This window comes from Halalkalirubrum salinum (assembly GCF_005543295.1).
GTDB classification, from domain to species: domain Archaea; phylum Halobacteriota; class Halobacteria; order Halobacteriales; family Haloferacaceae; genus Halalkalirubrum; species Halalkalirubrum salinum.
Genome location: NZ_SRSG01000020.1, coordinates 1 through 54,100, shown reverse-complemented (window position 1 = coordinate 54,100; position 54,100 = coordinate 1). Strand labels below are relative to the sequence as shown.

Here is a 54,100-nt window from a genome sequence, read left to right as displayed (position 1 = left end):
ACGTCTGCCACCGACATCTCGACCTCGCGACTGATACTCATGTACTGCTACGTCCGCATACACCGGTAATAAATCCCACGAGAACAGCTACTCTTCTGCACGAACGAAATCATCGGCTGAGACGTCGCTCCGACAGGCCACACAGCCGGTTTCACGAAGTGTGGCGGCCATCCCCTCGGTGACCACAAACGCCTGTCCACAGGACGGACAAACGAACTGTTTCTCACAGGTAGCCATATGGAAGTACACAGTAGCAATTGTCAAGAAGTGCTGGCCGCGTTCTCACCCCCCGAGAACGTGTCTTGAGTACCGACGAAACCCATCACTCGACTACTGAGCCGAGAAGTTTGCGCTGTGCGGCCGCGAGATGTTCGGCAAACGTCGATCGGTCGATTCCGAGTTCGTCCGCAATCTCGCTCGCGTTTGCCCCCTTCGGATGTGAAAAATACCCACGATCGTACGCGGTCTGCAGTACCTCACGCTGGCGCTTGGTCAGTTCGCTGCGATCGATGTAGATCACATCGGTCTCCTGTGGCTGTCCAGAGGACTGCAAAAGGCGGATGACCTGCATATCTGGATACTGGTCGCGGATATCCTCGAGGATCGATCGCAGCGTCGGGAGGTCCACCGCGTGAAAGGTGAGGTACAGTGAACCCTCTCGAGCTTGGGTTTCGATAACTGGCGAATCGTGGCGTTCGACAATCGCGTGGGGACTCGATTTGAGGTCCGACTCACGAATCCGTAGCGCCGTTTTCTCCCCGTATTCGAACACCCGCTGGAGGCGATCGCTCGAGGAATTGACCGCATTGGTGTCGAATAAAAACTCAAAAACTGCCTCCTCAGCGTCCGAAGATGGAACACACCGTGTCACCGATCGAATCGGTGGCCCGTCGACGGTCAACGACGCCAACGGATGATCCGGAACGGTGGGCAGACACACCTCCGCCCGAATCCCATCGCTCATTACCTACAATCGGGAGCAGCGGTCGCAAATAAGTGTCGCCATCCAATCGGTATCGCCGGCGAAACGGTTAATATACATCAATTCAATATCATGTGTGGGAGCAAGACACGATCTGCGTTCGCGTCTTGAAATATCAACATAGATAATTGGGGCATGTTACACGCAGTCTATCGGTGGTTGTTCGGGGTAGAAAACCGTTCCCTCGAGGAGGTAAGAGAGATCGAAACGATCGCCGACGTGGTCGATCTTGGATGGTATTCGATGCGACTACCAGGCGATTGGGATGTGAGAGTGGACATCGTCCAGTACGGTCAGGAGGCGCTCACGCAGGTGTTGATCTGTACACATCCCACAGTGCCGATCGAGTTCGTGCTCGTGCCGGCGCAAAACGCCGAACCTACCGCTGACATCGCGGTATACCGCAGAGACCGTACCCGAGGAACACGGACACAACTCGAGCGCTCAGTAGTGAATCTTGAGACCGCGATCGACACGATTGCACCGCGGCTCCGACGGATCGAGCGCCGGCAAGCGCCGTTCGTAGAGCAACAAAGAGAGCCGATCGTCATTTCTCCGTAGCCGAAACGCGATCGAACAGGTCGATCAGACAAATCGACAAGGTGAGTCCACATCCTCAAGTTAGCGCCGCTCCAACGCGTTAGTATGCCAACGACAACAGGATCTCTCGATCACACCCATCCGTACGTCCAGTTCGGAACCGGCGATCGGCCACTCGTCGTGATACCGGGTCTCGCCGACAGTCTTGTCGGCCCCATCGACGGAATTCGTACGTGGCTCCTCCGGTGGTCACTACGGCGGTATACCCCCGATCGACGGGTGTACCTCGTCCGACGGCCAACAGGGCTCGCTGCGGACGCGTCGATCGCATCAATGGCAGACAGCTACGCGGCGGCACTTTCATCGCGCTTCGACGGTCCTGTCGACGTGTTAGGTATCTCGATGGGGAGTTGCATCGCCCAAGAGCTGGCGAGTGCTCACCCAGACGTAGTTCGGCGGCTGGTCGTCGGGACCGCCGCATGCCGGCTCAGCGAGGAGGGAAAAGCGATCGCGGCACGCTGGCGAGACTTCGCATCGGACCACGACTGGGAGGCGCTCTACAGTGAAGCCGCCGATCTGACCTTCTCTGACTGGCGTGGCTCGCTCTACGGTAGGCTTCAGTGGCTCCCAACGGATCGCGTCTTCGGCGACCCGCCAGTTTCTGCAGACGTGTCGATCTCGCTGGACGCGCTTTCGACGTTTGACGCCTGCGATCGAGTTGGCGATATCGAGGCGCCGACGCTGCTCATCGGCGGCGATGAGGACCCATTCTTCGATGAGCAAACCATGATCGAAACTGCCGAAACGATTCCCGACGCGCAACTGTTTTTATTCCGCCGCAGCGGCCACGGCGCATTCGCCGAGCACCGCCGCGCGTTCGACCGGGCGGCGATCGACTTCTTCGACGATCGGCGCTAGCGTGTATTTTTTCTGACTGCACTCACCTCACAGTTCAATCAGACAATCTGCCCAGAGGCAAGAAGCCCTGCGTCGATCAACAAACCGAGGGCGACGATCCCTGCCACAAGGAAGATCGGTCGCCCAGCTGCGGCCGCATCCTGCCCGTTTGAGTCGGCGCTTTCGATCCGACTGCCGCCAATCTCTACCAAGGCAGTCAACACGAACCACAAAACGAGCATTGTGAGCACGAGGTGCCCCCGACCCGTCCCCAGAAGAGAGTCAAATGTATATCGTGTGCCGGCCATGTGCCCGCCGGTCGCCACGAACACCACCACTCCCGCTCGCGTTAGCCATCGAAGTTTCGTCGCAATCGCCGAAAGTGTCGGCCCGTCGATCGAGCCACGCGATGCCGCGGGAAGCACCGCAGCAAAAAAGAACAACACGCTCCCAGTCCATGCACCTGCGAACGCGGTGTGCAGTGACCACATCACGACATCAACAGCGGACATGACCATTGTCTCACTTGAGCCGTTCCTGCAGGAACGATGGATGCGCCGCCGTAACGCCATCAATGGTCATGATATCCTCGGCAATGATCTCGCCAAGTTCGTCGCCGTCGGCCGCACGCACCTCTGCCATTAGCATGTGATCGCCAGAAGAGGTATACAGCGATTCGATCGCCGGCAACGCCTTTAGCTTGCGAGTGACCTCGACGTATCGGCCGCTGTCGACGTCCATGCCAACGAACGCGATCGACTGTGAGGAGAGCTTTTTTGGATCGACGTCAGCCGAGTATCCCACGATCACCCCAGACTCTTCGAGTTCTTTGATGTACTTTCGAACGGTTGGCTTCGAGACGCCTGCACGTTCGGCAATTTCACCGTACGATGCCTTCGCGTCGTCCTCGAGGACAGAAAGGATTCGATTCGCCGTCGACGTCGTGCTCATACACTATATTTCCGTCGGAACAAAAAATATCTTGCGAACCGATAACCGATTTTAGGCCCACAGAAACCCGCAGCGATGCGGAGGATTACTTGTGCTTGTCGAGGAACGTATCAGCCGATCGCTCCCACTCGTAGGAGTCGTCGAAGTACCGCTCGGCGAGCGGTTGTTCAGGCAGTTCGCCGATCGCCTGTTTCTCCTCTTGGTAGGATGGGCGATCCTCGTCGACGTAGAAGCGACCGGTAAGGACGGTTCCTTCGTGGAGGACGTCCTCGGTTTCGGCCATCATGTCCATCGCCTCGCGACGATCGGTTATGTCGAAGTCGTAGTCATCGGACTCCTGAACATCCACGTACGGGACGTACTGTCTGGCGTCTTTGTTCCACGTTGGACACTGCGTGAGGAAGTCGACGTGGGCGAATCCATCGTGCTCCATCGCTTCGACGATGATCTCTTGGGCCTGATTTGGATTGACCGCTGCCGTCCGGGCAATGTAGGAGGCGCCAGACGTCAGCGCCAGTGACAGTGGACGGATCGGATCCTTCGCGCTGCCAGACGGTTGGGTCTTGGATTTGTGACCCTTCGGGCTCGTCGGGGAGGTCTGTCCCTTCGTAAGCCCGAAGATCTCGTTGTTGAACACGATGTACGTCATATCGTGGTTCTCGCGGGCGGTGTGCATGAAGTGGTTCCCGCCGATACCGTAGCCGTCACCGTCGCCGCCTGCGGCGACGACCTCGAGGCCAGGGTTCGCGAGTTTCGCCGCGCGGGCGATCGGGAGCGATCGGCCGTGGATCGTGTGGAAGCCGTAGCTCTCAAAGTAGCTGTTGAGCTTCCCCGAACAGCCAATCCCCGTGGTGAGCAGGATCTCGTCAGGCGATTTGCCCAACTCCGCGGATGCACCTTTCAGCGCTTTGAGCACGCTGAAGTCACCGCACCCAGGACACCACGTCGGCTGGGGCTCGATGCCGGGTGTGTAGTCGTTTCTGTCAACCTCACGTCCGCCGTCAATTGCGTTGAATGCACTCATGATCAGTCACCTGCCGCAGGCACGAACGTCGTTTCCTGACCGGAGAGTTCGTCGCCTTCGATAATTGTCGTTTTGAATCCCTCCACGATGTCTGCCGGTTCGAACGGGTTCCCGTTGTACTTCAGCAGGCTCGAGAGCTTCTCGCCGTACTGTCCGAGTTCCTTTTGCGTGAGCCCGCGGAACTGCGCGGAAGCGTTCATTTCGACGATGAGCGCCTCGTCGACGCTGTCGAGGAACGCCGAGACTTCCTCAGCAGGATACGGCATGAGGTCGCTCACACCGAGAGATTTGACCGAGTATCCCTGGTCGGCGAGGACGTCGACAGCTTCCTCGACGGTTCCTTGCTGGCTACCGAAGGTGATGAGTCCGTACTCGGCTTCGTCATCGCCGTGATACGTCTGGTGGGTCTCCTCGCGGCTGTCGAGGTCTGCGCGGATCGCTTCGGCTTTTTGCAGCCGACGGTTCATCTGCGCAACCCGGTTCTCGGGTGTCTCTGCGATGTGCCCCTCTGGCGTGTGTTCGTTCCCCGTCGCGAGGAAGCGACCGTTCTCCTGGCCGGGGATCGATCGCGGACTCACACCGTCTTCGACGTCGTGTTGGAAGCGCTGGTACTTGCCCGTCTCCGCGTGCGGCGCGGTTTCGAGCTCTGCTTCGGTTAGCACGCTACCGAGGTCCGGGTTCGGCTCGCGATCGAAGTGGCTCGCCGGGACGTTGATCAACTCGCCGCCGAGTTTCTGATCGTAGAGGATGATCGACGGAACCTGGTACTCGTAGGCGATCCGGAACGCCTGTCGAGTCTGGTCGTACGCTTCGCTCACGGTCCCGGGTGCGAAGACGACCCGATGGGAGTCGCCCTGTGAGGTGTACAGGACGTGTTCGAGATCGCCCTGTTCGGTCTTGGTCGGCATACCGGTCGACGGCCCAGCGCGCATGGCCTCGATGAGGACGACCGGCGTCTCGGTCATCTCTGCGAGTCCAAGCGGTTCGCTCATGAGCGCAAAGCCGCCACCGGATGAGCCGGACATCGCCTTGACACCGGCGTGGCTCGCGCCGATCGCGAGTGCAGCCGCAGCAATCTCGTCTTCGACCTGCTCGGAGACGCCCCCGATCTTCGGGAAGTTCTGTGAGAGGATCGTAAAGACCTCTGTCCACGGCGTCATGGGGTAGCCGGCAATGAACCGGCAGCCCTCGTCGATCGCGCCGTAGGCGATCGCGTCCGACCCAGACAACAAGACTTGCTCCTCGTCGTGTTCGCCTGTCGGAGCGGTCACGTCGTGGGCGTCCGCGTCGTACTCTTCGAGGACGTGGTTGTACGCGCGCTCGAGGATCTCGAGGTTTGGTTCGAGGATTTTCTCGGGCATCGCGTCGGTCATCAGATCCTCGACATATTGGGTATCAATACCCGCAAGCGCACACGTAACGCCAACACCGGCGGTGTTACGCATGACTTCTCGACCAACGTCTCGCGCCATCGATCGGAGATCGATGTCGTAGACGTGCCAGTTGTTCGCTTCGACACGCTCGTCGAAGTCCTCGATCTCGGAGGCGTCGAGCAGTCCGGAGTCGTAGACGATCACGCCACCCTCGCGGAGTTCGTCGAGGTTCTCCGAAAGCGGTTTGATCTCCTCGTTCTTGTAGTACGCACCTTCCTGTGGGTTCCGTGCGAACGAGTCACCGAGCGCGAGCAGGAAGTTGTACCCGTTTCCACGGGACGTGACTGGCTCGCTCGACGCGCGAATCTCGGTGTACGTGTGGCCGCCACGGATGCGTGACGGGTAGTGTCGATGTGTAAATACGTCCAGCCCTGAACGCATCAGTGCTTTTGCGAAGTTCTGGCTCGTCGAGGCGATCCCGTCGCCAGAACCGCCTGCAATTCGCCAGATAAGTTCGTCGTCAGTCATAATTACGGTCACGGCCTCTGTGGGCCACTAGTGTTCTTACGTTACGATGACGTGGTAAAAGACTTTGCTATGCATTCGCAAGGAACAATCATTAAGAAAGGAGTTCGATAGACAATTGTCCATTATTTGTCGTGGAGATGTATTTGTTCAGCAGTACATCCCTCATAATACACGAACGTTTCATAGGTAATGGAATATAAGGACATTCGAATGATACCGATGATCAAAAAAACAGCGATAAACAAGATCTTACGCAGCGTAAGAGGATCTGATTTCGAGTTCACTTCTCGGTTTTCCCGGAGAGCAAGCGCTCGTGCGTTTCTTATTCGTTAACTGGACTAGTCGGATGATACTCGGTGTCATACTGTCCAGGATTGTCGTCGAGTCGATCGGGGTTGATCCGTCCGCTGAGCAGCATGAAGTCGAGGATCGTGAGGTTCAACATCGCCTCAACGACAGGAACGCCTCGCGGTGGGAGTACTGGATCGTGGCGGCCGACTACCTGGATCTCTTTGGTCTCGCCGGTCTCCCAGTCGACAGTCTCCTGTTTTTTCGGGATGGAAGTCGGCGCATGCCACGTCGCCTCTCCCCAAATTGGTTGGCCAGTCGTGATTCCACCTTGTAACCCGCCGTGTTTGTTGCCTTTCGGGACCGGATCGCCCGCTTCGTTGAACTCCCAGTCCTCGTTTCTGTCCTTGCCACTCCACGTCCGGGCTTCCTTGCCGAGCCCGAACTCGACGTGAGTGGTCGCTGGAATAGAAAACATCGCCTGACCCAACCGTGCGGGAAAGGAATCGAACCGCGGCGCGCCGAGTCCACGCGGGACACCACGAGCCTCAAAGTAGATCGACCCGCCGATCGAATCGCCCTCCTTTTGATACTGGTCGGCGACCTCTCGCATCCGTTCGGCTGCATCCGGATCTGCACATCGGACCTCGTTGTCCTCAGTGTGTTCGAGCATATCCTCCCACATCACGTCTTCGGCCCGAACATCGCCGATCTGGTTCACGTGGGCCTTGACGGTGATACCGTGTTTCTCGTTGATCTGTTTCGCGATCGCCCCCGCAGCGACCCAGTTGACCGTCTCCCGAGCCGAGGATCGGCCGCCGCCGCCCCAGTTTCGTGTTCCGAACTTCGCCGAATACGTGAAATCGCCGTGGCTCGGTCGTGGCGCAGTGACGTAGGGCTCGTACTTGCCAGAGCGGGCGTCTTTGTTCTCGATGACCATTCCGATCGGCGTGCCTGTCGTGTAGCCGTCCTGAACGCCGGAGTTGATCGTCACCGCGTCGGGCTCACCCCGGCTTGTCGTGATCATCGACTGGCCAGGTTTTCTGCGATCGAGTTCGTACTGAATGTCGTCCTCGTCGAGTTCGAGGCCCGCTGGACAGCCGCTGACTGTCACACCCATCGCCTTCCCGTGGCTCTCCCCGTAGGTCGTCACCTGAAACAGACGCCCAAACCGATTGCCGTTCATATACGTATCGTACGGGCGGGGGCATTTGAACCTTGCAATCGGTGCAACTGGCCGCAGTAACTGGCGCAGTTGGACACCGTTGGCAGTCTCGTCGCAGACTGCAATCGGCCACACCGATCGTTTTTGTTCACCCGCTGCCAACCGATCGCATGGAGCCGACCAGACGCGGGGTTCTTTCGATCGCCGCGAGTGCGATTTTCGCGGGGTGTGCCGCGCCGATCACGACACGCGAATCTGCAGATACGACGCAGTCGACGAGCAGTTCACCAACCGTTGCTGTCGAAAACGCCTCTATCGGTATCGATTCAGGCGGATACGCAGACCTCTACGAGGCGACAGTTCCTGCCGTCGCACAGATCGAAACTACCGACCGTACGGGGCGAGGACAGGGATCGGGATTCCTCATCGATCCAGCCGACGTCGACGGTGCGGACGATCGACTGCTCGTCACGAACGACCACGTCATCCCCGAGGACGCGGACATCAACGTAACATTTCACGAGGGCGCGTGGTACGAGGGCACGCTCGTCGGCAGAGACCCGTACAGCGATCTCGCTGTCGTTAGGATCGACAGCGTGCCCGACGACGCAGTCTCGTTGTCGCTCGTCGATCGCGTTCCGCCAATTGGCGCGGCAGTGATCGCGATCGGCGCACCGCTCGACCTCCCGGAGACAATCACCCAGGGCGTAATAAGCGGTCGAAACCGATCGCTTCCGGGTCCGCTCGGTTACTCGATCGCCGACACCGTGCAGACGGACGCGGCGCTGAATCCAGGCAACAGCGGCGGGCCGCTTCTCACGACCGACGGACGGGTCGCTGGAGTTGTCTCGGCGACGAGTGGCGAGAACATCGGCTTCGCCATCTCGGCGGCGTTGGCCCGACGCGTCCTCCCTGCACTGGCAACTGACGGCGATTATGACCACTCGCAGCTTGGGATCAGGTCAGTCCCGGTCGATCCGCCGGTCGCAGAGTTGAACGAGCTGCCAGATACCCGCGGGGTGATGGTCGTCGAGGTTCCCGACGACGGTCCCTCCGCCGGGATATTACAGGGGGCCCCCGAGTCAGATACGATCGACGGGACAGAGTATCCGATTGGTGGCGACGTAATCCGCCAGCTGGACGATGTGCCGATCGTTGATCAGTCGTCATTGTCGCGGTATCTCGCACTCGAAACGTCGCCGGGCGATCGGGTCGACGTGGCGGTCCGCCGTGACGGCGAGGAAGTGGTGGAGACCGTCACGCTCGGCCGACGGCCCGATCCCTGATTGGCCGTAGTCGTGGTCTTGGTCGTGGTCGTCTGGCTCAATCAGACGCCGTCGATCGTACGAACCAAGACCACGTTGGTGCGTCGGTGGGTTTGTTACTGTCCCCGACGAACTGACGAGTAATGGTTGAACTGATGGATACCTTCATCGAGGATCGAAACCGCGTGCAGCCACACCACGCCAACAACTACGGGACAACCCACGGCGGCCGGGTGCTCCACTGGATGGACGAAGTGGCCGCGATGAGTGCAATGCGGTTTGCGGGCCAACCGTGCGTGACCGCCCATATCAATTCAGTTGACTTCACCCAACCGCTCCAGATCGGTGATATCGCGTTTTTAGAGGCGTATGTCTACCAGGCCGGCCGCACGAGTATCCGAGTTCGCGTGCGGGCTTACGGTGAAGACCCAACCAATGGTGAGCGTGAGCAGACGACCGAGTCGTACTTTGTCTTTGTCGCTATCGACGAAGACAATACGCCTGTTGCAGTTCCGGAGTTGACTGTCGGCACTGATGAGGGCGAAACACTCGTGGCCGAAGCGCAAGCTAAAGAACAGGGCTGATTCAGGGGGCGTCGGCCGATCGGCGATAGCACGCCCTCCACGTCAGAAATGAGACCAGTGCCGAAGAGAGCCAGCGGTGCGTCTCAGTGGCCGTCTGGTTCGTGTTCGGGATCTTCGCGGGTGTCAAGCGCGTGTTCGTGGCTTGCATCGTCGGTGGGCGAGATGTCGATCGTCGACGGCGGGCGGCCTGCGGCATCCAACACAGCTTCTGAGATCACGATCGGACAGTCGATCCGAACAGCAATGGCGAGCGCGTCGCTCGGGCGCGCGTCAAATGTAAAGGGTTCGGGTTCGCCGTCTTCGTACCGTTCGGCCGTTACCTTTGCGAAGAACGTTCCATCTGCGAGGTCGTCGATCCGGACGCTATCGATCGCACCGCCGAATTCCGTGACCATCTCGACCAGCAAGTCGTGGGTGAGTGGCCGTTCGAAGGACTGTCGCTCGAGTGCGAGCTGGATCGACTGTGCCTGATCGTCAGTAATGAAAATCGGGACGTACTCGTTTTCGGCTTCGAGGATCACTGCAGGGACGCTCGCGCCGTCTGGACCGACGCCCATACCGATTCCCTCGATGCGGGCCGTATGTTCCATGTTCACACATATACGTTGGGGGTATGAATAGCTGTTCCTCTCGACGCATCGAGGGGGAAATCTCGTGAGGCTCACATACTTCCAGCGCGGTACCACACGGCGAACCCGACGAGCAGCACACAGAGGCCACCCAGAAAGAATGCCGCTCCGGGTTCGAGGGTGACGATCGCGTCGATCACGTCTGTGAGTGCGCTGGCAAGGAAATCGACGATCTGCTCGATCACACCTGGTTCGTCAGCAGCCGTCGCATCCGCGTCCATCGCGGCGTCGTCAGCGGCCTCGGGCTGGTCACTTTCTTCGTTGGTCATTGCTCCGACGTCACCATCGCTGGTTTGTGCAGCCTGTTCGGTCCCAGCCCATCGTTGAATCAATAGGCTCACCACGCCGAGCAGTCCGATCGCCCCGAGTAGTCCCATGAGCGTCTCTTTGATTCCGCTTCGATCGGACTCTGCGGCAGCGAACAACACGAGTGGTTCGTCAGCGGGAGCGTAGACCTTCATTTCACGACCCTTCTCGGAGTACACCGTATCGACAACCTCAACCAGCTCTGCATCTTCGAGTTTTCCGATGTGGTACTGGACGTTTTGGAGCGTAGTGTCGACACGATCGGCGAGTTCGGCCGGAGTGTCCGGGCGATCGTGGAGTGCATGAAGGACGGTTCGAGCGGTTTCTGATGAGAGGGCGTTGATGACCGAGTCCGCATCCTCGCTGTCGAGACCGACAACGCGAGGCTCCTCGTTCGTCGCCGGCGGCACGTCGGAGAGGGAGGGCAGGAGCTTCGCCATATCGCCATAGAGTGGCCCGCAGACGTACAAATCTTCTGTTTTCTCGTCTGTGTAGCATCCAAAGACGGGGACTGCGATGAGTATAGTAGCGTTTGCAATTATCTTCCCACTTCAATTCAGAATCTGTTGGAACAGCCTCTCTCGAATCAGATATGCTGATGGCTGCTGAAAAGAGTTGCAAACGCTACTATAGCTGCGACCGTAGTTCGACACAAGTAAACGGCGAGACTGTGTAGCTGGCCCAATGAGTACGCCCGCGGACACGACAACCGCCAAGCCGGACGGAGCCGGCAGCGTTACTGTCGTCGGCACCGCACACGTCTCCCAACAGAGCGTCGATGAGGTGAAATCGGCGATCGGCGAGGAGTCACCCGACATCGTCGCCGTCGAGCTTGATGAGGGTCGGTATCGACAGATGCAGGGCGAGGATCCAGAGGATCTAGACGCAAGCGATCTGCTCAGCGGTAATACGGTGTTTCAGTTCCTCGCCTACTGGATGCTCTCGTACGTCCAGACCCGCCTCGGCGAACGCTTCGACGTCCAACCCGGCGCGGACATGCTCGCGGCAATCGAAACCGCTGAAGCGCACGGAATCGACGTCGCACTTGTCGATCGTGACATCCAAGAGACAATCCAACGCTTCTGGGCGCGGATGACCGTCCTCGAGAAGCTTCGAATGATCGGCGGCTTAGCGTTCGGGATTACCGATCGGCGGGTCGTCGGTATCATGGTCGGATTGATCCTTGGATTGCTCGCCGGACCGGGAATCGCGATCTTCGGCGGGACACTCGGGATCTCGAGTGCCTTGCTGACGAGTGTGACTGGCGGCCTCCTGTTGGGTGGCGTCGTTGCGATCGCCGTCGACACCCTCGGCGGCGCGTTTCTCTCCGGGGAGGATCGCCTCTACGCGGCGATCGCGAGCGGAGTTGGCGTTGGCATTGTTGGTGGCGTCGGGTTCGGGCTCGCCGATGGGATCGTAACTCGATTTCTCGGCGACTTTGTGATCACCGTGCTCGGCAGCCTCACGCTGGGTATCGCTGCTGGCGTCGCAGTCGGCGTGCTCGCAGCCGGCCTGATCGGGCTCCGTGGCCCGACCGAAGCCGAACACGGCGGAATCGACGAGTTGGACATCGACGAGCTCACCGACGCCGACGTGGTGACGATGATGATGGAGGAGTTCCGCCAGTTCAGCCCGGGCGGAGCCGAAGCGCTCATTGACGAGCGCGACGCCTACATCGCCCACCAGCTCGTCGGATTGCGCAAAGCAGGGTATAATGTCCTGGCGGTTGTCGGCGCAGGCCACCGCGAGGGGATCGAAGGGTATCTCGCCGAACCGACATCCCTACCACCGATGGAATCGATCACGGGGACTGAGCGAGGACGCGGGATTCCGTGGGGCAAACTCGTCGCATACGGTATCTCGATCGCGCTCATTTCGTTTTTCATCCTGTTGGCGATGGCCGGCGTCAGGAACGGCTTCCTCTTGCGATTGTTCGGCGCGTGGTTCCTCATCAACGCAGTGTTCGCTGCTGGGCTGGCGAAGCTCGCAGGCGCACGCTGGAGTTCGGCGGGCGTCGGCGGTGCGGTCGCGTGGATGACCTCGATCAACCCGCTTTTGGCACCGGGGTGGTTCACCGGCTACCTCGAGCTTCGACATCTCTCTGTCAATATCGGCGACATCTCAACGCTCAACGAGCTGTTGTCCGACGAGACCCGTCCGGTCGGTGATATTCTCTCGGACATGTTCGACGTCCCGCTGTTCAAGCTCATCATGATCGTTGCGCTTACCAACGTCGGCAGCATCATCGCGAGTGTCTTGTTCGTAACGTATGTGTTGCCGCTGTTTGCGGCTGATCTCGGCGGCATCGAGGGCGTCTCGCAGTTGATGATTGACGGGGCAAGAAATAGTGCCGAACTTATCTGGGGGCTGGTGCGATGAGCGGTGGACACACCATCGCTGGCTACCAGTTCAGCAATTCGGAACTCAAAGATCTCGCGATCGCGTGGGTGGCGCTCGGCCTCGCGTTCGCGCTGTTTTTCGGCGGCGGCGCAGGCGCGATCGGGGCGATCATCGCGGGACCGCTGTTGTTTGTGAGCCTGCTCACCGCGGGTGTCGCATTCCTCTTACACGAGGTGGCGCACAAAGTCGTCGCAGTTCGATTCGGCCAGACTGCGGCGTTCCGGGCCGATTACAGCATGCTGTTCCTCGCAATTATGAGTGCGATGTTGGGGTTCATTTTCGCCGCTCCTGGCGCGGTTCACCACCGTGGGTACATCACCCAGCGCGAGAACGGCATCATCGCGATCGCTGGCCCGGTGACGAACCTCGTGCTCGCGGTCGTCTTCGTCCCAGTGTTCCTCATTGGCTCTTCGATCGGTGGCATCATCGGGCAGATCGGTGCCTACGGGCTCGTCATCAACCTCTTTTTAGCGGCGTTCAACATGATCCCGTACGGCCCACTGGACGGCAAGACGGTGCTCACGTGGAGCAAACTCATCTGGGCCGCGGTGTTTGTTCCGAGCGTGATCGCGACGCTGCTCGCGCTTTCGACGATCGGCCTCTAGATTTCTGGAGCGGCAAATACACGATTGTGAGATTTAATTCGACTGTGAGGTAACAAATACCCACATTGATGGATATATCCGCTGCGACAATCAGTAGGGTTTTGTCCGATCGCGAACCCAACTGAGCCATGAGCGAGACGCCGGATAACGCAAACGGCGCTGGAGAGCGCGACACAGCCGACGAGGAGTTAACGTACGCCGACGCAGGCGTGGATATCGACGCCAGCGAGGCGGCGACTGCGGCGCTTGTCGGTGCAGCCGGCGAGGGGACGGGCGATTACGCCGGGCTGTTCGACATCGGCGATCGCTATCTCGCGCTCGCGACCGACGGCGTCGGCACGAAGCTGCTCGTCGCCGAGGCACTCGAGGACTACTCGACGGTCGGCATCGATTGTATCGCGATGAACGTCAACGATCTCGTCGCGGCGGGCGTCCGGCCGGTTGCGTTCGTCGACTATCTGGCGATCGACACACCCGACGAACGATTTGCCGAACAGATCGGCGAAGGCCTCGCCGCTGGCGCAGCGGCCGCGAGTATCGAACTCGTTGGGGGCGAGACCGCAGTAATGCCGGAGGTCGTCCGAGGCCTCGATCTCGCTGGGGCCTGCGCCGGATTGGCCAGGAAGGACGCGCTGTTCGACGGCGAGGCCAAGCCGGGCGACACGCTCGTCGGGTGGCCGTCTTCAGGGATTCACTCGAACGGTCTCACGCTCGCACGCAAAGCGGCGACAATGGATGACGGCTCCTACACGGATCCGTGTCTCTTCGAAGGCTACGAAACGATCGGCGAGGCGCTGTTGGAGCCGACACGGATCTACACCGACCTGCTCGATCCAATGCGCGAGGCTGGCGTCCGAGGGGCCGCTCACATTACCGGTGGTGGGTGGACGAACCTCGAACGGCTTGGCGAGCACCACTATGCGATCGACGATCCATTCGACGCCCAACCCGTGTTCGAGTTCATCCAGGAGCGCGGCAACGTCTCCGACGAGGAGATGCACCGAACGTTCAACATGGGAACGGGTTTTGTCGCCGCGATCGCCGATGCGGACGCTGCTGAATCGCTCGCTGCACAGACCGACGGTCGGACGATCGGCCGGGTCGAAACTGGGGCAGGCGTGTCAATCCGCGGATTGTCGCTTTGAACGGGTGAGGCCGGCTTCGCTGGACACCGAAGAGAAACCACAGAACGAATCGTTTTAGTGCTCGACAAGGGTACCTGACGGTATGGCAATCAAGCCGAAATACATCAAACAGCTCGCGTTGGCGCTCCTCGAGCGCTATCCGCAGGCGTTCAATACCGATTTCGAAACGAACAAACAGAACGTCGGCCAGCTCACGACGATCGAGTCGAAAGGCGTCCGAAACCGCGTCGCCGGGTACATTACCCGAAAGAAAGCAGCGACTGTCTAGTTCCTGGCGTAGCTTCGCCTGTCACCCCTCGTCGTCGAGCTGATGCGCTGTCGATCGCCAGCAGCGCAAAACCAGAAGTGATTAGTTGGATATATTAGTTACTAATATCATGCGAGTACTCATAACCGGTGCGAGCAGCGGGATCGGCCGGGCAACGGCGAGACAGTTGGCTGGAAACCATGACATTGCGGTGGGATACAACGAATCCGCTGCAGCCGCGGAGGAGGTCGTTAGGAAGGCTCAGCGCGCGGGTTCGAACGCGGTGGCCGTCCAGGGAGATCTCACCGATTCTGCCGCAGCGGACGCCATGGTCGAAACGACTGTCGAGGCGATTGGCGGCCTCGATGCGGTCGTGAACAACGCCGGCATCGTCGATCCCGCACGGACAAGCGAGACGACCGACGAGCAGTGGCACCGCGTGATCGAGACGAACCTCACCGGTGCGTTCTACGTCACCCGCGCGGCGATCGACCACCTCCTTCCGGGCGGGAACGTGGTGTTCGTCTCCTCGATCGGCGGCACTGCTGGGACCGTCGACGCGAGTTACGCCGCGAGCAAAGCCGGCCTTCACGGCCTGACTCGGGCGCTTGCCCGCGAGTACGGCGAGGAGGGCCTGCAGGTCAACGCGGTTGCGCCCGGTCCTGTCGAGACAGCCATGAATGACGAGATTCTCGAATATCTGGAGGCAGTTGAGTTCAGAGGACACGAGAACATCGATACACACCTTCCAGCGTACGCTTGCCAGCCAGAGACGGTCGCGGAGACAATCGAGTATCTCCTCGAAACCGAGTATATACAGGGAGAAATTGTCAATCTCAACGGCGGGATGCAGTTCCGCTGAGTGTTGTGGTTCGATCGTCGGTTCGGAGGTTCAGTAGACGTATTCGTCTTCGGTAAGCTGGGTGTAGCCCTTCTTGCGGAACGATCGCTTCTGTTTTTTGTACCGATAGAGGATCTTCATCCCACCGACGCTCGCGGTGAACTTCTTGTTGAACGATCGAAGCCCCCCATCGCCGAGCATATCTGCCGTCGTTTTGAACGTCCGGTCCCAGTCGGCCGGCCCGTAGCCACGAGCGAGTTCGGCAAAGGTGACGTTCCGCAGAATTTCGTCGCCGATCGCGTCCTTCCAGGCATCGTTGTATCCCGAAAGATCGCCCTTCGCTGTGAGTTCGCCGGCAATCGCGCCGGTCCGGATGGCCACGTGATCGCCACCTTCGTGGAACGCCGACGTCGTTCCCATCGCACCGCCGGCGACGGCGATCCCAGCGTCGACCGGTGAGTCGATCGGCTTGGTCGAGGAGATCGGATACGTCTCGGTGCCGTTTCGCTTGCCGCGGGTCTCGACGATCGGAAAGTCCGACTCGATGTCGTACTCGTCGCCGTACTCCCATTCGAGCAGACGGTGAATGTACTCACTGCCTTTGGGGATTCGGTCGTCATCGGGGCGCAACAGTTCGTAGTCATCCCGATTTTCGATATCGTCGATGTCGAGGCCGATCGGCATCGTCAACCCAACACGACAGATCGGCTCGTCGTTCGGGAAGACCCACGGATACGCGGTGTGGCCGGGCATGACGCCCCACCAGAACTTGATCGCGTGTTGGACTTCTTTGAAGACCTCCTCGGGAAACTCGCGGTACTCCTGATACGCGATGTGGTTCACGGTACGTGAGGCGAGTCGCTCGGAGGCCTTCGAGCCGTCCGGGAGGTATCGATCGAGCACGCGGTTTGTCACGGTCCGCTGTGGGCCGTCTGCGAGGATCAGGTAGTCCGCGCCGATGTGATCGCCGTTTGCGACCTCCACCAGGTGTCGCGGGTCCGCACCCGTGGCGTCAAGATCGGTCTCGACGTCTCTGACTGACGCCTTGACCCGGTACTCCGCGCCCGCGTCCTCGGCTCTGTCGCGCATCCAGTCGTCAAACTTCGCCCGGAAGAAGGTGTACCCGAAGTGATCGTACGAAGAGTCGATCCCGGTCGATCGCAGCGTCACCGACTCAGTGGGTCCGATGAACTCCGCGCGATCGAGCGTCTGGTGGATGATCCCGTCGTCAAACTCTGCGGGATCAATATCCATGATGTCGACCCAGTAGTCCAAGATGCCGGCCGCGTCCGTCGAATCGGGGCCGAGTCCCTCGCGATCGGCACGCGGGACCCCTTTTTCGAGGACGATCGCATCCGCGCCGGCGCTGGCGGCCGCATGCGCCGCGGAGGAACCGGCGGGGCCGCCACCGACGATTGCCACGTCTGTCCGTTCCATACCCTCAACGGGCCGCGTTTAGCTATTAAACGCTCCGGACCGTCGTCGGCTATCGGCGTTTGATCAGTGTCGAAATCCGGCTCGGGCTTTTCCGGGAAGGGTGGTTTCTTTGGATTTCAGTATCTGCGTACGGGCATGCAGGATCCAGACATCGTCGTGCTTCGCCAGAAGATCCACGGCCTCGCGATGGGCGAATACGCCGCCGCGATCCGTGAGCGCCTGCCCGATCGTGAGGTCGTAATCGCCCGAACGCCGAGCGAAGAGCGCGAGTTCCTCGAATCCGCGCGGATCGCCACGGGCTTTAATCTGGACACAGACGACCTCAAGCGGGCTGAGAATCTCGATCTGTTCGCGTGCATCTACGCTGGGACCGGTCACCTCCCAATCTCAACACTCGAAGCGAACGACGTTGCCGTGACGAACGCCTCAGGAGTCCACGGACCGAATATCGCCGAGTACGTTGTGGGCGCGCTCGTCATGCAGGCGCGTGATTTCCCTCGAGCGATTCGGCAGGCCGAGGACCACCAGTGGCGGTCGTTCCAGACGCGAGAGCTACAGGGATCGACGGTAACTATCGTTGGCCTCGGTGCCATCGGCCACGCGATCACCGAGCGGCTCGAACCCTTCGGCGTCAAAACGATCGGCGTCCGCTACTCTCCCGAAAAGGGTGGACCAACTGACGAAGTGATGGGTTTCGATCGGCTCCACGAAGCACTCGCGCGGACCGATCATCTCGTCCTCGCCTGCCCGCTCACCGACGAGACCGAGGGACTGATCGACAGCGACGCGCTGTTGACAATTCCCTCGCACGCGACGCTCGTCAACATCGCCCGCGGTCCGGTCGTCGACACCGATGCGCTCGTTTCTGCGATCCGATCGAACCGCCTCGGGGGCGCTGTGTTGGACGTCACTGATCCCGAACCGCTTCCGCCGGGACACCCGCTTTGGGACTTCGACAACGTCCAGATCACCCCACACAACGCGGGCCACACGCCGTACTACTACGAACGGCTGAGCGACATCCTCGCGGCGAACGTCACGGCGCTTGACTCGGGTGAAGATCTCGAAAACCGCGTAGCGTAGTCGCGTTATTTTTTCCACGAAGCCGCAGAGTCGGCTGGTTCGGCGATCGTGTTCGATAACGTCCCGACGCCGTCGTAAGTAATCTCGATCGTATCGCCCGGCTCGACGGTCCCCGGGTTCGCCGGGCTCCCGAAGGCGATCACATCGCCGGGCTCGAAGACAAATCGCGCTGAGAGGTACGAGACGATCTCGAAGGGGTCAAACAACATCAACTCAGTGTTCGACTCCTGTCTTCTGTCGCCGTTGATTTCGGTGTGCATGTCGATCGCTGTTGGGTCGAGGTCGGTTTCGATCCACGGACCAAGAGGGCCTGAGCCGACGAACGCCTTGCGGGCTGTTCGGCCCTGCTGATCCAGCGCGTCAAGGTCGTTCATGATCGTGTATCCGCGGATGACCGACTCGGCCTCCTCATACGCAAGACGATGGCAGCGTTCACCGATTACGGCAGCGAGTTCGCCGGCGTAGGTCAGCTCTTCGGTAAACGAGGGGTATGAGATCTTCTCGCGGTGGGCGGCGATCGATCCCGGCGGCTTGATAAAGAAGTCCGGCTCGTCAGGACGATCGTACGCCATCTGGTCGAGCGTTGCCGTGTAGTTCCGTCCGACACAGTAGATCGAAGTCGGAGTACACGGCGCGGCCAACATCCCATCAGTGCCGATCTCGTACCGCTCACCGTCGCTCTCGACAGCGCCGTCATCGATCGGTCCCTGCTTGATTCCGTCCGGGGTGTCGATCCGTGCCAGTCGCATGCCGCCTCGTGGGTGCGCCGAATTCATAGCTCCAGCGATACGCAAATTTATAATGATTAATTACAGTATTTAAGATATGGCAGTTGAGGATGCGGCCACATATGATATTACGGACTCCGAGCACATTCGCCCGCTGGAGACCGACGAGTGGGCCGAAGCAGCCGAGGCATTGGCCGATCGCCTCCGTGGAGAAATCAGGTTTGACGAGTACGCGCGGGTGCTGTACGCGACCGACGGGAGCATCTATCGTGCGGAGCCCGCCGGCGTCGTATTTCCCACTGATGTCGAGGACGTGCGGGTCGCGATGGAGGTCGCCGCAGCACGCGGATTGCCGGTCCTCGCTCGCGGAGCGGGGACATCGCTCGCGGGCCAGACAGTCGGTCCGGGGTGTCTCGTGCTCGATCTTTCGCGACACATGGATTCGATCCTCGAGATCGACCCGGACGCCAAGCGTGCGGTCGTCGAACCGGGCGTCGTACAGGATGACCTCGACGACGCCCTCGCACCCTACGGGCTGAAGTTCGCGCCCGATCCGGCGTCCTCGGCACGGGCGACCGTCGGCGGCGGAATCGGCAACAATTCGACAGGGGCACACTCCGTACGCTACGGGATCACCGACGCCTACACAGAATCACTCACGGTCGTGCTCGCGGATGGCTCGGTAATCGAGACCGGCGAAGTCGTTCTCGACAGCGAGGAGTGGGATCGCCTCGTCGCCGGTGACGACCGTGAAGCGGCACTGTACCGGACGGTTCGCCGACTCGTCGAGGACAACGCAGCCGAGATCGATACGCGGTATCCGACCCTGAAGCGATCGGTCTCGGGATACAACCTCCACAAGGTAATCTACGAGAACGACGCGGGTGAGGAGGTAATCAACCTCTCAAAGCTGTTTGTCGGCGCTGAGGGAACGCTTGGCGTCGTCGTTGAAGCGGAGCTGTCACTCGTGACGAAGCCAGAGCAGACAGCGCTCGCGCTGTACTGTTTTGGCGATCTGATCGAGGCGATGGCCGCAGTTCCTGTCGCGCTCACACACCCCGTGAGCGGCGTCGAACTGATGGACGACGAAGTATTCCGCCTCGCCGAAGGCTCCGCGGAGTACCACGAGTACGTCGAACAGATTCCCGAGGGAACCGCCGCGTCGCTGCTCATCGAGTTTGACGACGAGGTGATCGCGAGTGCCGATCGCGGCGACTTCGAGGACGCGATCGCCGATCTCACTGCTGACTTCGTTGACGACGGGGACGCCTTCGCCGTCAGGGAGGCCTACGACCCTGACGCGCAGGCCGAACTGTGGAAGCTTCGAAAGGCGGCGATCCCGCTTTTGATGAGCCTCGAAGGCGACGCGAAGCCGTATCCGTTCATCGAGGACGCCTCGGTCCCGCCCGAGGAACTGGCCGAGTACGTCGACGCATTTCGAGATGTCCTCGACAAACACGGCACGTCGGCGGCGTACTTCGCCCACGCCGGCAGCGGAACGCTCCACATTCGGCCGATCCTCTCGTTGAAGGAGACTGAGGGCATCGAGACGATGCACTCGATCGCCGACGATGTAACAGACCTCGTCGTCGAGCACCACGGGGCGTTCTCGGGCGAACACGGCGACGGACTCGCACGGACAGAATTCAACCCGAAAATGTACGGGCCGGCGCTCTGGTCGGCCTTTCAGGAACTGAAGACCACGTTCGATCCTGACTGGCGGATGAACCCCGGGAAGGTCGTCTACACCGACGAACATCCCACAGACATGCGGGATCACCTCCGGTACGGCGCAGACTACGAAACCACAGAGCGAGAGACGGTCCAAGACTTTTCGGAGGAAGGTGGCTTTTCGCACCTTGTGGAGCTGTGTAACGGCTGTGGAACCTGCCGGCAGACCGACTCGGGGACGATGTGTCCAACCTACCGGGCGACAGCGGACGAACAACAGTCGACCCGGGGGCGAGCGAATCTCCTCAGAGCGGCAATCAGCGGTGATCTCCCCGAGGCAGAGCTGTACAGCGATCGCTTCCAGGAGACGGTCCTCGACATGTGCGTCGGCTGTAAGGGCTGCAAGCGCGCCTGCCCGACGGGTGTTGACATGGCGAAGCTCAAAGCCGAAATCAAACACGCAACCCATGAGCGGTCGGGCTCATCGCTGCGCGATCGCCTCTTCGGGCACATCGATCGGTACGCCCAACTCGCAAGCGCGGTCGCGCCGCTTTCGAACGTCGCACCACGAGTGCCTGGCGCGCGGTGGCTCATGGACCGGGTGGTTGGCATCGCCCCTAATCGAGAACTCCCGACGTTTACCCGGACGACGCTCGTCGACTGGTTCGACGAACGCGGCGGCGCAGCGGTCCCACTCGAAGACGCCGACCACAAGGTCCTGTTGTTCCCCGATACGTACACGAACTACAGCTATCCGGAGACCGGCTGCGCGGCAGTTCGCGTCCTCGAAGCCGCCGGTGTCCACGTCGACATCCCAGCCGATCTCGCGCCGAGCGGCCGGGCGGCGTACTCACTCGGATTTCTCGACGACGCCCACAAGTGTGCAGAACAGAACGTCGAGGCGCTGAAACCGAAGGTAGCGGAGGGCTGGTCCGTACTGTTCGTCGAACCGGCCGACGCCGTGATGTTTCAGGACGAGTACGGCGATCTCCTTGCTGGGGACGCTGTCCAAACTGTCGGTGCGAACGCCTACGGGGTCATGGAGTTCCTCGATGTCCACCGGATCGACGAGCGGCTCTCGGTCACATCGCCGGCCGATCGGCTGGCGTACCACGGCCACTGTAACCAGAAGGCGATCGCAAAAGATCACCATACGCCAGCTGTCCTCGATCGGCTTGGATTCGAGATCACACCGTTGGATTCGGGCTGTTGTGGCATGGCCGGCTCGTTCGGGTACGAGTCCGAACACTACGAGCTTTCTCAAGCGATCGGCTCAATCCTCTTCGAGAAGATCGACGAGAGCGAGGCCGACCGCGTGATCGCACCTGGTGGTTCCTGTCGATCGCAACTCGGCGACCGCGACGGCGAGTCGATGCCGCCGCATCCGATCTCGGTGCTCGAATCAGCGCTGTAAGCGGCCGTGCAGATCAGTTGTCTGAATATCATTACTGATACTTAGCGCGCACGCTATTAATACAGTGACGTCGAACAGCGACCAACCGCTGCGGCCCACGAGAATATCAGAACATGAATGAGAGATTGCGGTTCGGTGTCGCCGCGAGCGATCGCGGGAACCTCTCAGCGATGGCTGTGGTTATCCTGTTCGTGATCTGTATCTCGATCGCATTCGTCGTCGGAATCCACGTCTTCCTCTAAGAACCGATTCGAGGCGCTGCGCTCAGATCCAGCCTTCCTCGACGAGTAACTCACCGTTCAGGACGCTCGCCCCGGCAGCACCGCGGATCGTGTTGTGTGCAAGACAGTTATACTTCAGCCCCTGTGGCGTGGGAGTGACGCCGCCAACACTTATTTGCATTCCCTCCGCACGGTCGCGATCGAGCCGTGGCTGCGGGCGATCGGGTTCGTCGTCGCCGAACACGTGGATGAGTTGGTCGGGCGCACTCGGCAGGTCGATTCCGGGGTACGCCGCGAGTGCCTGCCGCGCCTCTGCTGGCGAAGGTTCGTCGGCAAGATCAACGAACACGCTCTCGAGATGGCCATCAAGCGTCGGGATCCGGTTGCACGAGGCGTTGACCGACGCGTCGTGCATCGACAGTTCTGCGCCGTCGAACGAGCCCAGCAGCTTTCTGGATTCAGTTTCCATTTTTGACTCCTCGCCACCGATGTGTGGAATCGCGTTGTCGATGATCTCCATCGACGTGACACCCGAGTAGCCCGCCCCTGAGACGGCCTGCAGGGTTGTTACGTCGACGCGATCGAGCCCGAACTCGTCGAGCGCCGCCAGCGTCGGCACCATCGTGATCGTCGAGCAGTTGGGGTTCTTCACGAGCGCGCCATCCCAGCCGCGATTGTCTCGCTGGACCTCAATCAGCCCGAGGTGGTCAGGGTTGATTTCGGGGATCGTCAGCGGGACGTCATCGGCCATTCGATCGTTCGAGGAGTTTGACGACATCACGTATCCCTCCTCGAGAAACGCCGGTTCGACCTCCGCAGCGACGCTGGAAGGCAGCGAGGAAAAGAGCAGATCAACGTCGTCAGAAACGTCCGCGGGATCTGTTCGACCGACCTCTATTGTGGCGATCTCTTCGGGAATCGGCGTGTTGACCCGCCATTTGGCCGCTTCGCGGTACGTCTTGCCTGCACTCTGTTCGCTCGCAGTCAACGCAGCAATCTCGAAGATTGGGTGATCGTCAAGCAGTTGAATGAACCGCTGTCCGACCGCGCCTGTCGCGCCAAGAATGCCAACTTGTACTGTCATTGCGTGTGGATGGATATCACAGGATAAGTGGGTTCGGATTTGCGCTTTTTTCGCCAAAAAATCGGGAAGGATTCGATGGCGACCGCCACAGCGCTCCATCGAATTAGAGTAACTGCAGTCAAATTGGGAGACGGCAGGTACAGTTTTTGATTTTCGCACCGAGAAGTACAGCTACAGATTATCACGTCAAGAAGCCGTGAAGTACAGCTACAGATTATCACATCAAGAAGCCGTGAAGTACGTTCTTGATTCAAAACACAACACAGAGAGGCACCTTCCACTCAAGAGTCACGAAGCGATCGGACGCTGCGAGTACCGGAAGAAAACGCCATACGTCATGGATGTACGACGGCAGAAAATATAATGATTCCGCACATAGTTTTTAGCGCGTTGGCTCGTAGATACTACCATGCACACAGATAGCACAGCACGTGATGTGATGCGCCACGAATTCGTTGGCGTGAGCGAATCGGATACGCTCGCGGATGCAGCCTCGCTGGCTGTCGAAGAGACAGCGAACTGCATTGTCGTCATGCGGGGACACGAACCGATCGGGCAGGTCTCAATTCACGAACTACTCGACGCAACGCTCGAGAGCGGATCGGCCGATCGGCCCGTCAACGAGATCATGGATGCAACGGTCCCAACGGTCCCAGATGACGCCGGACTCTCAGCAGTCCGCAAGCAGTTGGTGACAGACGATGTGGCCTCGGTACTTGTCGTCAACGGGGAGGGGCCGATTGGTGTCGTCACTGAACGGGACCTCCTGTTAGCCGTGGGCGATCCAGATACCGCCGTAAGCGATGGCCGAGTCGATCGCATGAGCGATCCCAGCTACGAAACCGAAGGAGACACAGAACCACAACACAGTATCTGTGAACTCTGTGGCTCGTTGAGCGCCGAGCTGACGCAAATCAATGGGCAGATGCGGTGTCCAAACTGTGCCGACGTGTGATAAACACATAACTCGTAGTCTCGAATCTCTGGGATTCGATATGGACATATGTCTACTGTTTTGTATCAAAATTTGTATCAACACGGTTCGGCGACCTGTAATTGATATGCAAGCGACGACGAAAGCGTTCTGAGAAGTTTTATATAATCACATCATTATCGAACTGTGTAAGAGGTACGCATGGAGACAGCAAACATAGCACAGAACGGGCGGCGGCTGGTCACAAAAAATCCGATGGCTGCCTTCCTGATTGTCGTTGGAGTAGTGTTGATTATTGACGTCGTCCGACAGCTCGCGACGGGCGATATTACGTTTGCGCGAATACTTTCTCTGGTATGGGATGGACTCATGCGAGGGTTAGTGATCGGGCTGGCTGGTATCGGGCTCTCGATGACGTATAGCATCCTGAATTTCGCGAACTTCGCACATGGGGATTACATTACCGCTGGGGCGTTCGCCGGCTGGGCGACGACGTATCTCATCGCTGGCCGGTTCGGCGCAGAGTCGAGTATCGGATCGCTACTTTTGGTCGGTGCAGGCGGCTCGGTCTTTGGTGGAGCGCTTGGAATTAACGTCGTCTCAACGCCGCTTGCAGTAGTCGCCGGACTGATCGTTGCCTGCGGATTTACGATCGCACTTGCCCTGCTTATGGATCGATTCGTGTTCAAACCAATCCGTGGGTCGGGCGGTATTCCACTCCTCATCACGAGTATCGGGGCTGCCTTCGCAATCAGATACATGCTCCGGTTTGTGTTCGATCCCGGAACGCGTGGAACGACCGCTGCTGGGGCAGTTCCAGACATCAGACCGACAATCATCGATGGATCCGTCGTGTTCACAATGCACGATCTGGCGCTCATTGTTGTTGCCGGCGGCTTGATGCTCGGCGTCCACCTGCTGTTGCAGCGGACCAAACTCGGCAAGGCGATGCGGGCCATGTCCGACGATCAGTCGCTCTCACGGATTACTGGCATTCCGACAGAGCGAGTCATCCGGGCGACGTGGATTATTGGCGGTGGACTGACCGGCGTGTCTGGCTTTATGTTTGTGCTCTGGAAGGGGACACTGAGCTGGAACGACGGCTGGCTGTTGTTGTTGCTCATCTTCGCGGCGGTCATTCTCGGGGGAATCGGATCGGTCTACGGGGCGATTGTCGGTGGACTCGTCATCGGCATCGTCGCATCGACGGCAGTGATCTGGATTCCTTCCGGGTTCGCCCGTGCAGCCGCGTTCTTCGTGATGATTCTCTTTTTGATTGTTCGTCCACAGGGAATCTTCGCAGGGAGGTCGACAGCATGACAGACACCGAACCAGACGGCGAGTACGCACAGCGCGACGACGAGGAGGCAGTGTCGCTTTTCGGCATCACGTTTCCGAATGACGGGACGATGCTGTTGGCGCTTTTATTAACAACGTACGCGCTTTATATGATCGCGGGTTTCGTCATTGGATTTCCCGTCCGAGGGCTTGTCAATCAGCTCGGCCAACTAACGTTTTGGATCGCGCTGTTTGCGATGTCCGCACTCGCGCTCAACCTCCAGTGGGGATACACTGGGCTTTTCAACATCGGTATTGTGGGGTTCATGGCAACCGGCGTGTACGTGACGGCGATCCTCTCGAAGCCGGTATATGGTACTGGAACGAGCGCAGCCCAAGTCGGTGGATTGGGGTTGCCGCTCTCTGTCGGCATCGTCGGCGGCGTGCTCGCGGCAGGGCTGCTCGGCTTTCTCGCCGCGCTTCCGGCATTGCGGCTGCGGGCGGACTACCTTGCGATCGTCACGATCGCACTGTCAGAAATTGTTCGGTTCGCGCTGCTTTCGAATACCCTCAGTGAGGGTACCGTTGGTGGCTACACCCTCGGTCTCGGCGGCGGAAATGGCCTCATCCTCGATTTCACTGATCCGCTTGAGGCACTCATCCGAGCACTGAGTCTTCCGTTCGATCTGGTGACCGGTCAAGACGGCTTCCTCTGGACGGAGATATACATCGGAATTATCGTCAACGGCATCTCGGTGTTCACTCCAGGAAACCCGAAATCGGTGATTGATACCTTCGCGTACGCGGCCGTACTGCTGTTGATCCTTGGTGGATTTTATGTCCTGCTTCGGCGCACGGGGAACTCACCGTTCGGTCGCGTCCTCAAGGCGATTCGAGAAGACGAAGACGTGACGAACGCGCTGGGTAAGAATACCAACCAGTTTAAAATCAAGTCGTTCGTGGTCGGCTGTGCGCTCATGGGGCTCATTGGCATCCTTTGGTTCGGAACGCAAGGGTCTGTCACGCCCAATACGTTCCGGCCTCGAATCACGTTCTACATCTGGATTGCGCTGATCATCGGTGGCGCAGGCTCAAACACCGGCAGCGTCATGGGCGGAGCGATCTTTGCTGCCTTCCTGTTCCAAGGACCACGCTACGCGAAAAACGTCATCGAAACCGTACTCGGCGAGCCGAGTGCGCCCTCGAGCTTTGCGCAGGCGGTCGCACCCATCCTCAGCGCGGACATCGTCCCGTTCTTCCTGTACACCGTCGACAATATGCGACAACTTCAGCTCGTGCTCATGGGCGTTGTGCTCATTGTGTTGATGCACCGCCGGCCCGACGGGTTGTTGGGTCACAGAAAAGAGATTGCTTCGAGCGTGCCGCTCGATCGTCCTGCCAGCAATAAATCACTCGCGAGCGATGGAGGTGAGACCGATGAGTGAGGCTGAGTCTCGATCTGAACCCGCCCACACGGGCACCGACGAGGAACTGGAAACAAACCGAGGAACCGCTGATGTCAACGAAATCCCGCTCTGGGTCAGAAATCTCCGTAAGACCTTCGGCGGCATCACTGCGGTCGACGATGCTGGCTTCGAGGTCGAGCGTGGGACAATGACAGGCCTCATTGGACCAAATGGGGCCGGCAAATCGACGACGTTCAACTGCATTACCGGGGTTCACACTCCCGATTCGGGGGTCGTCGAATTCAACGGAACGGACATCACCGGATTGGAACCGTACGAGGTCGCAAACCGCGGCCTCGTTAGAACGTTTCAGATCGCTCGCGAGCTCTCTGAGATGACCGTTCTCGAAAACATGTTGGTCGCACCGAAAAACCAACGCGGCGAAAAGCTGTGGCGATCGGTGCTGGCCCGCGAAGACGTGAATCAACAGGAATACGAACTTGTCGAGCGGGCCTGGGAGACGTTGGATTTCTTCGACATCGATCACCTCGCCGAGGAGTACGCCGGCAATCTCTCGGGGGGACAACGAAAGCTGCTCGAACTCGCGCGGGCACTTTTGACCGATCCGGATATGTTGCTGCTCGACGAGCCGTTCGCCGGCGTCAACCCGACGCTCGAAGAGCGCCTCCTCGAGCACATCCACGACCTGCGTGATCAGGGATACACGTTCCTCATCGTCGAACACGACATGGACCTCATTATGCAAAACTGCAGTAAAGTCATCGTCATGCACCAAGGTAACATCCTCACGGAGGGAACACCCGATCAAGTTCGGAACAACGAGCAGGTTATCGAGGCGTACCTCGGAGGTGAGGTATGAGCGACGCAGACGCCGCCGCGTCCGATCGAGGCGCAGACGAGGAGACGCAGGCGGATGTAGACGCGAATACGGCGGATGACCACGCTGAGAACAGTGAGACGGATGCTGCTGAGCCGACATCGGCTGCGACGGAGATCACGCTCTACGAAGACAGCCTGCTGTCGATCCGGGACCTGGACGCCGGCTACGGCGATCTACAGATCCTCACTGACGTTGATCTCGACGTCAACGATGGCGAGTACGTGACGATCGTCGGCCCAAACGGGGCCGGCAAGTCGACGGTGATGAAATCCGTGTTCGCGATCACAGACCTGATGGGTGGATCAGTCGTCTTTGATGGGGCGGACATCACCGGAACCAAACCGGAGGATATCATCCACCTTGGACTCGGATACGTGCCCCAAAACGACAACGTGTTCCCCTCGCTGTCGGTTATCGAAAATCTCGAAATGGGTGCGTACATCCTCGATGAGGTGCCAGAGGACCGGCTTCGTGACGTGTTCGATCGATTCCCGATCCTCGAAGAACGAAAACACCAGAAGGCGGGAACGCTTTCTGGCGGCCAACAGCAGATGCTCGCAATGGGTCGTGCGCTGATGTTGGATCCAAAGCTATTGTTACTCGACGAGCCCTCGGCGGGGCTTGCCCCTGATCTGGTCGACGAGATGTTCGATCGGATCGACGAGATCAACGCCGACGGAACTGCGATCATGATGGTCGAACAGAACGCAAAGAAGGCGCTTCGGCGCTGTGATCGCGGCTACGTCTTTGTCGACGGCAAGAACCGCTACGAGGACGAGGGGCTGACCCTGTTGAACGATCCGCAGGTGCGACAGGACTTCCTCGGCGGCTGAACCACCCGTACAGCTCGCACAACAGTATCGTGTCGATGCGATCGTCCAACAGGGCGGTCCGCACCTGCGGCGATCAAACTGCAGTCGGTCGATCGGCCGATCGATACCTGTCGCTTCTTGACCTTGGTTAAAAAAAGTACGTTGGTGCGTATCGACGCCAGACTTACGAAGACATCGCCTCGTTGACGACCGAGGAGTACGAGGATTCACCTTGGTTGAACGCAGTTTCACCCAGGATACTCCCGTCGAACTCGTCTTCGAAGACCCCCGAGAACCGCTCAGAGAGCTGCTGTCCGTAGTCGTTGTTGACGTAGAGCGTCGAAGACGCCGATCCACCGAGGTTGTCAGAGGCAACCTGCGCCATGACGCGGCCCTGCAGCCGGTCCGAAGGCGCCGTCCGGAAGATGAAGCCGTCGTCTTCGAGGTTCGTCACCGACAGCGCAGTACTTGACGGCGAACAGCCGACGACCTCGTTCGGAATGAGAACCTCCTGACACACCGGAACATTCACGCCAGAAGACGCGGTTCCACAGATGTACGGATACCCCCCGTTGACGAGCGAGTTCGCCGCGCTGACGCCAGACTGGGAGTTCGTTTCGGTGTCTTCGAGTTGCGTGTCCACCTCGAGATCGAGATCGGAGTCGTTGACTTGCATCGCTGGAATCTCTGCAGCCTGAATCATTGGACCGCCCGTCGAAGCGAGCGAGCCGGTCTCAGGCAGTAAGATTCCGAGCATGATCTCGCGGTCGAAGCCACCGGGGCTCTCGTCCGCAGAGGGGCCAGCCCCGTCGGGCTCTCCGCCTTCGAACGTCTGGGTTTCGATGTCTGTCGTTCCGCCATCGCTGTCGAACTCCCAGAGGGCATACGCTGCCTCGGCTGGATCGCCGTTCTCGTCGAAGTTCGTCGAACTCGACGCGCCCTGATACTGGATCTCTTCACCGTTTGCGGCTGCCTCGACGCCTTCGATGAAGTTTCCGGGACCGATTTCCATCCCGCCGGGATTACAGACGTTGCGCATCTGGTCGCGGATCGCGGGTCCGGAGTTTTCGCCGGCCGCGGCGTTCGCGAGGATACCGATCGCCGCCGAGTCGTACGACTGGGAGGTGAACACACCAGGCGACTCGCCATACTCGTCCTGAAAAAGGTCTTCGAACGCCGACTGGTTCGGACCGCCCGCCGCAGGCGCGGTGCCGATGATGTTCGACATGTCATCGCCAACCTGTCCCGGAAGGTCCGGGTCCCGAAGCCCGTCCGGGATGAGAATGTCGACGTCGTCGCCGTAGGCGCTGTAGTAGTCACGGAACAATTGAATCGCATCCTCTGGATATCCGATGACGGTGAGCACATCGGGGCCGTCCGAACCGCCGTTGCCGTTCCCACCGTTACCGCCGTTGCCGTTGCCATCGTCACCGTTACCGTTACCGCCACCAGTACAGCCTGCAAGCCCGGTAATCGCGGCGGACCCAGCAAGGCCTGCCGACTTCAACACGTCGCGTCGTTGTATTTTCCGTACCATCTCGGAGTTTTGTAGAGAGTCATTCATATTAAGTCTGCCCCCATTCGATCGCCGAAAAAAGCAAAATAGCCACGAGGCGTTTGTTTTCACCAGTTTTCGAGCTCATGTATGTGGCATGAGTGCAACTATCATTTTCGAATATGTCAAGCACTACAGGTAGTAACGATCACATCAGTGCTCTGAGGGACTGTCGAATCCGAGTTGACAAACCGGACAACAAGGTATTTATTAGACTGCTTATCCAGCACTGTAGCATGACAGACCGATCGGGCTATCGGTTCGAAACCCGGCAGATCCACGCCGGCTACGAACCTGACGCCGAGGGGGCCGTGGTGCCGCCGATCTACAACAGCGTGACGTATGCGTACGAATCACCGAGCGAGGGAATCAGCGAGCACCGCTACACGCGGCTGTCGAACCCCACACGAACGGCACTCGACAGGCGGATTGCAGACCTTGCAGGGGGACAGTACGGACGGACCTTCGCCAGCGGAATGGCCGCAATAAACACGGTATTCACCGCCTGTCTCTCGAGCGGCGACCACGTCGTTGCCGGCGAAAATCTCTACGCCGAGTCACACACGCTTCTCACTCGCGTCTTTTCATCGTTTGGCGTCGAGGTGACGTTTGTCGACGCAACTGATCTCACAGCGATCGGCGACGCGATACGGCCAGAGACGGCGCTTGTTTACCTCGAAACGCCGTCGAATCCACTGTTGACAATCACCGACATTTCCGGTGTCGTCGACCGGTGTGCAGCCGCCGAAAGCGATCCAGTTGTCGCCGTTGACAACACCTTCGCCTCGCCGTATCTCCAGCGCCCACTCGAACTCGGCGCTGACATCGTCGTTGAGTCGCTGACCAAGTACGTCGCCGGTCACTCGGACGTGATGGCCGGCGCACTCGTTACGGACGATCAGGATATCGCCGAAAAGGTCGACGTCATCGCGTACAACCAAGGCGCGACGCTGAGTCCGTACGATTGTTTCCTCGTCTTCCGTGGCGCAAAAACGCTGGCAGGTCGCATGCAGACCCACTGTGAGAACGCGATGGCGATCGCCGAGTTCCTGGCGGACCACGCGGCGGTTTCGCAGGTGTACTACCCCGGACTTGCTGACCACCCGAACCACGACGTCGCCACAGCGCAGATGCATGATTTCGGCGGGATGGTAAGTCTCGAACTTGACGCGAGCTTAGAGGAGACGAGCCAGATTGTCACGAACACCGAGCTGTTCGAACTCGCAGAGTCACTCGGTGCTGTCGAGAGTCTCATCGAACAGCCGGCACCGATGACCCACCGGACGCTAAGCGCCGAGGAGCTAGAGGCCGCCGGGATCCCGACGAGTCTCGTCCGGCTGTCGGTAGGCATCGAACACCACGATGATCTCATTGCAGACCTCGATCAGGCGATCGAACGCGTCTTGGGATAAGCACATGAGCGATCGATCACCACCCTCCAAAGACGAGTCTATCGAGGAGATCGGATCGCTGGCAGCGGCGCTCGTCGAAATCCCAAGCGAGAACCCACCGGGTAACGAGAGTCCGGCTGCGAGATTCGTCCACGAGTGGCTCACCCGCGAAGGAATAACTGCCGAACTGATTGAGGAACCGGACCCAGACAGAGTGCAGGTAGCCGCACACGTCGGGACCGCAGCGGGACCAACCGTCGTGTTGAACGGCCACCTCGACGTCGTTCCGGCCGGCGATCGTGACCGGTGGTCGGTCGATCCCTACGGGGGAACAATCGAGGATGGTCGGCTATACGGCCGCGGGAGTGCGGACATGAAGACGGGGCTCGCGATCGCGATGTGTCTCCTCCGTGAGCTTGCACCAGAACTCCGAAGTGGGGATCTGCCTGGATCTGTGGTCTTTCACGCTGCCATGGGTGAAGAAACCGCAAACCCAGGGACGAAAACACTGCTCGAACGCGGGTACGGTGGCGATTTCGGGATCGTGCTCGAACCAACCGATTTCAGGGTCGCAACAAGCACAATGGGATTGGCTGTCTACCGGATCGCTGTCCACGGTGAGTCGACCCACGCAAGCCAGCCCGACACGGGCGAGAACCCGATCGACGCGGCACGCCCACTGCTTGCTGCGATCGACGACTACGACCGTGAACTCCAGCGTCGCGACACAACACTCGCTGGAGCGGCACGGGCGACGGTCACCGAGTTCGAATCTGGAGTTGGCTCGAACCTCGGTGTCATTCCCGACACCGCGACGCTTGTGCTTGATCGGCGCGTTCCACCCGGTGAGTCGATCGACGCAGTCGATTCGGAGATCCACGCGCTACTCGATCGCGTCCAAACCGATTACGGCCTCGACGCGACAATCGAACGGATACAGACGTACGAGTCGTCGTCAATTCCGATAGATCATCCCCTGGCGCGGCTGCTTCAGGAGCGATCGGTTGAGGCAGTCGGGCCTGGGGGTGGCGTCGCCGAGCCGTGGGGCATCGAGGCGGCGACCGACGCACGGAACTTCGTCAACGACGCCGGAATCCCGGCTGTGACATGGGGGCCGGGACGGCTTGAGGAAGCACACACCGCCGACGAGTCGATCTCGCTGGCCGACGCCGCGATCGGCCGAGAAATATTGACGGGCGTCGTCCGCACGCTGCTGCGAGACAAGGAATGACCGAGTGGCCATTTGCGACAGATACGGACCGAATACTGAAACGATGACACAAATCGAGCCCGCTACGACGGCGGATGCCGAGGAGATCGTCGACGCGTGGATCTCGCTTGCGACCGATCAACGCAGACACGGATCGCGGCTTCGTACGGAAGCAAACCGCGATCAGGTCCGAGAAGAGATCGCACGCGCGATTGTTTTCGACAGCGCGTTCGTCGCGCGGGTGACGGATGGATCGATCGTCGGATTCGTCACCTGCGAACTCGCCACTGGATCGTACATCGAAGACGAGACCCGCGGGGTCATCTCGAACCTCTTCGTGAAGGACGGACACAGAAACGAGGGGATTGGGACCGCGTTGCTCGATCGCGCAGAGCAGGCGCTGCAGTCGGCTGGCGCAATAGTGGTGACGATCGAAGTACTGTGGGAGAACCACGACGCTCGCCGGTTCTACGACCGGATGGGCTACGATCCACATCGCGTCGAACTGACGAAGCGATTCGAAAGCAATAACAATTCATAGCCGAATCGATAGAGTACGAACGCGCCAGGAGAGCATGGGCGGTTCATGCACTCGACTTGTAATCGAGACTTCCGGGGTTCAAATCCCCGTCCTGGCTTGGGAGACTCAGAACTGTTCTGCGGTCCGGCGATGTGAACAGACACATCTACGCAGGATATGACATTCCGTGCACGGGTGAGCGAATGTCGAAATCCGTGACTTTCAGGCTTTGTGCCACGCTAATTGGCGCTTATCGGTTCTCGTTCTGTGGGAATATTGACTAGTATTATAATCCAAAAACACAACTATCAAACGTTATGTATAGAGTACTCATTCCGGTCGACGAAAGCGAGGAACGTGCGTTCCACCAAGCACAGTACGTGTCGCAGCTTCCAAACGCGACCACCAACGTCGAGGCGACAGTCCTCTTCGTGGTATCCCCTGAGGAGTTTAGCAACGCCGACGAGGTAGAGTTCTCGGACATTGATGCTGCCGTCGGGGCGGCCAACCTTCTCGAAGGCGAGGGCGTGTCGGTGACACGAACCGTGGATGACGGCGGCGTCTCTCAACAGATCGTCCGTTCCGCTGACGAACTCGATGCTGACGAGATCGTCATGGGCGGCCGCAAGCGCTCAGGCGTCTCCCGGGTGCTGCTTGGGAGTACGGTCCAGGATGTGATGCTCTCGGCCGATCGCCCGGTTACCATTACGAGCGAGACGACCGTGCCAAGTGAAGGAATCCGACAGGTTCTCGTTCCAGTCGACGCCGACGCGGATCGCGCACAGCATCAGGCGGCGTACGTTGCGGGGCTACCCGAAGCGGCTGCGACGGTCGAAGCGACCGTGCTCGTCGTGTTCCGCCATCAGGACTACAAGGGAGCACCTCCCCACACATTCGATGAGATCGGGGCGGCCGTAGAAGCAGCTGATGTCCTCGAGGATGAGGGGATTCCTGTCGAACGTGTTGCGATCGGCGGCGAGGTGGCCCGCAAGATACTACATATGGCTGCCGAAAAAGATGCAGACAGCATCGTCATGGGCGGCCGGAAGCGATCGGGACTGCAAGAAGTACTCATGGGCAGTATCACGCAGGATGTGATGCTCTCGGCTGAGCGGCCGGTTACGATCACCGGCTAAGATGCCCTCGGCCTGGCGTCCGGTTACGATCACCGGCTAAGGTGGCTCTGGTTGAGCGGCCGATCGCTATTACCGAGTAAGATGCTTTCGGCTTCGTGGCCGATCGCTATCACCGGCCAGGATACCTCCCGGCGATCGGCTGATCGCTATCACAGGTAACGCAGAACGCCGCACCGGAGTGAGCCAATTCCTTCGATCGCGTGTGTCGGATCTGTGAGTGTCGCCGTCTTTCTTTTTGCGGTCAGTGCCGAGATTTCCCGCTGTCGTGTCTCCCGTTTTGGGGTCTTACTCTTCTGCCCTGAGTCCACCAGCCGCTTTGATCGACATAATATGTCGCATGTTCAGATAGATCTCCTCGGGAGACGTGTGCTGGTCTGGATCGTACAGATCGCTCACCCGATAGAGGATCGCTGCCAACTGTTTGCGCTCGGTCCCTTCTCCGCGCACGTCGTCAGCAATCGCCCGAAGTGTGCGCATCCGTTCTGGATCGGGCTCGAATTCCGCGTCGCTGTCGGGCGCGACGATCGGATCGAGTCCTGCGGCCTCGATCGCGTCCGGTTCGCTGTCCTCGTCTAGCGGTTCATCGGCGTTTTCTGATGAATCACGAGTCATTCCCGCGTGGCCTCCCGCCGGCGGACAATACCGACGTTATTCGCGACGTTTTCGACCATCACGCGAAACGCATTGCCGGTCTCTGAGTCTTCGCGGAGGACGATCGGATCCCCGCCGTCGCCGCCAGTTCTGACGTCCGGATCGAGCGGGATCGCACCTAAAAATGGGAGGCCCTCTTCGTCTGCGAGTGCCCGTCCGCCGCCGGAGCCGAACACGTCGTGACGGCCGCCACAGTCCGGACACAGAAAGCCCGACATGTTCTCGACGATGCCGAGGACGTTTGTCTGGTGTTTGCCGAACATCCGGAGTCCCTTGTTCGCATCATCGAGGGCAACCTGCTGGGGCGTTGTGACGATCACTGCGCCCGTGAGCGGCAGCGTTTGCAGGACCGTTAGCTGGGTGTCGCCAGTTCCCGGCGGCAGATCGAGCACCATGTAGTCGATTTCGCCCCACTCGACATCTTCGACCAGCTGGGTGAGAAGCTTGTGTACCATCGGACCGCGCCAGATGACCGGATCATCGGGGCCGACGAGGAAGTCCATACTCATGAGCTTCATGCCGTAGCGCTCTGGCGGAATGATGGTCTCGTCTGTGGTCGCTTCGGGGCGATCGTCGGCGGCGACCATCCGCGGCACGTTCGGGCCGTAGATGTCGGCGTCGAACAGCGCGACCCGCGCGCCGAGCGCCGACAGTCCGGCAGCGAGATTCACCGCAACGGTGGACTTGCCGACGCCGCCTTTGCCCGAGGCGACCGCGATGATGTTTTTTACACCGGGCAGTACGGCCTCGTCTGCTCCGACTACGTCAGGAAGTTTCGCCGTCAGGTCGATCTCATAGCCGGTATCAGAAAGCGCCGATCGCACGCCAGCGGCGATCTCATTTTCGTGGGGGGCAAACGGCGCACCGAGCGCAAGCGAGATGCGAATGGTCTGTGTCTCCTCGTCGATCTCGATCGCGTTCACCAGTCCAAGCGAGACAATATCGTCGTCGAGATCCGGATCGGATACCTCCGAGAGTCGAGCCGAAACGTCCGAGCGATCCATGTTCGTACGTCCGACAGCGGGGCGAATAAGGCTGTTGTCCACGGATCGAACGCCGCGTGGAATGGCTGCCCGCTATGTCGATCGATCAACAAGCGTTCCCGGCGACTCGCCAGCTAAAAACGCTGAGAGCGCGTGCGGGCCAAAAATAGACGCGGGCGTCTCAAGTTCCAACAGCGCGCGAACTTTCCCCGCCATGCCGCCACTCACGTCGGTCGACTCGCTGGCACCGAGAGCAGATTCGACCGCCCCGAAGGAACTGATTGTTGATATCACCTCACCGTCCTCGTCGAACACGCCGGGGACCGTCGAGCAGATCCCGACTCGATCAGCCGACAACGCAGCTCCGAGGTGGGTGACGATCTCGTCGCCGCTCAAGACAGTCACTCCAGCTCCTTCGTGGGCGATAACGTCGCCGTGGACGACCGGGACGAATCCCGTGTCTATGAGCCGGCGCACAGCGCCAACGGGAAACGACAAGGCCCCCTCGGTGTCGCGGCTGGCGATCGATAACGGATGAACCGGGAGGGCGGGGATCGATCGTTCGTGCAGCGCCGCGAGCACCGCTGCGTTGAGCCGCTTCATCGCGTCATGTATCGCATAGGCACCGGCGTAGTCGCGTGTCCCCGTCGTCGTTGATACCCCATGTTCGGCCGCATGGACGTGTCCGAAGCTCCCACCGCCGTGGACAATCACAAGCGGACGGGCTGTCGTCACGTCAGCGATCACATCGGCCGTTGCAGCGAGCGCTGCGTCATCAACCGTCTCTGGAGTGTCTTTGTCGGTGATGACGCTCCCGCCGAGTTTGAGGACGATCATCTACGGCTCCTCGACACAAACCCCTTCCATCGACAACTCCGCGCGGAACGCGTCCTCACAGCCGGGGGTGAACCGAAGTGCGGTCCGTGTCTCGGGGGTCGGATCGAGGGCGACGATGCAGCCGCCACCGCCGGCACCAGTCAGCTTCGCACCGTGGGCCTCGGCCTCGCGGGCAGCCCACACCATCGTATCGAGCGATCGCGAGGAAACCCCAAGCGCAGACAACAGGCCGTGGTTGAAGTTCATGAGCTCACCGAGCTCCGCAAGCAGTTCTGTCGGGGGCGCACCAGTTGGATCAGCATCGGCCAGCAAGGTCTCACCGTGGCGAACGATATCCCCGATCGACTCGACGGTGTCGGCTGCAAACCCGTACTCGGATTTGAGCGATCGAACGCCTGAGACGAGCGCACCTGTGTCGCCTGCGCCCCCGTCAAAGCCGACGACAATCGGCAGCCGCGGGGTTTCGATCGTTCGACAGTCCTCACCCTCAACGCGGACCGCTCCGCCCATCGTCGAACAGAACGTGTCTGCCCGAGACGCCTGCCCCTCTTGAACCTCGAACTCGGCGTGGTAGGCGCGATCGGCCACTTCGCGTTTGTCGATCGGTGAGTCGAGCGCGCGGGTTGCAGCGTCGATGATCGCTACAACAACCGCCGCCGAGGAACCGAGTCCAGCACCGAGCGGGATGTCACTTTGGATTGAGATATCAAACCCCGATTTCGGGGCGTCTGCGGCTGCCCGCGCCTGTGTCACCGCCGCATCAATGTATCCCATAGCCGCATCAACGAGTTCTGAGGAAACGTCGACATCGGGGCGTTCGCTCGTTGAGCCACGATATTCGACTGCGAATCCGTCGAGTGTGAGATCGTTGGCCTCAACCCGGACATGACCATCCTCACGAGGCTCAACACCAACGGTTGCACGTCGCTCAATCGCACACGGGATCGCCGGTTCGCCGTAGACGACCGCGTGCTCACCAAAAAGATAGACCTTGCCCGGCGCGCTTGAAACAGTCATACGCGCAGGTCGTTCGGCACCGTAATAGGGATTGTTGTCCAGTCCCTCCAGTCTGTCCCACGTGAATATGTACTCAGGTGGGCATGTTTATATCGGTGGAACAATATACTGCGCAGTGTGGTGTGCCGGTAATACGGTGTCCGCCACAGTGATCACAAGGGAACTGGGGAATGTACCAACCCGCGTGTGTCTCACGCGGGATCTGTGATCACGGTCGATTTTTATCTGCCGATCGTCCCCTGTCGGGTAATCGGTGCATCCGGGTCGATGGAGAATACAACGACAAGCGAATCCGATTTAGCAGTGATTGACAGCGGTTCATTGCCGACGAATACTGCGCTTTCGGTCGCCTCAATCGAGGAGTCAATCGCCGAAACCGCCCCGTCAAAGACGTACAAGTACGTGTCCCAGCCCGACTCCGCTGGCAACGAAACTGTCGCACCCTCAAAGAGGTTGATGTCGTAGAGATGCACATTGTTTCGAACGTAACACGGCGCGTCAGATCCCTCTGGACCGAAGACATGTCGGGGTTCGTTCGGTGCAGGTTTGGGGAGTCGTTCGTGTTGAATCCCAGGTTCGAGACCGAGGCTGTGTGGCCGGACAAAGATCTGCAGCATCCGCAGCGGCGGATCGTCAGCGAGTGTCCGTTCTTCGTGCCAGAAGCCGCTACCAGCGCTCATTACGAGCAGGTGCTCGGGGTCGGTGACGAGTTTATTTCCCTGTCGATCGTCGTGGCGCATGACTCCGCGTGGAACCCACGAGATGATCTCCTCGTTTCGGTGCTGGTGCATCCGAATCAGCGTGTCGGGGTCCATGAACGACTCGGCGATCGTCGCGAGCGGCCCGTAGCCGTGGTCGTCGTGGCCCGGGACAGCCCGGCCAGGGAAATTGAATCGGATCCGAAACGGCCCCTGGTCGACGAACGCGTCGCTCCGGGGGGCTTTGTGCAGCGTCGCTGTCGATCGAGAACTCACAGTGGCGTCTGTAGTACCTCGCCGAATATATATGCGCGGACACCACAGGCCGCTGGGGCCTGAAAACGACGGGCAATCACGCGATCGCGGTCCCCGATGCCGCAAGTCGGAGACCAAAGGCGATCAGCACACCGCCGCTGAGATACCGGATCGCCCGACGTGAGCGATCGGATTCGAGCAAGAAATGTCGGGCACGGCCCGCAAAGGTTGCGACGACGACGAGGTACAGGAGGCTGACACCTGCATACACTGCCCCGAGAAGGGGACAGCTGTGCGGGTGCGTTCGCCGCGGGCGGAACGAACTGCGGAAAGAACGCGAGCACGAACAGCGCGACCTGCGGATTCGAGACGTTGATCATGACTGCCTGTCGATACGATCGGGCGAGTGAACGGGTCTCATCTGCGATCGAATCGCGGAGTTCGAACGTCCCTTCTGCACGGATCAGCTGCACGCCGAGATACACCAGATACGCAGCCCCAACGTAGGTGACCACGAGATACGCGTCTGGCGTGGCCCGGAGGAGTGCCGCCAGCCCGACCACAGCAGCGGCGGTGTGTACCAACACCCCAGTTGCGGTGCCGGCACCGGCGACGACCCCGGCGGTGCGGCCCTCCCGGAGGCTCTGTGTCAGCGTGTAGATCGAGTCCGGTCCCGGCGTGGCGACGATCGCAAGCACCGCCGGCACGAACGACACCAGCACCGCCGGTTCGAGCATACTCCTACGCTCTGCGTCCGCTCACAAAACCGTCGTGGTTGCCGGTGATTTCCCGCGCGTTTATTTTGATGCCGATCGACTCAGGTGTATGCTTCCACCCGTGTCGATCGATCACCTCGCGAGCGCGTGGCGCGATCATCAAAGTGCTGTCGAAGAGTTTGAGAAGGTTGGACTCTCGGCCACGTTCGGCGGAACCCACGCCGACGGAACGACACAGATGTCGATGCTCCCGTTTGCCGACGGCTCGTACCTCGAGTTGATCGCGCCGACTGAATCGACCGAGCCGGGTGATACGGTTCGCTGGCCGGCGCACATCCAAACTGACGCAGGCCCGTGTGCGTGGTGTCTACGGGCTCAGGATATCACCGGAGCCGCGAAGGCCGCGATCGACGCCGGCGAGCCGATCGTCGGCCCACAGCGCGGCGGCCGAACCCGGCCGGACGAGACGACGATCGAGTGGGACGAACTGTTCGTTGGCCCCGAGCCCGATCGGTTCATGCTCCCGTTTTTCGTCCGCGATCGAACGCCCCGATCCTACCGCGTTCCGGACGCGTGGACCCATGAAGGGCCGATTACCGGTGTTGCAGAGATTGTGTTACTCGTGGAGGATACGGGGTGGATCGATCGCTTCGAACGACTCTTCGGGATTCCGACGCCGATCGAACACGCTGATTCGGCTCCCGGGCTCTCGCTTCGAACAGTTCCGGGTGCGCCGATCTCGTTTGCGAAGCCGTCGACTGAGGGAAACGAAGGTAGTGCTGAAGACGAGTCTGGACGTTTTGTTAGCCTTGCCGATCGCCTCGATCGATATCCGCCGGGACCGGCGTGCTGTCTGTTCGGTGTGGACTCGATTGAGGCCGCCCACTCCGCCTACGCACTCGGCGAATCCGAGTCGTTTGGGGGTCGGACGGTCGCGTGGTTCGAGGGGCCGATCGGCGATCGATTCGGCGTCATGGAAACCGATGGGTTCTGAAACAACTATTTGTTTCCGTGGCCGAATTACGGAGTATGACCGCTGACACGTGGGGCAATATTAACGATCATGTCACTTCGAAGTGGAAAGCTGAGACCACTCCCTTCGAACGGGTATACGAAATCATCGAGCAAACCCACGATGGACAGTCGGCCGCGACTATTGGCGAGCGTGCCCACGTCAGTGAGCCAACCGCCCGTCGACATTGCAACGCGCTCGTGAACACAGGGCTTGCCGAGACAACGGGAGACGGACAGGTCACACTGTACAAAAGAAGTGCTGACCGTGTACTTATGTCTCGAATCCGTGAACTCCGTAAAAAAGTAACCCGCGATGAGCTACTTGATGAAATCAGGAGAATGAAGTCAGAAATTGGCCAATATGAGGATCGATATGATGTGGCATCTCCCGAAGAGCTCGCTCCCAAACTTGATACCGAATCAACTACCGGATGGGAAGATCTCAGCGCCTGGAAGACGACTCGGCAAAATTTAGCGATCGCGCAAGCAACCCTTGCGTACAATGAAGCCTGCGATCAGCTTTCTGTATAAAAACACAAAATCGTCCGATCGTCCGGCTGCCTACAGGTCTGCCTCGAAGTCTTCGAGGGCGTAGACCGTGCCTGCGTTGCGCCGATCGAGCGTCTCGTTGGCGAGCAGCCAGTAGACGACCGACAGCGCACGTCGACCCTTGTTGTTCGTCGGGATGACGAGGTCGACGTTCGACAGTTGGTTGTTCGAGTCACACATCGCAATGACCGGGATACCGACCGTGATCGCCTCTTTGACCGCCTGGGCGTCACCGATCGGGTCGGTCACAACGACGACGTCAGGCTCGATGTAGCCCGCGTAGTCGGGGTTCGTGAGCGTTCCGGGGATGAATCGGCCGGTCCGAGCGCGTGCGCCGATCGTCTCGGCGAACTTCTCGGCAGGGAACCGACCGTACTGCCGCGAGGAGGTAACGAGAATCTGTTCGGGATCGTAGTTCGCCAGGAAGTCCGCAGCCGTGCGGATCCGCGAGTCGGTTCGGCTCACGTCGAGCACGTAGAGGCCGTCGTCGCGGACGCGGTGGATGAACCGCTCCATGTCCTTCGTCTTCTGCTGGGTCCCGATGTGGACACCCGCCGAGAGGTAGTCTTCGACGGGGATCAACAGGTCTGCCTCGTCGTCCGGCATCACGTCTTCGTCGAACGTGGGGCCTGCGTCTGCTGCCTCGTCGTCGGCCTCCTCAGCCGTCTCTGGTTCGTCCGCAGCGGCGGCCTCGTCGGCTGCCGCTTCGGCGGGCGCTGCGTCTTCTGTAGCGTCCGGTTCCGTCTCAGCGGGAGCAGCCTCGTCGGCTGCGGCCTCCTCAACGTCATCGGGCGCGGTTTCGAGTTCGTTTTCGTTGTCCGTCATACTGCGTCTTCCGCGATTCTGATAAGTTCGTTCAGTTTGGCTGTGCGCTCGCCGCCGACCGTACCAGTCTTGATGAAGCCCGCGTCGGTCGCAACGGCGAGATGGGCGATCGTCGTGTCTTCGGTCTCTCCAGATCGGTGCGAGATAATCGTCTCGTAGCCGTTCCGAACCGCGAGTTCGATCGCGTCGAAGGCGTCAGTCAGCGTGCCGATCTGGTTCGGTTTGATCAAAATAGAGTTCGCTGCGCCCAGTTCGATCCCGTCGGAGAGTCGCTCAACGTTAGTGACGAACAGATCGTCACCACAGATCAGCGTCTGATCGCCAACGCGATCGGTCAACTCGGCGAACGCCTCGTAGTCGTTCTCGTCGAGTGGATCTTCGACGTACACAAGGTCGTACTCGTTGACGAGGTCAGCGACGTAGTCGATCTGTTCGGCCGTCGACTTCGTCTCCTCACCGTAGACGTACGCCTCAGCGTCGTCGTCGTACAACTCCGCGGCTGCAACGTCGAGCCCAAAGCCGATCTCGAAGCCGAGTTCGTCGGCCACGCGATCGGTGGCTTCTTCGACAATCTCGAACGCCTCTGCGTCCGAGACTGCTGGAGCCCACGCGCCCTCGTCGCCTTTTGCAGCGGGAATGCCTCGATCGTCGAGAATGTCGCCGACTGCGCCGTGGACCGCTGCATTCGCGAATACTGCTTCGGAGACGCTCGGTGCACCAACCGGCGCAGCGAGGAACTCCTGGATATGGGTTGCGTCCTTTGCGTGTTCGCCGCCGCCGATCACGTTCCCGAGGGGTGTCGGGAAGTTCTCGCCACGGAACGCACCGCCGAGATGTTGATACAGCGGCGCGCCGAGTACGTCTGCGCCCGCCTTCGCAGCGGCCATCGAGATCGCAACCGCACTGTTCGCGCCGATCTCAGAGAAGTTGTCGGTGCCGTCGGCCGCTCTGAGCGCCGCGTCAACTTCGCGTTGGTTGCCCGCGAAGGCCGTATCGACCAGCCGTGGGACGGCGTGCTCTCTGGCATTTGCGATCGCTTCCTCTGGCGGCAGTTCGATCGCTTCGTACTCGCCCGTTGATGCCCCTGAAGGGGCCGCCGCGCGGCCGAAGCCGCCCGACTCGGTGAGTACGTCTGCTTCGACAGTCGGGTTGCCCCGCGAATCGAGGATTCGGCGGAGCGAGACTGCGGTTATTTTGGTCATCTAGTTGCCCTCTCTGTTGAATTTGCCTTCCCTATTGACGGTGAACGGGAGTACATTCGCGTCGTACTCTTCGGCTGCAATGAGGATAGGTTCCGCTTGCTCGGTCTCGACGAGTACTGGCGCACCATAGGATATCTGGAGCGCTCTCGCGCCTAGAATGCGTGCTTTCTCGTATCGATTATAGTATCCTTTCATTGATACGGTGAGACGACGTCGACGAGATCGGTGTGCGATACCATCATCCGTCGGCAGCAATGCCGGGTGACGCCGAGGTCGTCAAGCACCGCTGCTGGGTCCTCATCGCCTTCGCGCGCACGAGCATCGAACTCCTCGTAGTGTTCGGAGATCACGTTGCCGCACGTGAAACACCGGACGGGTATCATCATAACTGGATCACCTCAGCGGTAGGATTTCTGGTAGCGTGCACGCGCTCCCGGCCCGCCCCACTTTTTGGGTTCGGACTGGCGAACGTCGTTGACGAGCAACGATCGATCGAACTCCATGTATGCCTCTCTGAGCTCGGCGTCTGCAAGATGCTCGACAAGCCCACGAGCGATCGCAGTCCGGGTCGCATCGGCCTGGCCGCTGAAGCCGCCGCCGCTGACCGAGACGTCGATGTCGACCTGATTTCGCAGATCGTCGCCAGCGATGCGGAACGGCTCAAGCATCTTGAGTCGTGCAATCTCTGGTTCGACCAGCTCGACCGGCTGGGAGTTGATACGCACTCGACCGTTCCCGTCGCGAACGGTTGCCCGTGCGACGGCAGTCTTCTTTTTACCGCTTGTGTTGGTTACCATGTGACGTTCGCACCCAGTTTCTCGGAGATCTCGCCGAGCGAGATGAATTTGATGTTCGACAGTCGATCCAACGAGGTACCCTCGAGCACCTCGCCGTCCTCGTCGTACGGGTTGCCGACGTAGACGCGGACGTTCGAAAGCGCCTCGCGGCCGCGTTTCGTCTTGTGCGGAAGCATCCCGCGAACCGCGCGCTTGAAGATCCGATCGGGGCGTTTCGGGTAGTACGGGCCGCGATCGGAGCCGATCTCCGCGCGCTTGCGGTAGGTCTCCATCGTGGATTCTTCGTTGCCCGTGATGACCGCGTGCTCGGCGTTGACGATCGCGACCGTCTCGCCGGCGAGCGCTCGTTGGGCGACCTCGCTTGCGACACGCCCGAGAATGCAGTCACGGGCGTCAACGACGAGGTCTGCGTCGAACTCTGCGAGGCTCATCGGATCACCCGCACGTTCGATCCCTCGGGGTTTTCATCTGTAAGCTGTTCAAGCGTCACCGCGTTGCCGACCTGTTCGATCTTCTTTCTGGCAGTGTTCGAAAAGTCGACCGCTGCGACGGTGACGTTCTTTTGGAGGACGCCGCTGCCCAGCACCTTGCCGGGTACAACGACAGTCTCGTCTTCCTGTGCGTATCGTTCGATGCGACCGAGGTTGACCTCGGCGTGCGTCCGCCGTGGCTTCTGCAGGCGATCGGCGACATCGGCCCATACGGGGGCATCCGATTCGCTCGAAACCGTCTGCAGCTCGGCGATGAGACGCTGCAGTCTCGGATTTGTTTTGTTGCTACTCATGATGTGTAACCTCTAGTAATCTGAAAATAACGGAGTGCAGGGAGCAGGATTTGAACCTGCGGACCCCTATGGGACAGCGCCCTGAACGCTGCGCCGTTGGCCAGACTTGGCTATCCCTGCACGCACTCCGTGATACCGCGCGCCCCGTAAAACCACTTTCGGTCCACCCGTGATCGGCCTGCCGGCTCGGGGCTCCGAGCGCTGCCGACCGTCGACGCGCGTCCGATCGGCGGCACGGCTCAGGGAGCCTGCGAGCCGCCTTGACGCGTGAGTGGATCGAATGGGGCATAGTGGTGTTCTGTGTGCTGTATGTTGTGTTTCGTTTCTTAGACCGATACCGCGTCTTTCAGCTCCGCGGCGCGATCGCCGATCGACTCGGCGGCCCGGTCGACCAGTTCCTCGACCGACAGCGATCCGTCGGTCTCCACGTGGAAGACAAACGCACCGGGGACGTCGGTCACCGATACCTCCTTTCCGGGGTAGCGGTTCGTGAGGTCGTTGTCGAACTCGTCGGTTGCGACGAGTTCGCCGTCTTCGGTCTCGATGACCCCACGGAGGATGTGTGGTTCCTCCTCGTCAAACTCGCCGCGATCACCGATAACCTCCACTCGCTGGAGATGTCGGTAACCCACCGACACACCACCCTGGTGTTTGGCGTGTTCTTTCCCGCGATCGAGCACGGCGTCGGCCTCGAATTCGAGGCGTTGGCCCTGATTGAGCTTGATAATCGGGATATTTTTGTCGGCGGGTTCGACCAGCCCGTCCGAAGTCGTGATGTCTCCGGAGTACGCGGTCGCCGGTCCCTCGACATCGAGCGCGACCGTGACCGTCTCGCCGATCTCGTAGTCCGCAAGCGGCGTTGTTAGCGGGATGAGGCCCAGTCGGAGGGCGATCATCTCGTCGAACATGACCGAGGAGTTCTCGATGAACCGGACCGTGTCGATCGACAGGGTCGGGACGTCCGCGATCATCGCGCGACGGATCCCGTTAGCGAACGCGGGGGTCAACCCGTGGACGAGGAACCGTGCGCTCCTGTCGTCGCGTTCGATGAACTCGACGTCGAATTCGGCACTCATCTGTCGTTATACCCGTTTATTTTTCGGCGCTCGAGTCCCGTCGTGTGGGATCGGCGTCACGTCTTCGATGCGGCCAATTTCGAGCCCCGCGCGTGCGAGCGCTCGGATCGTCGCCTGTGCGCCGGGGCCGGGAGACTTGTTTCCGTTACCGCCAGGGCCGCGAACGCGGACGTGGATCCCAGAGATGCCGGCCTCTTTGACCTGCTCGGCGACGGACTCAGCCATCTGCATGGCTGCGTACGGCGACGCCTCGTCTCGGTTTTGCTTCACCACAGAGCCGCCAGAGGACTTGACGATCGTCTCGGCGCCCGTCTGATCGGTGATCGTGATGAGGGTGTTATTAAACGACGCGTACACGTGGGCAATTCCCCACTTGTCGTCGGCTGATTCGCTCATTGGTAGTTACTCCTGTGCCTCCGCGCGCTCGGGATGGAGGTCATCCGAGAGCGGGCTTGTTTCGTCGAACACGACGGTCGATTCTTCACCGACCTCGACCTTGCGGGCCGGGGTCGTCGCACGGGCGCCGTCGATCGTGACGTGACCGTGTGTGATGAATTGTCGGGCCTGCTTCGGGGTGCTGCCCAGTCCCTTGCGGTACGCAATGGTCTGGAGGCGGCGTTCGAGCAGATCAGTTACATCGAGCGACAGGACCTCGTTGATCTCGTCGTTCTCGCCGAGGATTCCGTAGCGGCGAAGTCGCGAGAGGAACCCCGCGCCTTCCTCTGCAGCCACGTCAATGTCGCCCTGGGCGTCGCCGATAAGTCGGCGAGCCTCTCGGCGCATACGCCGAAGCTCCGACTGTTCGCGCCACAGCTCTTCTTTATTTTTGAGCCCGTAGCGGCCGAGCAGTCCGCTCTCTTCGGCGATTCGCTCGCCCTGGAACGGATGGTTCGGCGTCTCGTAGTTCTTTGTGTTGTTGCCGGTGGTCATTCGTCGTCACCCGCAGCCTCTTCGGCCTGTTCTTCGCGGATCTCTTCGACATTGACACCGATCGTCCCCTCGGTCCGGCCTGTGGACTTCGTTCGCTGTCCACGGACCTTCTGTCCGCGCTGGTGGCGGACCCCTTTGTAGGAGTTGATCATCTGCATTCGGTTGATGTCTTGTGTGCGTTGCTGGTTGAGATCGGAGCCGACGACGTGGTCGTCTTCGCCGGTGTAAAAGTCCTTCTGGCGGTTCACCATCCACGATGGGACGTGTTCCGAGAAGTTCTCAACGACGTCGACGACCGCGTCGATCTCGTCTTCGTCGAGGAGCCCGAACGTCGCCGTTCGGTCGACACCGGCGGTTTCGGCGACGATTCGCGCCGTCCGCTGGCCGATCCCGTTCATCTCCGTGAGACTGCGCTCGACCGTCTTCGTCCCGTCGAGATCGGTTGTCCCGATCCGAACGAAGTAACGGAGGTCCTCGTCCTCCTCCGGCGAGCCGTCTTGTGGTTCTTCTGCACTCATAGCTAGTTTGTTGATGCGAGCGTTGCGGCGGGGATTCGAACCCCGGGGGCATTACGCCACTGAGTTAGCAACCCAGCGCCTTGGGCCAGGCTTGGCTACCGCAACACGCGGTTTGTATCGTCGCCCTCTCGGACTCGGGACACGCCGCCCCTACAGTATCTGCACTCATAGGTGCTCGTCTGCGTTACTTAACTGTCACGGAAGGCAGTCGGCCTGCGATCAGCTCGCATGCATCCAGCCGACGCACCGCACAGTCCCACATAGTCTCACATTTGCGACGTCCCTCGGTCGACTCACCGCTTGAGATACGAAAGATCGCTCACCGCTTGAGATACGAAAGATCGCTCACCGCTTGAGATACGAAAGATCGCGACTCAGATCGTACCCTTTCGGCACGCCGATCACGCCGAGACAGTCGTGACACAGCGGCTTGACGATCGAGACACCCTTCTCGATCGCAACCGCATCGTCCAGAGAGATGTATTCGTCACATCGGCTGCACCTGATCTGGTTGTCGTCCGTTATGTCCACACTCGATGTCACGTGAGCGTGTAAATAAGCGTTTCAGTCAGTGTGCGCAAACCATGCACGATCGCCGGGGTGAGTGGCCGATCGATCGCCGGGGTGAGTGGCCGATCGTATTATCCCGTGACGATCGGTTGGTTTTGTTATGGAGTTTGGAATCCTCAGTACGGCTGGAATTGGACAAAAAGCAGTCCTGCCGGCGATCGAATCGAGCGACCACCGCGTCGGTGCGATCGCATCGCGAAATCTCGACCGAGCAAGGGAGGTTGCCGCGCCGTTTTCGATTCCGCGATACTACGGCAGCTACGAGGCGTTGTTCGAGGACGACGAGATCGATGCCGTCTACATCCCGGTGCCGAACGCACTACACGCCCAGTGGACGAAGCGTGCGGCTGACGCCGGCTTGCACGTCCTCTGTGAGAAGCCGCTTGCGAGCGACGCAAACGAGGCACGCGAGGTTGTCGAGCACTGTGCCGATCGCGGGATAACGGTCATGGTGGCGTTCATGTATCGATATCACCCTCGAACCGAACGAGCGATCGAGATCGCTGCTTCGGCGCTCTCGGACGTGCGATCTGTGTCAGCATCGTTTCAGTTTCCGCTCTTTGGTGATCCCGAGGACATCCGATTGAACCCAGCGCTGGCCGGCGGCTCACTCATGGACGTGGGCTGTTACGCCGTTTCGGCTGCAAGACGGTTCCTCGGCGAGCCCGATCGCGTGTACGCACACGCAGACGACTCACGGGAGACGGGCGTCGATACCTCCCTTACTGGAATTCTCGAGTACGACGACGGTTCGACCGCACAGATTGCGTCGAGCTTTGACACGCCATTGATCCAGCGATACCGCGTGGAGGGATCGAACGGCTGGCTCGAAGTTACAGATGCCTTCGATGCCCCAACGGACGACTCACTAGAGTTGACCTACGAGGTCGACGGAGAGCGAAACGTCGAAACGTTCGATCCGATCGATCAGTATCGGCTCGAAGTCGAACACCTCGCAGAATGTGTTGACGCAGGTGTACCGCCGCGGACCGATGGCACAGAAGCGATCGCAAACATGCGCGTTATTGACGCACTCTATGAAAGTGCTGCCAGCGGCGCGCCCGTTTCGCTCGATTGAACCGAACCATTGAGATGGCTTCAAGCCGTACAGATTGTCATGGGCGAAACAAGTCTCCGTGAATTTCTCAAGTCCGATCGGCTGCTGTTGGCGCTGGTATTGCTGGCCGGCGTCGGCGGCTCGGGTGTTGCCCGCTGGGCGTTTGGCCAGGCCGGATTCGATATTCTTGGCTCTGTTGTCTTCGTGGCCGGCTACGGGACCATGGTATTCGTGTTGTGGTTTGGGTGGCTCAGACACATCGACATCCGCGGACCCGAGGGTCGTGACTCACCGGATACTGTTGAGTCGTCCGGACTGTACGAACACGATCGCGACGGCGGGTCCGATCGATAGCTGTTGTTTGCGTCGATCTCTGTCCGATCGATAGCGGGCGCGTGCGCCGAAGAACGGAACTTTAATGCGCGTTTCACCGCCATCTACCGGTACGAGAATGCTGCCCCTACAGTTCATCGACGAAATCCTGATTGATTACACCCTCGCGGAAGTGCTCTTGATCACGTTCGTAGTGGCCGTGCTGGCGACGCTCCCGTTGAAATCCGTCCGGATCATCGGCCTCGTCGTGACGACCTTCGGTGCGGTGTTCATGCTGTCGCCGACGATGCCGGACTACATGTTGCTCCTTGGTGTCGGCCTGATCGTCGTCGGGCCGATGGTATTCGTCACGGGGCGGAACTGAATATAACGGGAGATCTCAAACCGCTTCAATCGGTGGATTCGCTTCGCTACCTTTTTTAATCGACTGCCGTTACCGATGTGCATGGTTACCGTTCGAGCGCCGGCGACAAGCGCAAACCTCGGCAGCGGTTTCGACGTGTTCGGCGTCGCGCTCGATCGACCCGCAGACATCGTCCGCGTGGAGAAAGCAGCGGAGACGACAATCGACATAACGGGCGTCGGAAGCCAGTTTATCCCCGAGGATCCAAAAAAGAACACCGTGGGTGCAGTCGTCGAAGCGCTGTCCGCGCCAGCACACATCGAGATCGACAAGGGAATCAGACCTGCCTCGGGGCTGGGTTCCTCCGCAGCGAGCGCCGCGGCCGCGGCCGTGGGACTCAACGAACTGTACGATCGCGGCCTCACTCGCGAAGAGTTGGTTCCAATCGCCGCCGAGGGCGAAGCCGTTGTCTCCGGGGCAGCACACGCCGACAACGTCGCCCCATCGATTCTCGGAGGATTCACCATCGCAACCGCAAACGGCGTCCGCTCGATCGACACGTCGATCCCACTCGTCGCCTGCCTGCCCGATATTGCGGTCTCGACGCGGGATGCTCGCCGTGTTGTTCCAGAGAGTGCGTCGATCGAAGAACTCGTTGAAACGGTGGGCAACGCAGCAACACTCACCGCCGGGATGTGCCGAGATGATCCAGAACTGGTCGGTGCCGGCATGGACGACCCAATTATCACACCGGCGCGGGCCTCACTTATCACCGGCTACGAAGACGTCCGATCGGCCGCATTCAACGCGGGTGCGATTGGCGTCACTGTCAGCGGGGCCGGTCCAACAGTGATCGCGGCGTGTCATGCGCGCGATCAGCGTGCGATCGCCGCCGCGATGCTCGAGACATTTGCGACCCACGACGTCGATTCGCGGGCCTATCGTGTGCGCGTCGGTGAAGGAGCGACAATACTCGATCAGTAGCTGTCGTCGAAATAAAAATACGTTGTCGGTGTGTCCTATACGCCGCGACTCTGGAGCTTTTCTTCTTCCGGGAGATCGACGTTGGATTGGCCTTTCATCCCCTTACCGACGCCGGTGGCGATGTCCGCGAGCGCGTCTGGATCGTCCCAGTTGTTGACAGCCTCGACAATTGCCGTGCCCATCGTCTCCGGGTCCTCTGCCCCGAAGATACCAGAGCCAACAAAGATCCCGTCACAGCCGTGGTGCATCATCAACGCCGCGTCTGCAGGGGTCGCGATTCCGCCCGCGGCGAAGTTCACGACAGGAAGTCGGCCGAGTTCGGCGGCTTCGTGAACGAGTTCGCGTGGTGCGCCGTGTTCTCTGGCCCACTTTTCGCGCTCCTGGAAATCAAGCCCCTCGATCGTCCGGATCTGGTTCATCATCGTCCGCTGGTGGTGAACCGCCTGGTTCACGTCGCCAGTGCCCGCTTCACCTTTCGTGCGGATCATTGCCGCACCCTCATGGATACGTCGAAGCGCTTCAGGGAGGTTTCGCGCCCCACAAACGAACGGCGCAGTGAACTCGCGTTTGTCGATGTGGAAGGCATCATCGGCCGGCGTGAGCACTTCGGACTCGTCGATCATGTCAACACCAAGTGATTGGAGTATTTGTGCCTCAGTGTGGTGGCCGATTCGGGCCTTGCCCATTACTGGCAGGGACACCTCTTCGATGATCTCTGTCACATTCGTCGGATCAGGCATTCGAGCAACGCCGCCGCGTTTCCGGATGTCGGCCGGAACAGCCTCTAGGGCCATCACCGCAACCGCACCCGTGTCCTCGGCAATACGTGCTTGCTCGCGTGTGACGACATCCATGATGACGCCGCCTTTCTGCATCTGTGCGAACCCCCGTTTGACAAGTTCGGTGCCCCGCTTGAGCTCCGAAATGTCGGTCGCTTCGACCATACAACTGGTTGGTTTTGGAGCCATTAACGGGTTTCGCCCGCGGCCATTCACAAGTGATCGAGATGCCGATGAATATTCATCGGTGAACTGCCTGAAGGCATAATTCTGAGGCACGCGGCCTGCTTTATTTGTAAACGGATGACACGAACTCGACACCCGCAATATCGAACCGTGCGCCGCCAGCATCACTCTCACCAACGTCGATTTCCCAACCGTGTGCGAGTAGAACTTGTTTGACGATTGGGAGTCCAAATCCAGTATTATCAACAGCGGTTGTATACCCCGTCTCGAAGATCACTTCACGGTCTTCTTCAGGGATTCCCGGCCCATCATCGGCGACATATATTCCTTCGTTGGTTGTTCCGACCGAGACGGTCACGTCACTACCCGAGTGTTCGACGGCATTTCGAAAGAGGTTCTCGAAGACTCGCTGGAGCCGATCTGGGTCCGCAGTAAATTCTCGGGAGTTGTCGATATGAAGCTCCGCGCCGTTTGTGTTAACCATGTCCCACGCGGCAGTACAGACGTCCGTAAGCGAGATTCGATCGGAATCAGTAACGTCAGTCCCTTGCTCGACTAACGCTATCGTCTGATCAATCAGTCCCTCAATCCGGCTGATCGATCGATCAACTTTCTGGAGGAGTTCGTCGTCTCCGGTTTCGTCGTATAGTACAAGTGAGTTCGAAGCGACGCTCAGCGGACTCTTGATGTCGTGAGAGATCGCCCGTTTCATATCTTCGAGCTGTTCATTTCGTTGTCTCAACGCCTGTTCTTGTTCCTTGAGATCCGAAATATCACGACTGTTGATAACGAATCCCTGAATACACTCGTCGGTAAGCATATTGCGTCCACGAGATTGTAATACCGGCCACTCACCATCGGGATCATTAAATCGAAACTCGACGGTCGGTTGAATCTCCGGATTTTCTACCGCGGCGAAAAACTTCTCCATCGCCTCTTGTCTGTCGTCTGGGTGAGCGTAATCAAACACCCACTCTCCGAGGAGTTCGCTCGGTGGGTAACCGAGAATCCGCTCAGCTGATGGCGAGACATATTCGAACGCCCCACTTTCGCCGACGATCGAGATGACGTCCGTGGAGTTTTCTACCAATCGGCTAAAACGGCGCTCAGACCGCTTTACCGTCTCGGTCGCTCGATGCTTTTCAACGGCGTTGAGCAGCCGATTCGCCAGCACTGAGTACTGGCTTGCACCCGTTTCCTTCTGGAGATAATCGGTGACACCCTTCGAAATCGCCTCGCTCGCAATCTCTTCAGACCCTTTGCCGGTGAATAAAATGAATGGGATATCCGGGTACTCTGTACGAACTCGTTCAAGAAAATCGAGCCCATTGAGCCGGCCCATGTCGTAGTCACTAACGATCGCATCGAAGTCGATCTCTTCGATACGATCAAGCGCCGCAGCGACGGTCGTCTCGACGGTTGTCTCGAACGCACCCTGTTCGCGCTCGAGGAACGTCGCAGTTAGGTCTGCAAGGTCGCGATCGTCGTCGACAACGAGCGTTTTGATCTGTGAAGCCCTAATCTCGTCTTCGATGAGATACGACAAATCACCGTTCATTTGAGGAGTACTCTCAGTTTTGCTCATGAGTTTGCTTGCGAAGGATACACTCGTAGTACGGAACCATGACTCGTTTGGCCTGTATCCAGTGTTCGCTCGTGTGCATGTCGTGTAACTCGATCGCGAGCGCGTAGCGAGCGGCCTCCGGTCCAAATCCGGACTGGCCGTGCTTTGGCTTGTCCGGATACGTGTCATTTCCGATCGCTGCACGGATTTCATGGACCTGTGCGCGCTGCATGGGTGTCCAGTAATCACCCCCTGTCTTGTGTCGCTTCCACGCGATCGTGCTCTGTTCGGCATACGCCGGGTCCATCCCAACGACAGCTGCCCGTGCACGGAATCGCTCTGCGACTGGACTCCAGTCAGACGCCTTGAGGGAGTCTGTATTCAAAGAACCCTGCTGAAGCGAACGAAGCTCAACGGTATCTTTCTCCCAGAGCGCGTCGACGTACGCCGTCGCGGCTAATCGCGCCTTGTCCGCAGACAGATGTTGAAACTGCCACGCATCAACTGTCGTAAACGCCTCAATCGCTTCCTCGCGTTTTCCCCGATCGTGAGCGACAAACCCCCGGCACATCAGGTCAGCCAGCTCCCTGGCCGTCTCCCGAACGGCGCCAGATGTGGCTTCTCCCCTCGTCTCCCCGTGATGCATCATCATGTCACACATCGAAGCTAGTAGATAAAAACATTGGTGTCAATATAATAATAACACATGGATGAGTTGGGATTTGCCTCTCATATACTGATACTCAATTGAGGAATATATCACTATACAGTACACTCACAACATCTGGCACTGTCTAGTTTAGGGAGTTTGAGAAGCGAGCAGGTCGTAGTGAGTGGTGGTTATGCAACTCGAAGACCTGCTCAGAGAAACGTTAGACATC

The 54,100-nt window shown here is 59.6% G+C and carries 62 protein-coding genes and 3 tRNA genes (1 of these 65 cut by a window edge); 28 read left to right on the top strand and 37 right to left on the bottom strand.

Features of this window, described 5'->3' with window-relative positions; translation table 11 throughout:
* The 3 genes from E5K03_RS08180 to E5K03_RS08170 form a co-directional block, all read right to left on the bottom strand.
* Positions 1-41 carry the 5' portion of a pyridoxamine 5'-phosphate oxidase family protein gene (locus tag E5K03_RS08180; protein ID WP_138006320.1) on the bottom strand. Its footprint begins 412 nt before the window's first position, so only the first 41 of its 453 coding nucleotides appear in the window; its start codon is at positions 39-41; the stop codon falls past the left edge of the window.
* 46 nt (positions 42-87) lie between these two features.
* A complete protein-coding gene (locus tag E5K03_RS08175) occupies positions 88-237 on the bottom strand; it encodes a DUF7560 family zinc ribbon protein (RefSeq protein ID WP_138006318.1) in 150 nt (49 codons plus the stop codon).
* Between the two features lie 85 nt (positions 238-322).
* On the bottom strand, positions 323-964 hold the full coding sequence (locus tag E5K03_RS08170; RefSeq protein ID WP_138006315.1) for a helix-turn-helix domain-containing protein: 642 nt from the start codon (positions 962-964) through the stop codon (positions 323-325).
* A 153-nt stretch (positions 965-1,117) separates the two neighbouring features.
* On the opposite strand from E5K03_RS08170, the gene E5K03_RS08165 reads away from it, so the two are divergent.
* Positions 1,118-1,543 (top strand): hypothetical protein, encoded by a 426-nt coding sequence (locus tag E5K03_RS08165; RefSeq protein ID WP_138006313.1) that lies wholly within the window; start codon positions 1,118-1,120, stop codon positions 1,541-1,543.
* 84 nt (positions 1,544-1,627) lie between these two features.
* A complete protein-coding gene (locus E5K03_RS08160) occupies positions 1,628-2,440 on the top strand; it encodes an alpha/beta fold hydrolase (protein ID WP_138006310.1) in 813 nt (270 codons plus the stop codon).
* A 38-nt stretch (positions 2,441-2,478) separates the two neighbouring features.
* On the opposite strand, the gene E5K03_RS08155 is transcribed toward E5K03_RS08160, so the two are convergent.
* The 5 genes from E5K03_RS08155 to aroC all read right to left on the bottom strand — a co-directional run bounded on the left by E5K03_RS08155 (position 2,479) and on the right by aroC (position 7,769).
* On the bottom strand, positions 2,479-2,931 hold the full coding sequence (locus tag E5K03_RS08155) for a transporter (protein ID WP_138006309.1): 453 nt from the start codon (positions 2,929-2,931) through the stop codon (positions 2,479-2,481).
* Positions 2,932-2,941: 10 nt separating this feature from the next.
* A complete protein-coding gene (gene lrpA1 / locus E5K03_RS08150) occupies positions 2,942-3,370 on the bottom strand; it encodes an HTH-type transcriptional regulator LrpA1 (RefSeq protein WP_137196024.1) in 429 nt (142 codons plus the stop codon).
* Positions 3,371-3,455: 85 nt separating this feature from the next.
* The gene (locus tag E5K03_RS08145; protein ID WP_138006305.1) at positions 3,456-4,394 is read right to left on the bottom strand and encodes a thiamine pyrophosphate-dependent enzyme; all 939 of its coding nucleotides are present in this window, start codon (positions 4,392-4,394) and stop codon (positions 3,456-3,458) included.
* A 2-nt stretch (positions 4,395-4,396) separates the two neighbouring features.
* On the bottom strand, positions 4,397-6,295 hold the full coding sequence (locus E5K03_RS08140) for a 2-oxoacid:acceptor oxidoreductase subunit alpha (RefSeq protein WP_138006303.1): 1,899 nt from the start codon (positions 6,293-6,295) through the stop codon (positions 4,397-4,399).
* A 322-nt stretch (positions 6,296-6,617) separates the two neighbouring features.
* Positions 6,618-7,769 (bottom strand): chorismate synthase, encoded by a 1,152-nt coding sequence (gene aroC, locus E5K03_RS08135; protein ID WP_138006300.1) that lies wholly within the window; start codon positions 7,767-7,769, stop codon positions 6,618-6,620.
* A 149-nt stretch (positions 7,770-7,918) separates the two neighbouring features.
* Between aroC and E5K03_RS08130 the strand changes: the two genes are divergently transcribed.
* Both E5K03_RS08130 and E5K03_RS08125 read left to right on the top strand, forming a co-directional pair.
* Complete coding sequence (locus tag E5K03_RS08130) at positions 7,919-9,034, top strand: S1C family serine protease (protein WP_138006296.1); 1,116 nt, start codon at positions 7,919-7,921, stop codon at positions 9,032-9,034.
* Positions 9,035-9,156: 122 nt separating this feature from the next.
* On the top strand, positions 9,157-9,597 hold the full coding sequence (locus tag E5K03_RS08125) for an acyl-CoA thioesterase (RefSeq protein WP_138006294.1): 441 nt from the start codon (positions 9,157-9,159) through the stop codon (positions 9,595-9,597).
* Positions 9,598-9,680: 83 nt separating this feature from the next.
* On the opposite strand, the gene E5K03_RS08120 is transcribed toward E5K03_RS08125, so the two are convergent.
* Both E5K03_RS08120 and E5K03_RS08115 read right to left on the bottom strand, forming a co-directional pair.
* Entirely contained in the window at positions 9,681-10,187 is a 507-nt protein-coding gene (locus E5K03_RS08120) for a bifunctional nuclease family protein (RefSeq protein ID WP_138006291.1), read from the bottom strand.
* A gap of 71 nt (positions 10,188-10,258) precedes the next feature.
* Positions 10,259-10,972 (bottom strand): ArsR/SmtB family transcription factor, encoded by a 714-nt coding sequence (locus E5K03_RS08115; RefSeq protein WP_138006288.1) that lies wholly within the window; start codon positions 10,970-10,972, stop codon positions 10,259-10,261.
* Positions 10,973-11,216: 244 nt separating this feature from the next.
* Between E5K03_RS08115 and E5K03_RS08110 the strand changes: the two genes are divergently transcribed.
* From E5K03_RS08110 to E5K03_RS08090, 5 genes are all read left to right on the top strand, one after another.
* Positions 11,217-12,911 (top strand): TraB/GumN family protein, encoded by a 1,695-nt coding sequence (locus E5K03_RS08110; RefSeq protein WP_138006285.1) that lies wholly within the window; start codon positions 11,217-11,219, stop codon positions 12,909-12,911.
* The gene (locus E5K03_RS08105) at positions 12,908-13,537 is read left to right on the top strand and encodes a metalloprotease (protein WP_138006283.1); all 630 of its coding nucleotides are present in this window, start codon (positions 12,908-12,910) and stop codon (positions 13,535-13,537) included. Before E5K03_RS08110 ends, E5K03_RS08105 begins: the two co-directional genes overlap by 4 nt.
* A gap of 128 nt (positions 13,538-13,665) precedes the next feature.
* Positions 13,666-14,682: a phosphoribosylformylglycinamidine cyclo-ligase gene (gene purM / locus E5K03_RS08100; RefSeq protein WP_138006281.1), complete on the top strand. Its 1,017-nt coding sequence runs from the start codon at positions 13,666-13,668 to the stop codon at positions 14,680-14,682.
* 82 nt (positions 14,683-14,764) lie between these two features.
* A complete protein-coding gene (locus tag E5K03_RS08095) occupies positions 14,765-14,950 on the top strand; it encodes a 30S ribosomal protein S17e (protein WP_138006278.1) in 186 nt (61 codons plus the stop codon).
* 109 nt (positions 14,951-15,059) lie between these two features.
* A complete protein-coding gene (locus E5K03_RS08090) occupies positions 15,060-15,791 on the top strand; it encodes an SDR family NAD(P)-dependent oxidoreductase (RefSeq protein ID WP_138006275.1) in 732 nt (243 codons plus the stop codon).
* A 30-nt stretch (positions 15,792-15,821) separates the two neighbouring features.
* On the opposite strand, the gene E5K03_RS08085 is transcribed toward E5K03_RS08090, so the two are convergent.
* Positions 15,822-17,207 (bottom strand): NAD(P)/FAD-dependent oxidoreductase, encoded by a 1,386-nt coding sequence (locus E5K03_RS08085; protein WP_138006272.1) that lies wholly within the window; start codon positions 17,205-17,207, stop codon positions 15,822-15,824.
* Positions 17,208-17,342: 135 nt separating this feature from the next.
* Between E5K03_RS08085 and E5K03_RS08080 the strand changes: the two genes are divergently transcribed.
* The gene (locus E5K03_RS08080; RefSeq protein ID WP_138006269.1) at positions 17,343-18,290 is read left to right on the top strand and encodes a D-2-hydroxyacid dehydrogenase; all 948 of its coding nucleotides are present in this window, start codon (positions 17,343-17,345) and stop codon (positions 18,288-18,290) included.
* Positions 18,291-18,295: 5 nt separating this feature from the next.
* Here E5K03_RS08080 and E5K03_RS08075 read toward each other — a convergent pair whose 3' ends face one another.
* Positions 18,296-19,039 (bottom strand): fumarylacetoacetate hydrolase family protein, encoded by a 744-nt coding sequence (locus tag E5K03_RS08075; RefSeq protein ID WP_138006370.1) that lies wholly within the window; start codon positions 19,037-19,039, stop codon positions 18,296-18,298.
* 76 nt (positions 19,040-19,115) lie between these two features.
* Here E5K03_RS08075 and E5K03_RS08070 point away from each other — a divergent pair, with 76 nt between their 5' ends.
* Both E5K03_RS08070 and E5K03_RS17690 read left to right on the top strand, forming a co-directional pair.
* A complete protein-coding gene (locus tag E5K03_RS08070; RefSeq protein ID WP_138006265.1) occupies positions 19,116-22,103 on the top strand; it encodes an FAD-binding and (Fe-S)-binding domain-containing protein in 2,988 nt (995 codons plus the stop codon).
* 113 nt (positions 22,104-22,216) lie between these two features.
* Positions 22,217-22,345 carry a hypothetical protein gene (locus tag E5K03_RS17690; protein ID WP_265338719.1) on the top strand — a complete coding sequence of 43 codons (129 nt, stop codon included), beginning with the start codon at positions 22,217-22,219 and terminating at the stop codon, positions 22,343-22,345.
* Between the two features lie 22 nt (positions 22,346-22,367).
* Here E5K03_RS17690 and asd read toward each other — a convergent pair whose 3' ends face one another.
* Positions 22,368-23,408 carry an aspartate-semialdehyde dehydrogenase gene (asd, locus tag E5K03_RS08065; RefSeq protein WP_138006262.1) on the bottom strand — a complete coding sequence of 347 codons (1,041 nt, stop codon included), beginning with the start codon at positions 23,406-23,408 and terminating at the stop codon, positions 22,368-22,370.
* 409 nt (positions 23,409-23,817) lie between these two features.
* On the opposite strand from asd, the gene E5K03_RS08060 reads away from it, so the two are divergent.
* From E5K03_RS08060 to E5K03_RS08040, 5 genes are all read left to right on the top strand, one after another.
* Entirely contained in the window at positions 23,818-24,363 is a 546-nt protein-coding gene (locus E5K03_RS08060) for a CBS domain-containing protein (protein ID WP_138006259.1), read from the top strand.
* Between the two features lie 180 nt (positions 24,364-24,543).
* Positions 24,544-25,662: a branched-chain amino acid ABC transporter permease gene (locus E5K03_RS08055; protein ID WP_138006256.1), complete on the top strand. Its 1,119-nt coding sequence runs from the start codon at positions 24,544-24,546 to the stop codon at positions 25,660-25,662.
* Between the two features lie 89 nt (positions 25,663-25,751).
* Positions 25,752-27,065, top strand: coding sequence for a branched-chain amino acid ABC transporter permease (locus E5K03_RS08050; RefSeq protein ID WP_138006368.1), 1,314 nt, complete (start codon positions 25,752-25,754; stop codon positions 27,063-27,065).
* Positions 27,058-27,906 (top strand): ABC transporter ATP-binding protein, encoded by an 849-nt coding sequence (locus tag E5K03_RS08045; protein WP_138006253.1) that lies wholly within the window; start codon positions 27,058-27,060, stop codon positions 27,904-27,906. Before E5K03_RS08050 ends, E5K03_RS08045 begins: the two co-directional genes overlap by 8 nt.
* Positions 27,903-28,760 (top strand): ABC transporter ATP-binding protein, encoded by an 858-nt coding sequence (locus E5K03_RS08040; protein WP_137196046.1) that lies wholly within the window; start codon positions 27,903-27,905, stop codon positions 28,758-28,760. Before E5K03_RS08045 ends, E5K03_RS08040 begins: the two co-directional genes overlap by 4 nt.
* Positions 28,761-28,923: 163 nt before the next feature.
* Here E5K03_RS08040 and E5K03_RS08035 read toward each other — a convergent pair whose 3' ends face one another.
* Positions 28,924-30,276, bottom strand: coding sequence for an ABC transporter substrate-binding protein (locus E5K03_RS08035; RefSeq protein WP_138006250.1), 1,353 nt, complete (start codon positions 30,274-30,276; stop codon positions 28,924-28,926).
* 254 nt (positions 30,277-30,530) lie between these two features.
* On the opposite strand from E5K03_RS08035, the gene E5K03_RS08030 reads away from it, so the two are divergent.
* From E5K03_RS08030 to E5K03_RS08010, 5 genes are all read left to right on the top strand, one after another.
* Positions 30,531-31,706, top strand: coding sequence for a trans-sulfuration enzyme family protein (locus tag E5K03_RS08030; protein WP_138006248.1), 1,176 nt, complete (start codon positions 30,531-30,533; stop codon positions 31,704-31,706).
* 4 nt (positions 31,707-31,710) lie between these two features.
* Complete coding sequence (locus E5K03_RS08025) at positions 31,711-32,916, top strand: M20 family metallopeptidase (RefSeq protein ID WP_138006243.1); 1,206 nt, start codon at positions 31,711-31,713, stop codon at positions 32,914-32,916.
* Between the two features lie 43 nt (positions 32,917-32,959).
* Positions 32,960-33,436 (top strand): GNAT family N-acetyltransferase, encoded by a 477-nt coding sequence (locus E5K03_RS08020; protein ID WP_138006240.1) that lies wholly within the window; start codon positions 32,960-32,962, stop codon positions 33,434-33,436.
* 23 nt (positions 33,437-33,459) lie between these two features.
* A tRNA-Thr gene (locus E5K03_RS08015) sits at positions 33,460-33,533 on the top strand.
* A gap of 199 nt (positions 33,534-33,732) precedes the next feature.
* Positions 33,733-34,551, top strand: coding sequence for a universal stress protein (locus tag E5K03_RS08010; RefSeq protein ID WP_138006237.1), 819 nt, complete (start codon positions 33,733-33,735; stop codon positions 34,549-34,551).
* A 285-nt stretch (positions 34,552-34,836) separates the two neighbouring features.
* Here E5K03_RS08010 and E5K03_RS08005 read toward each other — a convergent pair whose 3' ends face one another.
* The 6 genes from E5K03_RS08005 to E5K03_RS07980 all read right to left on the bottom strand — a co-directional run bounded on the left by E5K03_RS08005 (position 34,837) and on the right by E5K03_RS07980 (position 39,729).
* Entirely contained in the window at positions 34,837-35,163 is a 327-nt protein-coding gene (locus tag E5K03_RS08005) for a hypothetical protein (RefSeq protein ID WP_171006638.1), read from the bottom strand.
* Entirely contained in the window at positions 35,160-36,206 is a 1,047-nt protein-coding gene (locus E5K03_RS08000) for an Mrp/NBP35 family ATP-binding protein (RefSeq protein ID WP_138006235.1), read from the bottom strand. The genes E5K03_RS08005 and E5K03_RS08000 overlap by 4 nt, the downstream gene beginning before the upstream one ends.
* Before the next feature lie 72 nt (positions 36,207-36,278).
* Positions 36,279-37,022: an isopentenyl phosphate kinase gene (locus E5K03_RS07995; RefSeq protein WP_138006232.1), complete on the bottom strand. Its 744-nt coding sequence runs from the start codon at positions 37,020-37,022 to the stop codon at positions 36,279-36,281.
* Positions 37,023-38,081 carry a mevalonate kinase gene (gene mvk / locus E5K03_RS07990; RefSeq protein WP_265338720.1) on the bottom strand — a complete coding sequence of 353 codons (1,059 nt, stop codon included), beginning with the start codon at positions 38,079-38,081 and terminating at the stop codon, positions 37,023-37,025.
* Positions 38,082-38,260: 179 nt separating this feature from the next.
* The gene (locus tag E5K03_RS07985; RefSeq protein ID WP_138006227.1) at positions 38,261-39,013 is read right to left on the bottom strand and encodes a pirin family protein; all 753 of its coding nucleotides are present in this window, start codon (positions 39,011-39,013) and stop codon (positions 38,261-38,263) included.
* Positions 39,010-39,729 (bottom strand): LysE family translocator, encoded by a 720-nt coding sequence (locus E5K03_RS07980; RefSeq protein WP_321167626.1) that lies wholly within the window; start codon positions 39,727-39,729, stop codon positions 39,010-39,012. The genes E5K03_RS07985 and E5K03_RS07980 overlap by 4 nt, the downstream gene beginning before the upstream one ends.
* An 88-nt stretch (positions 39,730-39,817) precedes the next feature.
* On the opposite strand from E5K03_RS07980, the gene E5K03_RS07975 reads away from it, so the two are divergent.
* Positions 39,818-40,702 carry a VOC family protein gene (locus E5K03_RS07975; RefSeq protein ID WP_138006224.1) on the top strand — a complete coding sequence of 295 codons (885 nt, stop codon included), beginning with the start codon at positions 39,818-39,820 and terminating at the stop codon, positions 40,700-40,702.
* 35 nt (positions 40,703-40,737) lie between these two features.
* Complete coding sequence (locus E5K03_RS07970; protein ID WP_138006220.1) at positions 40,738-41,253, top strand: DUF7342 family protein; 516 nt, start codon at positions 40,738-40,740, stop codon at positions 41,251-41,253.
* A gap of 30 nt (positions 41,254-41,283) precedes the next feature.
* On the opposite strand, the gene rpsB is transcribed toward E5K03_RS07970, so the two are convergent.
* The 14 genes from rpsB to E5K03_RS07900 all read right to left on the bottom strand — a co-directional run bounded on the left by rpsB (position 41,284) and on the right by E5K03_RS07900 (position 47,934).
* The gene (gene rpsB / locus E5K03_RS07965) at positions 41,284-42,096 is read right to left on the bottom strand and encodes a 30S ribosomal protein S2 (RefSeq protein WP_138006217.1); all 813 of its coding nucleotides are present in this window, start codon (positions 42,094-42,096) and stop codon (positions 41,284-41,286) included.
* On the bottom strand, positions 42,093-43,298 hold the full coding sequence (eno, locus tag E5K03_RS07960; protein WP_138006214.1) for a phosphopyruvate hydratase: 1,206 nt from the start codon (positions 43,296-43,298) through the stop codon (positions 42,093-42,095). Before eno ends, rpsB begins: the two co-directional genes overlap by 4 nt.
* A complete protein-coding gene (locus E5K03_RS07955; protein WP_138006211.1) occupies positions 43,299-43,493 on the bottom strand; it encodes a DNA-directed RNA polymerase subunit K in 195 nt (64 codons plus the stop codon).
* Positions 43,490-43,684 carry a DNA-directed RNA polymerase subunit N gene (locus E5K03_RS07950; RefSeq protein ID WP_138006208.1) on the bottom strand — a complete coding sequence of 65 codons (195 nt, stop codon included), beginning with the start codon at positions 43,682-43,684 and terminating at the stop codon, positions 43,490-43,492. The genes E5K03_RS07955 and E5K03_RS07950 overlap by 4 nt, the downstream gene beginning before the upstream one ends.
* A 12-nt stretch (positions 43,685-43,696) precedes the next feature.
* Positions 43,697-44,095: a 30S ribosomal protein S9 gene (locus E5K03_RS07945; RefSeq protein WP_138006205.1), complete on the bottom strand. Its 399-nt coding sequence runs from the start codon at positions 44,093-44,095 to the stop codon at positions 43,697-43,699.
* Complete coding sequence (locus E5K03_RS07940) at positions 44,089-44,526, bottom strand: 50S ribosomal protein L13 (RefSeq protein ID WP_137196065.1); 438 nt, start codon at positions 44,524-44,526, stop codon at positions 44,089-44,091. Before E5K03_RS07940 ends, E5K03_RS07945 begins: the two co-directional genes overlap by 7 nt.
* Positions 44,523-44,879 carry a 50S ribosomal protein L18e gene (locus tag E5K03_RS07935; RefSeq protein ID WP_138006202.1) on the bottom strand — a complete coding sequence of 119 codons (357 nt, stop codon included), beginning with the start codon at positions 44,877-44,879 and terminating at the stop codon, positions 44,523-44,525. Before E5K03_RS07935 ends, E5K03_RS07940 begins: the two co-directional genes overlap by 4 nt.
* Positions 44,880-44,914: 35 nt before the next feature.
* Positions 44,915-44,999 (bottom strand) — tRNA-Leu (locus tag E5K03_RS07930).
* Between the two features lie 206 nt (positions 45,000-45,205).
* Positions 45,206-45,955 carry a DNA-directed RNA polymerase subunit D gene (locus E5K03_RS07925; protein ID WP_138006199.1) on the bottom strand — a complete coding sequence of 250 codons (750 nt, stop codon included), beginning with the start codon at positions 45,953-45,955 and terminating at the stop codon, positions 45,206-45,208.
* Positions 45,956-45,961: 6 nt separating this feature from the next.
* Positions 45,962-46,351: a 30S ribosomal protein S11 gene (locus E5K03_RS07920; protein ID WP_138006197.1), complete on the bottom strand. Its 390-nt coding sequence runs from the start codon at positions 46,349-46,351 to the stop codon at positions 45,962-45,964.
* Positions 46,352-46,357: 6 nt separating this feature from the next.
* Positions 46,358-46,885 (bottom strand): 30S ribosomal protein S4, encoded by a 528-nt coding sequence (locus E5K03_RS07915; RefSeq protein ID WP_138006195.1) that lies wholly within the window; start codon positions 46,883-46,885, stop codon positions 46,358-46,360.
* Positions 46,882-47,403 carry a 30S ribosomal protein S13 gene (locus tag E5K03_RS07910; RefSeq protein WP_138006193.1) on the bottom strand — a complete coding sequence of 174 codons (522 nt, stop codon included), beginning with the start codon at positions 47,401-47,403 and terminating at the stop codon, positions 46,882-46,884. Before E5K03_RS07910 ends, E5K03_RS07915 begins: the two co-directional genes overlap by 4 nt.
* A 20-nt stretch (positions 47,404-47,423) precedes the next feature.
* Positions 47,424-47,508, bottom strand: a tRNA-Ser gene (locus tag E5K03_RS07905).
* Positions 47,509-47,748: 240 nt separating this feature from the next.
* Complete coding sequence (locus E5K03_RS07900) at positions 47,749-47,934, bottom strand: hypothetical protein (protein ID WP_138006191.1); 186 nt, start codon at positions 47,932-47,934, stop codon at positions 47,749-47,751.
* A gap of 139 nt (positions 47,935-48,073) precedes the next feature.
* Here E5K03_RS07900 and E5K03_RS07895 point away from each other — a divergent pair, with 139 nt between their 5' ends.
* The 4 genes from E5K03_RS07895 to E5K03_RS07880 all read left to right on the top strand — a co-directional run bounded on the left by E5K03_RS07895 (position 48,074) and on the right by E5K03_RS07880 (position 50,690).
* Complete coding sequence (locus tag E5K03_RS07895) at positions 48,074-49,051, top strand: Gfo/Idh/MocA family protein (RefSeq protein WP_138006189.1); 978 nt, start codon at positions 48,074-48,076, stop codon at positions 49,049-49,051.
* A 39-nt stretch (positions 49,052-49,090) separates the two neighbouring features.
* Positions 49,091-49,384, top strand: coding sequence for a hypothetical protein (locus tag E5K03_RS07890; protein WP_240729975.1), 294 nt, complete (start codon positions 49,091-49,093; stop codon positions 49,382-49,384).
* Positions 49,385-49,481: 97 nt separating this feature from the next.
* Positions 49,482-49,727 (top strand): hypothetical protein, encoded by a 246-nt coding sequence (locus E5K03_RS07885; RefSeq protein WP_138006187.1) that lies wholly within the window; start codon positions 49,482-49,484, stop codon positions 49,725-49,727.
* Between the two features lie 81 nt (positions 49,728-49,808).
* A complete protein-coding gene (locus E5K03_RS07880) occupies positions 49,809-50,690 on the top strand; it encodes a homoserine kinase (RefSeq protein ID WP_138006185.1) in 882 nt (293 codons plus the stop codon).
* 35 nt (positions 50,691-50,725) lie between these two features.
* On the opposite strand, the gene pdxS is transcribed toward E5K03_RS07880, so the two are convergent.
* From pdxS to E5K03_RS17175, 3 genes are all read right to left on the bottom strand, one after another.
* Positions 50,726-51,634, bottom strand: coding sequence for a pyridoxal 5'-phosphate synthase lyase subunit PdxS (pdxS, locus tag E5K03_RS07875; RefSeq protein WP_138006183.1), 909 nt, complete (start codon positions 51,632-51,634; stop codon positions 50,726-50,728).
* A 124-nt stretch (positions 51,635-51,758) separates the two neighbouring features.
* On the bottom strand, positions 51,759-53,213 hold the full coding sequence (locus E5K03_RS07870) for a PAS domain S-box protein (RefSeq protein ID WP_171006637.1): 1,455 nt from the start codon (positions 53,211-53,213) through the stop codon (positions 51,759-51,761).
* 13 nt (positions 53,214-53,226) lie between these two features.
* Positions 53,227-53,868: a hypothetical protein gene (locus E5K03_RS17175; RefSeq protein ID WP_171006636.1), complete on the bottom strand. Its 642-nt coding sequence runs from the start codon at positions 53,866-53,868 to the stop codon at positions 53,227-53,229.
* Positions 53,869-54,100 lie beyond the last annotated feature (232 nt).

What these genes read in the sequence shown, in the direction of transcription:
- E5K03_RS08175 (WP_138006318.1), bottom strand. Translation starts at nt 237, where the DNA reads ATGGCTACCTGTGAGAAACAGTTCGTTTGTCCGTCCTGTGGACAGGCG.
- E5K03_RS08170 (WP_138006315.1), bottom strand. Translation starts at nt 964, where the DNA reads ATGAGCGATGGGATTCGGGCGGAGGTGTGTCTGCCCACCGTTCCGGAT.
- E5K03_RS08165 (WP_138006313.1), top strand. Translation starts at nt 1,118, where the DNA reads ATGTTACACGCAGTCTATCGGTGGTTGTTCGGGGTAGAAAACCGTTCC.
- E5K03_RS08160 (WP_138006310.1), top strand. Translation starts at nt 1,628, where the DNA reads ATGCCAACGACAACAGGATCTCTCGATCACACCCATCCGTACGTCCAG.
- E5K03_RS08155 (WP_138006309.1), bottom strand. Translation starts at nt 2,931, where the DNA reads ATGTCCGCTGTTGATGTCGTGATGTGGTCACTGCACACCGCGTTCGCA.
- lrpA1 (WP_137196024.1), bottom strand. Translation starts at nt 3,370, where the DNA reads ATGAGCACGACGTCGACGGCGAATCGAATCCTTTCTGTCCTCGAGGAC.
- E5K03_RS08145 (WP_138006305.1), bottom strand. Translation starts at nt 4,394, where the DNA reads ATGAGTGCATTCAACGCAATTGACGGCGGACGTGAGGTTGACAGAAAC.
- E5K03_RS08140 (WP_138006303.1), bottom strand. Translation starts at nt 6,295, where the DNA reads ATGACTGACGACGAACTTATCTGGCGAATTGCAGGCGGTTCTGGCGAC.
- aroC (WP_138006300.1), bottom strand. Translation starts at nt 7,769, where the DNA reads ATGAACGGCAATCGGTTTGGGCGTCTGTTTCAGGTGACGACCTACGGG.
- E5K03_RS08130 (WP_138006296.1), top strand. Translation starts at nt 7,919, where the DNA reads ATGGAGCCGACCAGACGCGGGGTTCTTTCGATCGCCGCGAGTGCGATT.
- E5K03_RS08125 (WP_138006294.1), top strand. Translation starts at nt 9,157, where the DNA reads ATGGTTGAACTGATGGATACCTTCATCGAGGATCGAAACCGCGTGCAG.
- E5K03_RS08120 (WP_138006291.1), bottom strand. Translation starts at nt 10,187, where the DNA reads ATGGAACATACGGCCCGCATCGAGGGAATCGGTATGGGCGTCGGTCCA.
- E5K03_RS08115 (WP_138006288.1), bottom strand. Translation starts at nt 10,972, where the DNA reads ATGGCGAAGCTCCTGCCCTCCCTCTCCGACGTGCCGCCGGCGACGAAC.
- E5K03_RS08110 (WP_138006285.1), top strand. Translation starts at nt 11,217, where the DNA reads ATGAGTACGCCCGCGGACACGACAACCGCCAAGCCGGACGGAGCCGGC.
- E5K03_RS08105 (WP_138006283.1), top strand. Translation starts at nt 12,908, where the DNA reads ATGAGCGGTGGACACACCATCGCTGGCTACCAGTTCAGCAATTCGGAA.
- purM (WP_138006281.1), top strand. Translation starts at nt 13,666, where the DNA reads ATGAGCGAGACGCCGGATAACGCAAACGGCGCTGGAGAGCGCGACACA.
- E5K03_RS08095 (WP_138006278.1), top strand. Translation starts at nt 14,765, where the DNA reads ATGGCAATCAAGCCGAAATACATCAAACAGCTCGCGTTGGCGCTCCTC.
- E5K03_RS08090 (WP_138006275.1), top strand. Translation starts at nt 15,060, where the DNA reads ATGCGAGTACTCATAACCGGTGCGAGCAGCGGGATCGGCCGGGCAACG.
- E5K03_RS08085 (WP_138006272.1), bottom strand. Translation starts at nt 17,207, where the DNA reads ATGGAACGGACAGACGTGGCAATCGTCGGTGGCGGCCCCGCCGGTTCC.
- E5K03_RS08080 (WP_138006269.1), top strand. Translation starts at nt 17,343, where the DNA reads ATGCAGGATCCAGACATCGTCGTGCTTCGCCAGAAGATCCACGGCCTC.
- E5K03_RS08075 (WP_138006370.1), bottom strand. Translation starts at nt 19,039, where the DNA reads ATGCGACTGGCACGGATCGACACCCCGGACGGAATCAAGCAGGGACCG.
- E5K03_RS08070 (WP_138006265.1), top strand. Translation starts at nt 19,116, where the DNA reads ATGGCAGTTGAGGATGCGGCCACATATGATATTACGGACTCCGAGCAC.
- E5K03_RS17690 (WP_265338719.1), top strand. Translation starts at nt 22,217, where the DNA reads ATGAATGAGAGATTGCGGTTCGGTGTCGCCGCGAGCGATCGCGGGAAC.
- asd (WP_138006262.1), bottom strand. Translation starts at nt 23,408, where the DNA reads ATGACAGTACAAGTTGGCATTCTTGGCGCGACAGGCGCGGTCGGACAG.
- E5K03_RS08060 (WP_138006259.1), top strand. Translation starts at nt 23,818, where the DNA reads ATGCACACAGATAGCACAGCACGTGATGTGATGCGCCACGAATTCGTT.
- E5K03_RS08055 (WP_138006256.1), top strand. Translation starts at nt 24,544, where the DNA reads ATGGAGACAGCAAACATAGCACAGAACGGGCGGCGGCTGGTCACAAAA.
- E5K03_RS08050 (WP_138006368.1), top strand. Translation starts at nt 25,752, where the DNA reads ATGCTGTTGGCGCTTTTATTAACAACGTACGCGCTTTATATGATCGCG.
- E5K03_RS08045 (WP_138006253.1), top strand. Translation starts at nt 27,058, where the DNA reads ATGAGTGAGGCTGAGTCTCGATCTGAACCCGCCCACACGGGCACCGAC.
- E5K03_RS08040 (WP_137196046.1), top strand. Translation starts at nt 27,903, where the DNA reads ATGAGCGACGCAGACGCCGCCGCGTCCGATCGAGGCGCAGACGAGGAG.
- E5K03_RS08035 (WP_138006250.1), bottom strand. Translation starts at nt 30,276, where the DNA reads ATGGTACGGAAAATACAACGACGCGACGTGTTGAAGTCGGCAGGCCTT.
- E5K03_RS08030 (WP_138006248.1), top strand. Translation starts at nt 30,531, where the DNA reads ATGACAGACCGATCGGGCTATCGGTTCGAAACCCGGCAGATCCACGCC.
- E5K03_RS08025 (WP_138006243.1), top strand. Translation starts at nt 31,711, where the DNA reads ATGAGCGATCGATCACCACCCTCCAAAGACGAGTCTATCGAGGAGATC.
- E5K03_RS08020 (WP_138006240.1), top strand. Translation starts at nt 32,960, where the DNA reads ATGACACAAATCGAGCCCGCTACGACGGCGGATGCCGAGGAGATCGTC.
- E5K03_RS08010 (WP_138006237.1), top strand. Translation starts at nt 33,733, where the DNA reads ATGTATAGAGTACTCATTCCGGTCGACGAAAGCGAGGAACGTGCGTTC.
- E5K03_RS08005 (WP_171006638.1), bottom strand. Translation starts at nt 35,163, where the DNA reads ATGACTCGTGATTCATCAGAAAACGCCGATGAACCGCTAGACGAGGAC.
- E5K03_RS08000 (WP_138006235.1), bottom strand. Translation starts at nt 36,206, where the DNA reads ATGGATCGCTCGGACGTTTCGGCTCGACTCTCGGAGGTATCCGATCCG.
- E5K03_RS07995 (WP_138006232.1), bottom strand. Translation starts at nt 37,022, where the DNA reads ATGATCGTCCTCAAACTCGGCGGGAGCGTCATCACCGACAAAGACACT.
- E5K03_RS07980 (WP_321167626.1), bottom strand. Translation starts at nt 39,729, where the DNA reads ATGCTCGAACCGGCGGTGCTGGTGTCGTTCGTGCCGGCGGTGCTTGCG.
- E5K03_RS07975 (WP_138006224.1), top strand. Translation starts at nt 39,818, where the DNA reads ATGCTTCCACCCGTGTCGATCGATCACCTCGCGAGCGCGTGGCGCGAT.
- E5K03_RS07970 (WP_138006220.1), top strand. Translation starts at nt 40,738, where the DNA reads ATGACCGCTGACACGTGGGGCAATATTAACGATCATGTCACTTCGAAG.
- rpsB (WP_138006217.1), bottom strand. Translation starts at nt 42,096, where the DNA reads ATGACGGACAACGAAAACGAACTCGAAACCGCGCCCGATGACGTTGAG.
- eno (WP_138006214.1), bottom strand. Translation starts at nt 43,298, where the DNA reads ATGACCAAAATAACCGCAGTCTCGCTCCGCCGAATCCTCGATTCGCGG.
- E5K03_RS07955 (WP_138006211.1), bottom strand. Translation starts at nt 43,493, where the DNA reads ATGAAAGGATACTATAATCGATACGAGAAAGCACGCATTCTAGGCGCG.
- E5K03_RS07950 (WP_138006208.1), bottom strand. Translation starts at nt 43,684, where the DNA reads ATGATGATACCCGTCCGGTGTTTCACGTGCGGCAACGTGATCTCCGAA.
- E5K03_RS07945 (WP_138006205.1), bottom strand. Translation starts at nt 44,095, where the DNA reads ATGGTAACCAACACAAGCGGTAAAAAGAAGACTGCCGTCGCACGGGCA.
- E5K03_RS07940 (WP_137196065.1), bottom strand. Translation starts at nt 44,526, where the DNA reads ATGAGCCTCGCAGAGTTCGACGCAGACCTCGTCGTTGACGCCCGTGAC.
- E5K03_RS07935 (WP_138006202.1), bottom strand. Translation starts at nt 44,879, where the DNA reads ATGAGTAGCAACAAAACAAATCCGAGACTGCAGCGTCTCATCGCCGAG.
- E5K03_RS07925 (WP_138006199.1), bottom strand. Translation starts at nt 45,955, where the DNA reads ATGAGTGCCGAATTCGACGTCGAGTTCATCGAACGCGACGACAGGAGC.
- E5K03_RS07920 (WP_138006197.1), bottom strand. Translation starts at nt 46,351, where the DNA reads ATGAGCGAATCAGCCGACGACAAGTGGGGAATTGCCCACGTGTACGCG.
- E5K03_RS07915 (WP_138006195.1), bottom strand. Translation starts at nt 46,885, where the DNA reads ATGACCACCGGCAACAACACAAAGAACTACGAGACGCCGAACCATCCG.
- E5K03_RS07910 (WP_138006193.1), bottom strand. Translation starts at nt 47,403, where the DNA reads ATGAGTGCAGAAGAACCACAAGACGGCTCGCCGGAGGAGGACGAGGAC.
- E5K03_RS07895 (WP_138006189.1), top strand. Translation starts at nt 48,074, where the DNA reads ATGGAGTTTGGAATCCTCAGTACGGCTGGAATTGGACAAAAAGCAGTC.
- E5K03_RS07890 (WP_240729975.1), top strand. Translation starts at nt 49,091, where the DNA reads ATGGGCGAAACAAGTCTCCGTGAATTTCTCAAGTCCGATCGGCTGCTG.
- E5K03_RS07885 (WP_138006187.1), top strand. Translation starts at nt 49,482, where the DNA reads ATGCTGCCCCTACAGTTCATCGACGAAATCCTGATTGATTACACCCTC.
- E5K03_RS07880 (WP_138006185.1), top strand. Translation starts at nt 49,809, where the DNA reads ATGGTTACCGTTCGAGCGCCGGCGACAAGCGCAAACCTCGGCAGCGGT.
- pdxS (WP_138006183.1), bottom strand. Translation starts at nt 51,634, where the DNA reads ATGGTCGAAGCGACCGACATTTCGGAGCTCAAGCGGGGCACCGAACTT.
- E5K03_RS07870 (WP_171006637.1), bottom strand. Translation starts at nt 53,213, where the DNA reads ATGAACGGTGATTTGTCGTATCTCATCGAAGACGAGATTAGGGCTTCA.
- E5K03_RS17175 (WP_171006636.1), bottom strand. Translation starts at nt 53,868, where the DNA reads ATGATGCATCACGGGGAGACGAGGGGAGAAGCCACATCTGGCGCCGTT.